Consider the following 41,598-nt stretch of genomic DNA (forward strand, 5'->3'; position numbering starts at 1 on the left):
CCAGTTCGCCACCTTCGTGGATCGAGCCTGGGATCTGGGCGTTGGCGTGACTTGCCGCGCCGCCTGGGAAGGAGAAGCGCTTGAACATGATCTGCATGCCTTTTTCATCTTGCGAGATCTGCGGATATTTTTCTGAATAGGTGCCATCCAAATAAGCATTGGACAACATCACTTGGCCACCGTGACCGGGGCCTTCGAGATATAGCATATTCAGATCATATTTGTTAATGACACGATTAAGATGAGTATAGATGAAGTTTTGCCCCGCAATCGTGCCCCAGTGGCCGATTGGATAAAACTTCACGTCGGAAGATTCAAGGGGGTGCTTTAATAACGGATTATCCGCCAAGTACAACTGACCGACGGAAAGATAGTTGGCGGCTCGCCAGTATGCGGTCATTTTGTCGAAATAAGCTTGTGTGTCATATTCTGTCGCCATGTCGAGAAACCTGCCTTCTTAATGATTGTCTTCAGTATATCACGTTTGCCTTAATTTTACTTAGATTTGCTTAATAAAACTTATGAAATTGCTAATTTGACTTAAAAATCACAGAATTTTAGGAACAACAATTCAAAGACTTTTTGTTCGAGGATGCTGAATCGGGAAACGTTAGGCCTTATCTTCCTCTTGCGCAGCTATAATTGCTGCGCGAGTCGGAATAGAGGGAAACGCCCCCAGAGTTTGAACGGTCAGAGATGATGCGCGAGAAGCATATTGAACTGCTGGAATCAAATTACTGAAATCAGGGGCTAGTTCAGCAGCCAAAGCACCAATAAACGTATCGCCTGCTGCGGTAGTGTCAACAGCTTTTACTGTGAATGCGGAAACAAGTTGCTCACCGGTAGAAGTCGATACAAATGAGCCCATGGATCCTAACGTGATAATTACTGCTTCAATACCGAGTTGATGGAAATATTCAGCATTAGCATGCATCGAAGCCTTATCAATCACAGGAATCCCAGAAATAGCTTCGGCCTCCGTTTCATTTGGTACGATCAAATCAGTTGCAGCAATCAGATCCTTTGGCAAACTAGTTTGCACTGGTGCAGGATTAAAAATCGTTTTGACGCCAACCTGGTGTGCGTAAGTAAATGCTTCAATTGCGGCATCTGTGGGGGTTTCCACCTGCGCGACGATGAAGTCTGACTCGTCAATGACTCGGTGACTTGCTTTGATATCATCCGGACTGACTAGGCCATTGGCACCAGCTTGAACGATAATTGAATTTTGCCCAGTGGCTTGCAACAGGATGTATGCTTGTCCAGTTTGCGTATGAGATTCACGCACAGCGTCCACATTAATTTGATTGTCAGCGAGTTGCTTCAACATAAACTGACCATTATCGTCATCCCCAATGCGACCGATAAAAGTCGTTTTTGCGCCTGAACGTACTGCCGCAATTGCTTGATTAGCACCTTTGCCACCAGCCGCTTTGGAAAAACCATTCATAGCAATAGTTTCACCTGGTTGGGGTAATGTTTGGATGTGTAAGATGCTGTCGACATTGATACTGCCGACGACCGTGATTGTATTAACCATAGCTGCCTCCGAATTAAAATGTAACGCCACTTTCCAAAATAATATTTGAATATGGTGTCGCCTCGCCAGTGCGTATAAATGCTTTATCATGAGCCAAGTGTTGCTTCATTTCTGCATGTGGCATGAATTCGATGGGGACGTCGACTAACGCTCGAATCGCTTTCAGCTGCTCGGGATTTTCAGTTTTGATCTCTTCTGCAAGATAAACTTTTTGTACTTGTAACTCAGAGAGCACATTTTCAAGTACGTCAATAAATTTAGGCAAACCCAGTTTGACTGCTAAATCAATTTTCTTAGTTCCTGCTGGCACTGGCATTCCTGCATCACCGATCGCCAAGGTGTCAAAATGCCCCATATCTGCGATCACACTAGAAATTTGGGTATTAAGCACTTGCGTCTTCTTCATGATCATTCCTCCTCAAATCTCAGGTACAATCTGTATCTGAGTATCTCCACCCGTTGTTTCATTAGCGACAAGAATAAAAACAGGCATCCCGCTATGTCGAGATGCCTGCAGGTCATAAATTAGTTGTTGGCAATGACTTTATCAACATTGTCTTTCGTCGTTAAAGTGATTGGTGGTTGAACATTCTTTTGTACTTTCTTTCCTTGGAAGTGGTTATAGATGGCGTCCAGACTCATCGTCCCCATCTTGTCCCATGACTGCGCAATAGTTGCTTGACCAGTACCAGCCTTGATCATCTTCAAGTAGGCTTCAGCGCCATCGAAACCGATAACTTTGATGTCCTTATGAGCAGATGCAGCAACGGCTTTAGAAGCACCAACAGCCATTTCATCATTTTGAGCAAAGATTGCTTTGATGTCTGGGTGTGCTTGGATAATGTTTTCTGCAACAGTTAAAGCTTTGGCGCGGTCAAAGCCAGCAGTTTGCTTGGTGACGATGTCGAGCTTGCCCTTAGCGTATCCATCAAAACCTTCCCCACGTTCGCGTGTTGCAGAAGCTCCTGGGATCCCAGTGATTTCAGCAACTTTAGCATTCTTACCAACAGTATCAACTAAGTACTTAGCGGCCATCTTACCACCGGCAACAGAGTCCGTTGCAACAGTGCTTAAGACTTTACCGCTATCAGAGGAACGGTCGATACAGACAACTGGAATATTGGCATCATTAGCAGCTTTAACTTCAGTGGCAATCGCTGCGGAATCACATGGGTTAACAATGATCGCATCCACTTTCTTTTGAATGAAATCTTCCATGTCGTTGTTTTGCTTAGCTGTATCGTTTTGCGCATCAGTGATTTGGACCGTGGTGCCATGGTCTTTTGCATACGCTTCCACTTTGTCCTTTAAGACAATGAAGGCTGGATTAGACAAAGTCGAGATTGACACACCGACTTTCAATTGTTTAGGTGACTTCTTAGTAACTTTCGCTGAATCAGAATCTGATCCTTTACTTAAACCAGAGTTCCCACAGGCAGATAACGTCCCAACACTAACTAAGAGCATGGCCCCGATCAAAAGCAGGCGTTTGATTGACTTTTTCATAAGTTTCTCTCCATTTCTGCGATTAAGCTTTACTGTTCTTGCGGTCGAGCAAGACAGCGATCAAAATGACGACCCCTTTGACAATTTGCTGATAGAAGCTTGAAATACCTAACAAGTTCATGCCGTTGCTTAAAGTCCCAATGATCAACGCACCGATCAAAGTACCCGACATCCGACCTTTACCACCGGCCAGACTAGTCCCACCTAAAACAACAGCAGCGATTGCATCCATTTCATAAGATGTCCCAGCATCTGGTTGAGCAGAACTCAAACGAGAGGTTAAAATCATCCCTGCCAACGCTGCCATCAACCCAGAAATGGTGTAAATCAAGATTGTGGTTTTGTTGGTATTAACCCCTGCGACGAAGGCTGCACGTTCATTGCCGCCTAAAGCAAAAGTCTTACGGCCAAAGGCAGTTTTGTGCAAGACAATGTACCAAATGATGAATGCAAGAATCATGATGATGATCGGGATCGGAACACCGAATAAGTAGCCACGACCGATCATCTGGAAGAAAAAGTTATCATTGATCTTAGCGCCAGTGACTGGATTCCCATCCGTGTATACATAAGTAGCCCCACGGAAAATCGTCATAGTTGCTAAGGTCGTGATAAACGCTGCGGCTTTCCCATACGCGATGATCAAACCGTTGAGGCATCCGAACAATGCCCCCAACACCAAACCAGCTAACACTGCGACCCAGCCAGGCATCCCACCAGCAATAAATGAGGCGGTGATAGCACCCGTCAAAGCCAAAGTGGATCCGACTGACAAATCAATACCACCGGTCATAATGACGAAGGTCATCCCAAAGGCGATAATGGCATTGACTGAGGTCTGACGCAGAAGGTTCAATAAGTTATCAACTTGTAAGAACCCTGGGTTTAGGATTGTCACGGCGATCACCAATACAATCAAAGCGATCAAGGTGCCGGCCTTGTTGATCATTTGTTTTACATCGACTTTTTGCTTCGACGTCTTATCTTCAGCTTGCTGCATTGATTTTTCCTCCTGTTGCCAATGTCATAATTTGATCTTGGGTGGCGCCTTTGGCATTCACGATGCCAGTAATATGCCCTTCATAAACAACGGCAATACGGTCGCTCATACTCAATACTTCCGGTAAGTCACTTGAAATCATGATGATTGCGACACCGCGGTCTGTGAGTTCGTTCATGAGCTCATAAATTTCCCGCTTAGCACCAACGTCAACGCCACGGGTCGGCTCATCTAAGATCAAGACCTTACTTCCAGCCCCGACCCATTTTGCCAACACGACCTTTTGTTGGTTACCACCACTTAAACTGCCAGCGGTAACATCTGGCCCCATCGCTTTAACAGTCAGACGTTTCATCAACATCGTGACAAAGTCGTCGATGCCTTTATCATCAATCAGACCATGCTTTTTAAAGCCTGTGATCGATGGTAAAACGATATTGTCTTTGAGCGAATCATCTAAGATCAAACCTTCGTCTTTACGATCTTCCGTCACAAAACCTAAATTGTGTTGAATCGCATGTTCCGGTGTGGTGATTTTAGTTTCTTTACCTTCAATGTAAAGCGTGCCTCCTTGATGCTTATCAATTCCAAAGATTGCTCGCATTATTTCAGTACGCCCTGCACCCATCAAGCCTGAAAATCCTAAGATTTCACCTTCATGAACAGCAAAGTTGATATGTTCAAAAACACCATTTTCAGTGAAGTCCTTGACTTCCAAAGCCACTTCTCCTGGTTTTTGGTGACGATCTGGATAAAAGGCGCCAATATCACGACCGACCATGTCATGAACTAATTGCTGAACATCCACGTCTTTGACTTCATAGATGGCAACTGACACGCCATCACGCATGACTGTGCAACGATCTGCAATTTCGAAGATTTCTTCCATCCGGTGGGAGATATAAATGAAGGAAACGCCCTTAGCCTTTAATTTCCGCACAACATCGAAAAGTTGTTCAATTTCTTTCCCAGTTAATGCGGCAGTTGGTTCGTCCATAATGATCACCTTGGCATCAGTCATGATTGACTTGGCGATTTCGATCATCTGTTGCTTACCAACACTAAAATTGCCAATAGGCTGGCGAACATCGATATCAGCCCCCAATTGTCCTAGATACTTTTTTGCTAATCGCACCATCTCCTTATCTTTCATCAGACCAAATTTGGTCTTGAGCTCTTTATTCAAAAACATATTGTCAACGACCGGCATGTCAGAAAAATTATTCATTTCTTGGTGAATGAATGCGATCCCATGCTGTTCAGCTTCTAGCGGACCGCTATAATGCACTTCCTGGCCATCAACGACGACTTTACCGCCATCTGATGAATATAGTCCGGTAAAGATGTTCATCAGTGTCGATTTACCCGCACCATTTTCGCCAACCAGTGCATGAACTTCACCTGGTTCAACTGTTAAGTCGACCCCTTCAAGCACCCGGTTCTTGCCGAAAGCTTTGGTAATCTTTTGGAGTTCTACTTTCACGGTCGATTCACCTCCATCTCAGTATGAGTAAGCGCTTATACAAGCGCTTACAACTATCGTCTCAAGCATGGTGGACGACCGTGTCCACCGCGTGTTGCCAATCTTCAAGTACTCGCTTACGCGCAACCTCGTCAAGTTCTGGTGAGTAGCGCTGATAATTTAGGTAACTACGATTTGGCTCTAAGAACTGTAAGCTCAACCCAGCCATGAGTACCGTGCCAAATGCGCTGATGTCTGCTTGATCCGCGACTTTCAAGGTCAACTGGCTTAAATCACTTTGACGTTGCATCAAGTAGGGGTTGTGTGTCGGCCCACCATCGACCATCAACGTGTCAAAAGCACTTGTGACATCATCTTGCCCCGCTGCAATCACTGCATTGATCTGTAATGCAATGGCATCAAGCGCCGCTTTTACAATCTCTGGGCGTTTAGTGGCAGCGGTCATATTCAAAATCGCCGCATGTGCGTCTCCGGCCCAATAAGGCGCACCCAAACCGGTGAAAGCAGGAACGATCATCGTATGATCATCAGAGCTGGCGGCTTTGGCCAACACTTCAGTTTCATCAGCTGATTCAATCAAATGCAACGAATCTTTCAGCCAAGTAATCAATGCCCCGGCATAATTCACATTACCTTCCAAGACGTAGGTACTCTGCCCATGTGTTTGCCAGCCAATGGAGGTGACCAACCCAGAAGCTGAGTTGACTCGTGTCGTTCCCGCATTGATCATAATCGAACTGCCTGTGCCATATGTTGCTTTGAGCGATCCTGTTTCAAAACCACTTTGACCAAACAAAGCCGCTTGAGAATCACCCAGCATCGCATGAATTGGTACCGCTTGAGGCAGAATTCCTTCAAAATCCGTCATTCCAAACACTGAATCAGAATCAACAATTTCAGGCAAAGCACGTTTTGGAATGCTAAATAAATCAAGTAGTTCTTGATCCCACTGACAAGAATCCAAATCCATCAACGTGGTACGGCTAGCATTGGAAGGCTCTGTCTTAAATGCAGCGCCATGCGTTAGTTTGAACAATAGCCACGCATCGATCGTTCCTAAACATAAATTATTGGCTGTTGCTGCTGCGCTAACGGCAGGAACGTTCTCCAACATCCAGGTAAACTTTGCGGCAGTAAAACTTGGAGAAAGCGGTAAACCTGTCCGCTCTTTAATCAATGCATCTGCACCAGGACTTTCTGTGGCAATACGCTCACACTGTGGTTTTGCGCGAGTACATTGCCACACGACTGCTTGGCTTAATGGCTCACCTGAACCGCGTGACCAAGCCGCAGCAGTTTCACGTTGATTCGTAATGCCAACGCCGACAACTTTGCGTGGGTCACGCGTACCATCCGCGAATAACGCCTTAACCACAGCTTGCACATTATTGTAGATTTCAGTTAGTTCATGACTGATCCAGCCTTGCTCTGAGATCAATTGATGATGTGGCAAAGCCGCGTGAGCCACGATTGTCGCGTCTTCATCATATAAGAAAGCCTTAGTGCTTTGGGTGCTTTGATCTAATCCGATCAAATACGCCAATCGTACCCCCTCCTTTTATGTATTACCGATGGGGCAAGCCTGCCTACGGAACAAACCTGCTGCCATCAGCCTTGTCTATGCTTTAGCGATGGAATCCGCAATATCTTTAGCGTCGATGCCATAATAACCAAAGACTTCAAGTTGTGGGCCAGAGATTGCAGGTTCATCTGGGAACCCAACGAAGTCAATCTTTGTGTCGCCCCGCGAGGCCAACACTTCAGCGACTGCTGAGCCGATCCCACCGATCACAGAATGTTCTTCAATGGTAACAATATGGTGAGTTTGATCGGCAATTTGATTAAGCAGATCTTTATCGATCGGCTTAACGCTGACCAAATCGACCACTTTTGCAAAAATCCCGCGTGCTTTCAACAATTCAGCTGTCTCAACAGCAATTGCAACTGTTTCGCCTGCAGCAACTAGCGCAATATCATCTCCATTATCGACAACGACATTGCCCTTACCAGGTGCCGAGAAGGCTGTTGCTGTGCTGGTATATACATCAGGCAAAGCACGTTTGCCAATCCGGACATAAGCGGGATGATCTGACTTAGCCAAATATTCGATCAAAGCTTTAGCTTGATATTGATCGGCTGGCAGATAGACTTCCAAATTCGGTAAGGCCCGAGTGATGGCAAGATCTTGCAAGGAATGATGAGTGTTACCTAACACGCTATAGGAATTCCCCCCACTGATTCCAATCAACTTCACGTTGGTGTTCGAGTAAGTCACATCCACTTTGACTTGTTCAATACTGCGCATTGACAAGAAAGCGGCAGGTGAAAATGTGAATGGTCGCTTGCCACTATGAGCTAAACCAGCGCTAACTGTAACTGAATTTTGCTCTGCAATCCCCATTTCGACTAACTGATCTGGTAACGCTTCAGCAAACGGATTTAACGCCGCGCTCCCACGAGAATCACTCGTGACTGCTAAAATGTTTCGGTCCGCTTTTGCAGCGGTAATTAAAGCATCGCAGATCACATTCCCAATCTTTGCAGAATTACTCATGGCTCAACCTCTCAATCTCGGCATCGAAAGCATCTAATGCTTCTTGATATTGTTCCGGCGTTGGCACCTTGTGATGCCAAGCCGCAACGTTTTCGGCAAACTTCACACCTTTTCCTTTGACTGTGTCAGCTAAGATCAGTTTAGGTTTACCAGGCTGATTAGGTGCAGATAACGCTGTAACGAGTTGCGCCATATCATTGCCATCAATCTCAACCACTTCAAACCCAAAGGCCTCATATTTTTTATCCAATGGTTCACTGTTCATCACGTCCTTAGTGGGACCCGAGATTTGTAAACCATTATGATCAATGATTGCTGTTAAGTTATCAAGTTTAAAGCTACCTGCAGCCATGGCGGCTTCCCAAACTGAGCCTTCAGCTTGTTCGCCATCACCCATCAGAACATAGGTATGATAGTTGCGACCGTCAAGCTTTGCTGCCTTGGCGACGCCCACACCCAAGCCAAGTCCATGGCCGAGGGAACCGGTATTCATTTCAATGCCATGGATGTGGTTAGTAGGGTGTCCGATATACGGTGATTGGAATTGAGAATAGTTCAACAGATCAGACTCTGGAAAATACCCGCGCGCAGCCAAGACGCTATACAAAATTTCGACAGCATGTCCTTTTGATTGAATGTAGCGATCACGATTTGGATCATCAAAATTATGAGGATCTTGGTTCAGGACTTTGAAATATAAGGCTGTCAAAATATCGGCACACGACAAATCACTGCCAGTATGCCCAGTTTTGGCCCGATAAATCATTTCCCAGGTGGCCTTACGCAGTTTCACAGCTTCTAATTCTAACGCTTGTGTGTTCATGTGTGCCCTCCTTAGTGAATGATCGAATCGATGTCACCGCGAAGATATGCATTGACGTCTTCTTCGATTGGATCGTAGAAGTCTGGCTTAACGTTGATATATTTGCAAGCTTCATATAAGATCGGTACCACATCATCAGTAACTGCAGCGATATGATGAATATATGGGCCATAAACTAATTTAGTTTCGAAGCGATTCAAATTAGCAAATTGTAACCACAGGTATGTCCCTTGTTCGTAAGGCCCTTCAACGGCTTCAGCGTTCCCCATTAACATGGAATATTCACCGTTGTCGCCATCAAAGCGGCAAAGCGTATAGTGACCATCTTTAGCTTGCAATGCAACGGAGCCAGGATAATCGAAAACGAAGTGACTCGGCGGCAACACTGGTTTGTTTTTGGCTGTCGAAAATGGGAAAACACCTAAATGCTGAAGCAATTCGCCATTTGGATTTTCTGGATGGCGGCAGTTCACATCCGCAAAGACTGCCCGGTGTTCACCTAAAGTTGCTGCTTCGACTAACAGTTCAGAAATCACACCATGAATATCGGTTTCGCAAGTTACTGGCATCCCTTCATCTTGTAACAAAGATTCGGAAGCATACGGTAAGATTCCAATCAGATCTTGTAAAGCCGTCCAGCACTGAATCACGCCAGAATTACAACCATATTGGATCATCTTGTTCTTCAAGGCGACTTTTAAAGCGGCGACCATATTTAAGTCTTTGTCTTTGATCTGGATCTCTGCAATTTCACGAAGATGCGCAATAGTTTCAGCGATTTGTGGATCATTGGCATCTTGGAGACGGTGGATCTCGTCAACTAATTCATTCAAGGGAATTGGAGAAAGTGAGATATTGAATTTCTCAAGTAGTTCACCTTCATTCACCATGGTGGACCAGAAATCAAATGGTCGTGGTCCCACTTGCAGAATTCGTGTGCTTTTAAAAGTCTTTACCACGTTGCAAACCTTAATAAAGTCGGTGACCCCACGTTCAAATTCAGGATCATCGATGTCGACATTAACCAAGTAAGTAAACGGAACCTGGAAACGGCGCAAAACCTTCCCAATGGCGAACAACCCACACTGTGTATCCCGCAAGCGTGAACCATCTGCGGCAGGCGCTTCATCTTTAGGCCCCCACAAAAGTACTGGAACATTAAATTGTTTAGCTAAACGTGCAACTTCATATTCAGTCCCGAAGTTTTCATTTGCTAAGAACAAACCATCGATTTTCGCGGCTTGAAATTTTGCCGTGATCTTAGCCAATCCGGCGTCATCGTATAGTAAACCATCCTCGTTAGCATCTTTGATATCAACGTAATTAACGCCCATATCATCGAGTTTGGTGCGAGTTTTATTAGCAAAATCAATTGCTGCATCTGCGGAAAAAAGATTTCTTCTGGTCGGTGCAAATCCAATTTTAATTTGCTTGAGCAAAACGTTCATGTTTGTCCCTCCCATAAATTGGTAAAAGCGTTTTCACAGATACAGTGTATTTCATCAACTAAATTAAGTCAAGAGTTAAGTCATAAATTATTTTTGTTTATCTAGTGTTTAGTTTAGCTACAGTTGTGGTAATATAGAAGTATTCCTGAACAACCCGAGGTGTACGCCATGAATATGGATGATATTGCTCAGCTTGCCAAAGTGTCAAAGGCTTCAGTATCACTCGCTTTAAACGATCAACCAGGCGTTAGTGACGAGACGCGACAACGCGTTCTCCAAATCGCTAAAGCACATAACTATCGGCCACGTCGTCGAACTACCAAGCCCGTTGCGAAACCGATTCTGCATTTCATCACGGTTAACATCAAAGGCCAAAAGCAGCGTCCGTCTGAACTTCCTTTTTTTGCCAACTTGATTGCCGAGATCTCTGTGATCACTCAGCGTCAACACATTAGCTTGCAAATCGAAGCTCTTGATGAATCGCAACTGACAAACTGGGCCAAATCTGTTTCTGAAGATGATCCACTATTTTTTGGTACCATTGTGTTGGCGACCAGTCTAACTCGTGAACAAATCTTGATGTTCACCCGAAGTTTATCCAAAGTTCTGATCTTAGACAGTGATTATAAAGATCTGGCTGTAAATGCCGTTGCCATCGACAACTACTTGGGTGGTTTTCGTGCGGCCAGCGCGTTATTACAACGTGGCTATCGGGATATCGGCTATGTTGAAGCCGTAGAACAGTATCCCAACTATACTGAACGGCGCAAGGGATTTTTGGACAAACTCACCGACGCAGGGATTGCCCCCACACAAACCTATTCGGTCAACTCCATGTCCATGCAGCAATGCACTGAAGATGAAGAAATCTTCACTCACCCGCTACCACGCGCAATTTTCTGTGATAACGATTATATTGCGATCCGTCTCATGCGACTGGCTTTGCAAAAGGGGATCCGAATTCCTCAAGAATTAGGAGTGATCGGTTTTGATGATATTACCGAAGGCCATATTGTATCCCCCGAGTTAACCACCATCCATGTTCCAGTTCACACCATCGCCAAGGTCGCAGTCAGCCGTCTGACTGAACTCGCTTCTGGAAAATTAAATGAATATACATTCAAACAACTGATTGAACCACAACTCATTCAGAGACACTCACTGTAGCTTTACTAAGCCTTGATCTTAAAGGCTTTTTATTGTTGCGAAAACTCTTCTTTCAAAGTCTGTCGCATCACCTCTTGATTGGGTTTTTGACCACTCCACAACTGGAAATTCATTGCACCTTGAGCAGCTAGCATATTCAATCCTCCAACAATTTGATGTGCACCATGCACTTTGGCTAACTGCAAAAATCGGCTGATAGCTGGATTAAATACGACATCCGCGACATCCATTCTGTTGGTGATGCGCTGATAATTGATATCTGGCGCTAAATCATCGTTAGGCTTCAAGCCTAGAGGGGTGCAATTAATCAAAATATCAGTATCCGACGGTATTTCAATCGTCTTGCTTTGCAGATGAAATTCAGCCGAGGCATCAGTCTGGTTGTTGATCAACTCTGCAAGATCAAGACCTAGCCCCTCAGTGATGTTATAAATGGTGAAGTGACTTGCCCCCGCCAAAGCACTTTCAACAGCGATTGCTCGGGCTACCCCACCTGCACCAAGCATGACAATTCGCTTGCCAGCCAGAGAAATGCCGGCGTCTGTAAGTGACGTGGTAAAACCTTTGCCATCAGAATTTTCACCGAGCAACTTGCCATGATCGTTAATTACACAGTTCACAGCACCAATCATCTTTGCTGCAGGACTGAGTTCATCAAGCATGGGCAATACGGCGATTTTATGCGGCATGGTTAAGTTAAATCCGCGCCACCCCATAGCCTTAGCTCCAGCAACAGCTTCCAAAAGCTCAGAAGGTCTCACTTTACAAGTGATATAACGCCAATTCATCTTGAGATCTGCAAAAGCAGCTTCTTCCATTACACCCGTTGGATTATCATCAACTGGATCTCCCAATAATCCAACTAATTCCGGTCGATAATTGGCCATTTCGATTGCTCCTTTGTTAGAAAAATTACTTTGTTTTCGTCGTTGACTCCCGGAAAACCATCCGAACTGGCAATTGTATTTCTTGATAAGGGCGCTCAGGTTCACGCATGCGTTGCAGCATGAGGTTCACGATTTCCTCCCCAATCGCCTCCACTGGCTGGGCAATAGTAGTTAGCGACGGGGTCAGAAACTGAGCCATACTAATGTCATCAAATCCAACTACCGAATAGTCTTCGGGAATTCGTTTGTTATTTGCTAATAAACCGCGGTACACACCCATCGCCACATCATCATTAACTGCAATCACGGCGGTGGCATCTGTATCAACAATTTTCTCGGCTGCCATTAAGCCACCAGCAGGACTAAATTCGCAATGGAAGACTAATTCGGGGTCAAGTAGTACGCTATGGTTGGAAAATGCTTCCTGATATCCGGTAAAGCGTTTTACCAAATTACCAGTTAAGTGGGGTGGCAACACTATTGCGATTCTTCGATGCCCTTGTTCCAGCAAATGAGTTGCGATCATATTTCCTGCCGCGACTTCATCGATTCCTACTGTATCTCCACGTCCTAACGCTTCTGCTTGATCGGTGAATACCATTGGTAGCTTTTCATGTACTGCTAATGCTTCAACAATTTGATGCGACGCCCCTGGTGCAGCTAAAATCAATCCTTTTTGAGAACCCGCACCAAACTGATCAATAAAGTGATCGATGTTTTCGCTGAATCCATTGACTGAAAACACTTCCGGATAGTAACCCTGTGGGATTGCAGCGGACTGAACAGCCACAACTAGGCTTGCAAAAAAAGGATTCATGATGTCAGGAATCACAATTCCTAATGAATTACCGCGTTGTCCGACTAAACCGCGAGCGTAATAATCGGCTTGATAACCTAACTGATCCCGTGCTTGAACAACCTTAGTACGCGTCTCTTGGCTAAATCGTTCCCCTTTACCATTTAGAATTTGTGAAACCGCTGTAACTGACACAGAAGCAAGCTTTGCTACATCTCGAATTGTTGGCCGTTTGTCCATAACCCACCTCGTAAAACGTTTTATCTCAGTGCACTTGCATTCTAACCGGCTAAAGTAAGCGCTGTCAAATATTAAATTGATGAGAAATTGGCCAAAAATTTTTGGTTATCACATTCTGTTTAACAAGCTGATATATATCAACTGCCACTTCTGTACCACGATCTGAAGAATTTCGTGATAAATACGTTTAATTATGGCGAACTGTAGTAATTTTTGTTCAGTAATCATCAAGTAAACAAATTAGGAATCACTTTGACAATTACTTTATTTTTTTGCAATTCTTCTTCAGCCACTATGTGTAAAAGACTATTCGTTGATGCAAAAAGTGCTGCTTGAAGCCAAAAAAATACCTGGCAGCAATTAAGCTGACAGGTACATTGAAATCGCCAAATGTTGGACATTTTTGTTATAAGATCCGCGGCAACACTGGGCGGCTAAAGAAGTTCCCTTGTCCATAAACGGCGCCGAATTGATCCACTAAGCGCATGTCAGCATCAGATTCGATCGCATCTAGCGACAGATCCAAATGATGGACTTGGCAGACATGTTGCCAGTAGCGCAAATTTTCCAACAGCTTGGCTTCAGCGGCGGCATCGCGTTTCGGTGGCAAGGCGACTTTCACACTGTCAAAATATTGCACCACTGGCGCAAACTCTGCAAACCGCCTTGGCGTTTGGGCATGATCGATCACAAAGCGCACGCCTGCTTGCCGATAAATTGGCGCATATTTGGCAAAAGCCTCAACGTCAGTCATGTGATCGAGCTCCACGATCAACTGCACTTGCCCATTGGCCTGCAAATACGTCAACAAGCCTTGTTTGATCTGCGGATCGGCCAATTCTGCCACTTCAAAGTTCATCGCCAAAGACGGTACTTCCAATTGATGCAAAACCGTGCGGATCAGCGCCATCATCGTGTCAACAGTGACGGTATAATGATCGGCGCGGCCCCAGTGCCCATTGGTGTAACACTCTAAGCGCATTTCATTGGTGGTGATATGGTTATCTGCCAAGCGCGTCACCGGCTGGGTGTAGTAAGTGTAGTTGATCATGGCCGAATGCGAATTATTTAACAGATCCGCTTGACCATCCACGGTAATGCGATCGCGGCCATGTTGTTTGGACAAGTACATCGAGTTATCAGCACGTTTTAACAACGTTTTTAGCGATTGGTCTTTTTCTTCCAAAAAAGCCACGCCCACTGAAACCGAACAGCGAAAATGGTTATCTTGATACGCCACTGGGATCGTGCGCACAGCGTTCCAACAGTTGCGCACCAATGCCACAGCACTTTCCATGTCAAACCCTGGCATCAAAATCGTCAGCTCTTCGCCGCCAGTGCGATATAAGCCTGACGACATCGGCGCGGCTGTTAACTCAGCTTGCAAAATTTTGGTCAAGCCGATCAATACCGCATCCCCTGCGGCATGACCATAATCGTCATTAAAGGACTTGAAGTGGTCGATATCCATTACCGCGACAGCCAGTTGTTGATTGGTTTGCTTGCTGTCTTCAAAGATCTCTGCGCCGACTGAATTCAACCGCATCAAGCTGTACGCTTGCGTCAACGCATCATGGTTCAACTCTGCGGCTAAGCTGTCGCGCTCGGCTACCACTGAACGCATTCGGCGAATATAAGTAAACGCATAAACGCTCATCAAGGCAAAAATCGTCGGATACCCTAGCAACCCGCGCAACGGCATCCCCACATACGTGATCCAAAACAGCGTCCCAGTGGCGATAGCAAAAAACATGTACCACGCAAAATGATAATGCACCATCACTTGATACTGCCGCAACACCACTGACCCGATCGCAAAAATCGCGGCGACCAACACGAACAAATGTGGCTCAAAGGGATGATTGACAAACCAAAAGAAGCACATCACGCTCCAATTGAACAAATACTCTGTCATACTGGTGCTTTCATCTAATAGCGGATAGCTGACGACAAACAGCAACAAATTGACATACATATCGCCGCCTTGTTGCACACTTAACGCCGCCCACTGCAAGCCGACCGCCGTCGCCAGCAAAATGCCGACGCGGATCAAGAGGTTCAAACTGCGCTGTTGCCAAGTACCAGGCGCAGTGCGCAACTTTTGGTAAAAGTCGGAATCATAGTAAGTCAAATAGCCCGCCACAAAAAATACCGATAAAATCGTGCGTCCAAGCCACATTCCAAACGCCATAGGTGTTCCCCCGAATCATTCGATGAAATGCATATACTCCTCCTAGTTAATCGCGCAAACCTGCGCTTGTCAATGAAAAATCAGTTCATTCAAAAAATTATTCTAAAAAATCATCGCCCATACCCAAAACTTTCCCATAACCATCACATCTGGCATCATTTTTAAGTGCCATTTTCAGCTATTTGCGTTTTTAGCGCGATCAACTTCTGATTTCAAGGCTTTGCATTCGCTACAATTTCCACTAAACTAAGAGAAACTGGTTTTGGAAAGGACCTTATGCTCACTGATTTGATCACCGCGATCGCCCAAGCTGATCCCATTATCATTCATCGTCATATCAATCCAGACCCTGACGCGTTTGGCTCGCAAATGGGCCTTAAAGCCTTGATCCACCATCAATTCCCGCAAAAGCAAGTGTTTGCCGTGGGCGAATCTGAACCTAACTTGAATTGGATCGGCCGCCCTGACGTGATCGCCGATTCAACCTATCGCCAAGCGTTAGTGATCGTCATCGATACCGCCAACACTGCGCGGATCGCCGATGACCGCTACACCAGCGGCACTGCGTTAATGAAAATCGATCACCATCCTGATCGCGAACCTTTTGGTGATATCAGTTATGTCGACACCAATGCCTCCAGCAGTTCTGAGATCGTCGCTGACTTGGCACAAGCCGCACATTGGGCCCTCACGCCTGCAGTGGCGCGTTGCTTATACGCTGGCATTCTCGGCGACACTGGGCGCTTCATGTTTGATCTCACCACCCCTAAAACCTTGCGCGTGGCTGCGGACTTAATGGCCCAAGGCATCGATGCGCCAGCCATCGCCCGCGCCGAAGACCAACTGACGCCAAATTTGGCCCAATTGATCGGCTACGCGCTACAACACACCCAAGTCACCGATGCAGGCGCTGGGAGTTTCATCTTATCCACAGACCAACGCGAACGCTTCGGCGTGCCGCTGGGGATGGAACAGATCGCGGTGAATTATGTCGGCAAGCTCACCACCATTGACGCGTGGATCATGTTCACGCAGCGACTTGATGGCCAATATCGCTGTGAGTTGCGCAGCAAGCATCACCCGATCAATCAACTTGCGGTGGCGTTTGGCGGCGGTGGCCATCCGCTGGCGTCAGGGGCTGTGGCCAAAGATCTGGCCACTTGCCAAGCGATGATCAAAGCCTTAAACGACTTATTAAAGGAGCAACCGAAATGAAAACTGCATATTTAGCTGAAAGCTGGTTCAACCCAGCGCAAGTCAGCTTGCTCAAAGCCGCTACGCCAAAGCTTGAAGCCAATGCCACATTAGATTGGCAAAATACATTTCGCCCGCAAGAACATGTTTACCGCAACTGGACGCCAGCCGATCACCCTAACATGTTTGCTGACCCAGAATGGCAAATGGCAACTTTTCGCGAAGATGTGTCTGGTATCAATGCTTCAGATATTGTCGTGGCGTTATACGACCCAACGCCGGCAAATTCCGATCCTGGGGTGTTGTGGGAAATCGGTTACGCGTATGGGCTGCACAAACCCGTGATCTTGGTGTTACCAGATGACTGCCAAACCGACTTGAACTTAATGCCAGCCCTTGGCGCCACGGCAGTGATCCAAGTGAAAGATCTGCTGAGTTTCAACTTCGACCAACCGCATTTGCACCATTTTCAAGGCAGCGTGTATTAAAAAAAAGACTTTTCCCTTCACACCATTTCAGTGAGCGGGAAAAGCCTTTTTTGTTTAGGCAGGTTGGGTGCTTAATGCTTGGGCGCGTTTGCCGCCAAAGTTGATCAAGCGCATCGCGTTGAAGATCACCACTAAGATCGACGCTTCGTGGACGAACATGCCACTGGCCATATAGATGAACCCAGCGATCAAGCCGATCAACAAGAAGGCGACGACGGCAATGGCAATGGCCACATTTTCCCGCGTGTTCAAAACGGTTTTTTTGGCTAAACGATAAGCGTGATTCAACGCGGCAAAACTCGATTGCATCAACACCACATCAGAAGTTTCGATCGCCACATCCGTCCCAGACCCCATGGCGATGCCAATGTCGGCAGTGGCCAAAGATGGCGAATCATTAATCCCATCGCCAACAAAGGCGACGGTGCGGCCGTCAGCTTTGAATTGTTGGACAAAGGTCACCTTGTCTTCTGGCATTAATTCGGCATGGACTTCATCGATCCCTAACACCTTGGCCACATGTTCTGCTGTGGCTTGGTTGTCGCCAGTTAACATCACCAAATGCTTGGCGCCAGCAGCTTTCAAGTTAGCCAATTCCTCAGCCATGCCTTCGCGAATTTGATCGGCGATGGCAAAGATCCCAGCGATCTGCCCATCGATGGCCACGATCACTGTCGATGCGCCAGCACTGGCCAATTCATGTAGCGTTGCCGCTTGAGCATCGGTCAACTGCAGATCATGAGCCGCGAGCAATTTCACATTCCCAGCGCAAACGTGATGTCCGTCGATCGTCGCGGTGATGCCTTGGCCTTTGATGGTATTGGTATCACTCACTGCTAAGGCCTTGAACGCTTCGCCTTGTTGATCCGCATATTGCGTCAACGCGCGGCCTAAAGGATGGTCAGACAAATTCTCTAACGCTGCTGTTAAGCGGATCAATTGCGCTTGATCATCGGTATAGGCCACCACTTGGTCAACGGCGGTTTTGCCAGTGGTCAAGGTGCCGGTTTTATCAAAGACAAAGGTATCGACTTTGGCGAAGGTATCCATCGCCTCGCCGCCTTTGACTAAGATCCCGCGCTTGGCACCATTGCCGATCCCAGCAACATTAGAAACTGGCGCGCCGATCACCAACGCCCCAGGGCACCCGAGTACCAAAACCGTAATGGCGGTACGCAAGTCTTTGGTGAACACGAATACCAATGCGGCTAAGATCAACACTGCTGGGGTGTAATATTGGGCAAAGCGATCGATAAACTTTTCGGCATGGGACTTGGTGTCTTGGGCATCTTCAACTAATTCCACGATTTTGGCAAAGGTGGTGTCATCCCCAACTTTCGTCGCGGCAACATCCAAGAAGCCATCACTTAACATGGTACCGGAAAAAACTTGATCACCGGTTTGCTTGGACACGGCGCGAGATTCACCCGTGACTGCGGCTTCGTCTGCGTAGCCTGAGCCAGAAACGACTTGGCCATCCACTGGGATCGCCGCGCCGGTTTTGACGCGAACCACATCACCGACATCCACATCATCGACATCGATTTCTGCTAAGCTGCCATCAGCTTGCACGACTGAAGCAGTCGTCGGCGCCATTTCCGTCAGGCTTTTGATCGATTCGCGGGTCTTGGATAAGGTTTTTTGTTCCAAGAAGTTCCCGAATAAGAACAAGAACGTCACGATCGCCGATTCATTATATTCTCCGATGGCAAACGCCCCGATCACTGCCAACGTGACCAGAAATTCAATGGAGATCACTTTGACGCGGATCGCTTGATACGCATGCATGGCGATAGGCAGGACTGCCACGATCGATGCGACTGCCAGCACCACTGCATAGATCGTGGGTTGGCCTAAGAATTTAGCAGCATACCCGATCACGATCAAAGCGGCAGACAACCAGGTGATCGTGGTTTGGTTTTTTTGTAAATATTGTTGGAATTTCATATTTGGATTCCCCTTTCACTCATTGACAAGTTCATTGTATGGCGGCTTTGCCAATTAAAACTTGACGCACATCAAGTTTGGTCAAATTCCGCAAAAAATTTGTCCTTGACATAATTGACCTCGAACATACTGTCGCGTTATGATGGGTTAGCTGATGCATTCAGTCAGTCATTCAAAGGGGTACAACAGATGATCACCTTTTACGGTCAACCCAAATTTGCGAACATCGACAATGCGTCGACAGCCAGCGGATATGAGCTTTTGGTTCGCCAATATATCGACGGCCGCTGGATGTTGCCAGAAGATTTCACGGCACTGCCACCAAATCAATTTGAACATTTACTGCGCAAAGCGTTAGCCGCCATGCCTAAAACCATCACCCGCATCTCGTTTAACTTAGAGCGGGTGCATTTTGTTGACCCAGAATTTCTGGAAATGGTTCAACGCGTCCAGCGCGATACTGACGTGATCTTAACGGTCGAATTGACTGAACGCTACGATCCCAATATTGATAACTTGACCATCGTGCAAGCGGCTAAGGCATTTTTTGACGCCGGCATCGATGTGGTGATCGATGATGTCGGCAGTGGTAACAACTTACCTGGATTAGTTGAGGCGCTGACGCCTTACGTGGTCGGTTATAAATTCGGCATTCAGAATTTACGTCCTTATGCCACTGATGCTGATTTGGATGATCGCTTGAACTTTTGGGCCCAACAAGCCCAAAGCAAACACAAACGCTTTGAAGTCGCCGGCGTCGAATCCCTAGACGATATCGAAAAAATGCAAGACATCCCCGCTTGTTCAGATATTCAAGGTTATTACTTTGGCCAACCCGTGCCATTAAGTACTGACGACTTATAACCAACATGGGTGTTACCCCATCAAAAAAACGCCTTGGTGCCACGATTCGTTTTGAATCGCAGTACCAAGGCGCTTTTTTGGCTAAGTGTTGCGGATAAAACGCGCTAACTTGTGCGTTAATGGATCCCTAGCATGATCTTGGCTTGTCGAGATAAGTTATCCACTGACCAAGCCGGCTCCCATACCAAATTGATCTTCACTTCGTTGACTTCCGGCAAGCGCGAAAGCATCGCGTCGATGTCTTCAGATAACATATCAGATAGCGGACATCCCATGATCGTCAACGTCATGGTCACCGTGCACACACCATCATCCAACGTGACATCATAGATCAAGCCAAGGTCGACGACATCCACGCCAAGTTCTGGGTCGATCACTTGTTCCAGCGCCTCTAACGCGCGGTTTTTGAATGTTTCATCCATCATGTCGCCCTCCATTTCGTTAGGCTTATTATAGCCTGCTAAACGCAATTGTGCCACTGTCGACTTTTGTGTGTCGGATCAAAGGACTATAATAGACCCATCTTATACAAAGGGATGACCTTAATTGACTGAATATCATCACGGCTCATGTACCACCGTATTAGTCGGCAAGAAAGCTTCCATTGACGGCTCGACAATGATCGCCAGAAATGAAGACGGCTTTGCCCCGTTGAACTTTGAAAAATTTGTCTTGGTGAAACCTGTTGACCAACCGCGGCACTACCAAGCCAAGCTCTCCAAATTCCACATCGAATTACCAGATGATCCGATGCGCTATACGTCAACACCTGATGTTGAAAAAGCGCACGGGATCTGGGCGGCAGCTGGCATCAACAGTGCCAATGTGGCCATGACTGCCACTGAAACCACCACCACTAACTCCCTCATTTTAGGCTTGGATCCATTGGTCAAAGATGGCTTAGGTGAAGAAGATATCACCGCGATCACTTTGCCTTATGTGCATTCGGCTCGCGAAGGCGTCGCACGTTTAGGCGCGTTGCATGAAAAATATGGCACTTATGAAACCAACGGCATCGCCTTTTCTGACGAAGATGAAGTGTGGTATTTTGACACCATCGGCGGGCACCACTGGGCTGCGGTACGCATTCCAGATGACGCTTATGTGATCGCACCAAACCGCTTCAATATCGATTGGTTTGACTTTGATTCTGATGACACCATGTGTTCAGCAGATCTCAAGGCGTTGATCGATGACAATCACTTGAACCCAGATCGCAAAGGCTACAACCTGCGCCATATTTTTGGCTCAGCCACGCCAAAAGACACCCGCTACAACAACCCGCGGGCTTGGTTTGGACAAAAATACCTCACCCCAGATGTTGAACAATCTCCGATCGATCAAGACTTGCCATTCATTTGCCATGCCAACCGCTTGATCTCCATTGAAGACGTGAAATTCATCGAATCGTCTCACTACCAAAACACGCCTTATGATGTTTATGGCGAAGGGACGCAAGCGCAAAAGAAGCAATTTCGGCCGATCGGTATCAACCGCAACCAAGAATTGCACATTTTACAAATTCGGCCAGATCAACCTGACGCCTTAAAAGGGGTGCACTGGTTAGCCTTTGGACCAAACACCTTCAACGCTGTGGTGCCATTTTACGCCAATGTTGAAGATACCCCAGCGGCATATCGCGATACCACCACGGAATTTGACCCAACCAATATGTACTGGTTGACCTACTTACTGGCAACTTTTGGCGATTACGACTTCAACTTGTTTGAAGACCAAGAAGACCTGTTTGAACAAAACAGCGTCGCCGCTTGCCGCAAGTTGCAACATGACGCAGACGCCGCTGCCAAAGACCAAGCTGATCTGCCAGCTTACTTGACCCAAGTCAACCAGCAAATGGCTGACGTGGCGTTAAAGCAAGCCACTCACTTATTAGGCGAAATGGTCAAGTTATCCGCCCCACGCATGGCGTTACAATTCACCTTGCATGATTGATCCATCTAAAAAGCCCACCGAAAAATTTTTCGGTGGGCTTTTTAGATGGATCAGCGAACACTTTTGTCACTTAACTGGACGGCTATTTTTCTTGAGACGACACTAAAGGCATGAAACTCATTGGAGGCGTCTTGATGGAACAAAATGCCCAAGCACTTTATGACTTGATCGACCAGGCTTATCCCGAGCATTCTGATTTTGAATGGAACGCCGCATACAACCAAATCTTGTTGAAGTATGCCAAGCAACTCAGCGACGGTGACGCCATTGAAACCATTCGCGTGCCAATGTACATCGAATTATACCAACTGCCGCATTTTCGCCCGATGACCTTATCGCCGGTTGGGCGGGCATTATATGGGAAGTTGCACCAAGATTGCCATGATTATGACGCCAAGCAGCTGCGTCATCAAGCGCTGGCTTATGGGATCATCGTGGCTGGGGCCACTTGGGGCGCCAGTTTTGGCAGCCACTAAAAAACTGGTGCGATCGCCCATACGGCGACGGCACCAGTTTTTTTAATTACCAATTTAACATTTCTCGAATTTTCATGGCTAAGCGAACCGGTGGCCATACCATATCGATCGCCACGCGTTCAACGCCATCAAGACGCTTGAGCACCCGCGCAATTTCTTCGCCTGTCGATTCTGCTAAGGGATTGCCCCATACCGATTCCGGCATGGTGACGATACAATTGCCATCCTCATCAACTTCAACGTGGTTGATCAGCCCTAAACGGACCACATCCACCCCTTGAACTGGTTCGATGACACTACGTAACACGGTACGCGCTTGTTTGGTGATATCGATCATGTGCTCAGCTCCCTTCTTGGTACAATGATTATTATACCGCTTGGGGAACGTTTTCTCATGTACGAAAACGATAAGTGTTCTCATAAAGTTCATATTTGGATGTGCTATAACCTAACAATCAGCCAATTTTTATTATTATCTTAGTAAAAGTTTATTTTTCTAATAGTTTTATTAGATTTCGATATTGGCTGACCTGCCACTGCACATAGGTTTTCCCGCGGGGCATGGTTTCGGTCACCTGCAAGATCGGCACTTGATTGGCTTTGGCGACTTGAGTCAAGTTGGTGATCAGTTTGCTTTGCACTTGTTGGTTGATCACCACAAAAGCGACTTGGTGCTGGGTCAACAAATGCGTATTTTTCTGGATATCAGCTGGCGTCGGGTCGCTACCTTCTTCGATGGCTTGGGCAAAATGCGCATCGGCCACTTTCATGCCGATGGCTTGCAAGGCGTTATTGAACACCGGCTCTGAGACTATCGCCGCTTGGCCTTGGGCAGAGGTAGTTAGCCGGCTAACTACCTCGTCTAGTGGCTTCAAACTGGTCATATAGCGTTTAGCGTTGCGGGCGTATGTGTGGCGATGTTTGGGATCAAGTTTACCAAAGCGCTTCGCTAAGGCTGTCGCCATCAACTTCATGGCTTGGGGCTTATACCAAATATGTTCATTTTCGCCGTTTTTCACGCCAACGACTTTGGCGGCGGTGATCATCGGCGTATCAGGTTGCGCCTTGGCCAGTTTGGTCATCCAGCTATCATACCCGGCGCCATTAGCGATCAACACATCCGCTTGGGCCACGGTTTTGCCGACTTGGCTGGTGGGTTGATAATCATGCGGGTCCACATTAGGATCTTTGATCACTGAAGTCACCGTGCCATATTTGCCGAGCACTTGTTGGGCCACTTCCCCATAAAAATCCACACTGGCTACCACGTGTAATTTGCCGTTTTGGCTTTGGCGTTGCTCACAGCCGGCAAGCAACATGATCAAGCCGATCAAAGCGGCGGTAAAATAAGTCCGTTTATGCATTCGGGTTCCTCCATTTGTTAATCGTAACAGTTACGATTAACAATCATAGCAAACCACCCGCTTCATTGCAACTCTCTGCTAAGGCGTGACGTTCATCGTCGATTTTCCAACGTTTATCGTCAGCTTCCCTCAACATTCCGTGATGTGGTTACAATGATCAGAGGAAAACAACTCAATCCCAATGGAGGTACCCACGCATGTCAACAACCCGCTATGAGGACATCGCAAACCTGGTGCGACAGGCCTTGGATGACCCTGAAATCGCCCAAGAGCCTGAATTGGTGACGCAATTAACGCATATCGGTGATGCCGCGTTGCATCAGCGCCGCTATTATGATGACCGCAACGCATTTGCGCCGCTGGTATCCAGTTTTGCCCGCCACCACCATGATCAAATCCTGCCAGTCTTATTAACCTTGCTACGATTTGTCCAAACACCGCATGCCTACAGCGGCCTATAAAAAACAGCGCTGAGAATCTGAAATGCAGATCCGCAGCGCTGTTAGCGTGCAAGTGATTTACTCAAGTTGCTCTTTTTGTAAGGTGGCGTTTTTGATCAAGCGATACAACGTCGCCGTCAAAGGTACCCCGATCAAAATGCCTAAGATCCCCGCTAATCCGGAACCGATGGTGATCGCCACCAGCACCAAAATGCCTGGCAAGCCGATGGAGCCGCCAACCACCCGCGGGTAGATCAAGTTGCCTTCCAGTTGTTGTTGGACCACCAAATACACCACAAATGCCACCCCTTGCATCGGGTTGGCTACGGCGATCAACACAAAGCCGATAGCGCCGCCGATAAAGGCACCAAACATTGGGATCAAAGTGGTCATCCCCACTAACACCCCGATCGAGATCGCATTGGGAAAGCGAAAAATCGACATCCCGATCACTGACAACGTGCCCACGATCGTCGCTTCGGTGACTTGTCCCACGATGAAATGTGAAAACATGTCATCAGCGACCCGCAACACATAGCGCGTATAGGCCAGCGGTTTGGCGGGCACAAAGGCGTTCAACACGCGGTTTAAATGTGAACTGATTCGTTCTTTTCCACCAACTAGATACAGCGCAAACGCAAATGCCAAAATAAATGAGAAGATCCCGCCAGCTAAATTGGTGAAGATCGACACTGAACTGGAGAAAATATCTGTGACCCCTGAGGTGATGAACTTTAAGGCTTTTTGTTGCAGATCAGACCAGTCGATTTGCGCAGAGATCAAACGTTTCGTCAAAGCATTGGCTTGTTGGGACTTGGCCAGCCAGTCGTTGATCAAGTTGATGGTATGCGGCAAGCTGGCAAAGAAATTCGTCAACGCTGTGATAAATTGCGGGATCACCAACCACATCACAAATCCGATCAATACCGCCACCACGATCACTGAACTCAGCAGTGCCAACGGCCGGCGCAACCCTAAAGCCACGCGGCTGGTGGCATGTGGCCAAAGCAACTTTTCAATGCGGACACACACCAAATTCAACACATACGCAAAAGCGGCGCCTAAGATCAAAGGCTTGGCGATGGTCAATAAGTTGGTCAGCGCGGCAAATAATTGGGCCGGATAGATCAAGCCGATCAAAAAAATCGCCACGATCACGGCCACGCGGATCGCTTGTTTGAGATTGATGTTCATCTTGACCTCCATTTACAAAATTGGGGAGAGTAACCGCGAAAAAGCTTGTTTGAACCGAAGCCACAACGACATCTTCCGAAAATCTTCTGCTGTGATCTCGGTGCTATCAGCAACATCGGCCATAAAGATCTTATGTAGTTGCAACGCGACTTGCGAATTATAAATAAACGCATTGGCTTCAAAGTTCAACTTGAAACTGCGAAAATCCATATTTGCAGAACCGATCGATGAGATCGTGTCATCAATGGTGACGACTTTGGCATGTAAGAAACCTTTTTGGTAAAAATAGATCTTGGCGCCATCGTCTGCCAGCATATGCGCATAATATTGCGTCGCTCGGTACACAAAGGCGTGATCTGGCATATGCGGCACCATGATGCGCACATCCACCCCGGAATGGATCGCGCTGCGCAGCGCATTGATCACGGAATCATCGGGGATCAAGTAAGGCGTTTGGATGTAAAGATGTTCTCTGGCGGAATTGATCAAGCGCAAATACCCGAGTTTGATCTGTTCCAGATCCCCGCTAGGCCCGCTGGTGACGATTTGCAGCATCGTATCACCTAAGCCTTCGTCGACTTTAGGAAAATGCGTCTGATTGACATCCAGCTTGTGGTCGCCTGCAGTGGCATCCCAATCTTGAATGAAATGTTGTTGTAGCGCCAACACGCCATCGCCAACCAGCTTCAAATGCGTATCGCGCCAGTAGCCGAATTTTTTATCGCGGCCAACATATTGATCGCCGATATTAAACCCGCCGATATACCCGACCCAACCATCAATAGCGACGATTTTGCGGTGATTGCGGAAGTTCAAGCGAAAATCAAATAAGTTCGAATGGATCCCTAAGAATGGCTCCGCATACCCGCCAGCATCACGCAACGGGGCAAAAAACGCCGGCTTGGCGCCCATTGAGCCCCAAGAATCATACAACACCCGCACATCGACGCCTTCTGCCGCCTTGGCAGTCAAAGTGTTTAAGATCTCAGCGCCAAGTTGATCCGCATAAAAGGTGTAAAACTCGATATACACATGATGTTTTGCCTCGCGGATCTCTTGTTGCAAGTCATCAAACAACGCGCGGCCATCGGTGAAAATCGCCGTTTCATTATTCGTGGTGACAAAACTATGATCGATGCCTTGAAACAACTGGACCATATTTTTCACTGACGCTTGCGCATGGGTATCTGTGGCGCGATAAGGCGGCACCGACGCTTGTTGGGCTTTTAACGCATCAGTCAATTCCGCGTTAGGTTGGGCGCGGATATTATCCAATTGGCGATGGGTGAGCTTGCGGCCTAAAAAGGCATACAGCAAAAACCCGATCACTGGCAAGAAGTTCAGCACTAACAGCCAAGCCCAAGTCGCGGCGATATCGCGCTTTTCTCGAAACACTGTAAAAATCGCGCCGATGGTGTTAAGCACGATCACCACTTCAATGATCACTTTGATGGTTTCCCAGTTCATAAATCAGCCTCCGATCCTCTTGGTTACTAAACTACCGCATACGGCGAAGATTACAAGCCTAAACGCCACCAAGACATGAAAAATCAGCCGAAGCCTAAGCCCGACTGATTTAAGCGTTAACGATCTAAGCGTTTGAAAGCTGGTGCCAAGGCCAAATATAAGATCGGCACGACGATCGCTGTGGACACCGCATTGATGCCTGCAGACGTCAAGCTCATGAAGCTGGCCACGATCGCCACATGAAAACTGGTCCCAACCATCATTGCTTCAACGATCGACACCAAATAACTGGTGATGATCTTGGTGATCCCGGCAGTGACGCTGATGGTGATCAACGCTTTAGGTGCCAAGCGATGCGTTTTGCCGCCAAAGGCTTTAAACAAGCTGGACACCACGATCGCCATCACCAAACATTCCAACACTGTCAACCAGCTGGTGGCGGCATAGCCGTTCAACACATCAAAGCCGCCTAAGCCGATCGCTGAGGCGACAAACCCATAAGTCCCGCCTAAAAATAAAATCGCCAATACCATCAAGGTATTACCAAAATGGATAAATGGCCGGCCGACAATGGCAGGCAGCGGGATGCGCAACATCCAGATCCCGATATAAATAATGGCAGCAAACAAGCCGGTAAAAACCAACTTGCGTAAATTCGTGGTACGTTTCATGAACGACTCCTCCTAAATTCTTGTCGAAATGGTGTGCAACAGCCATGGCAATTCAGCGCTGTACGCGACGCCAAAACGCGGATCGGATTTATCTGCCAACGTTGTGATCAGCGCCCGCGCGACGAAATTCATCGCCAAATGGCTGGCTTCGATCAAATCGATTCCTTCAACCAGCGCCCCACACAACACTGCGGCAAAAATATCGCCAGTACCAAAGAATTCGCCAGACAAACGCTGGGTTTGCCACAGTCGTGCTTGACCTTGTTCAACCACTGCCACACCAACGCGGCCATTGACCATATTGACCCCCGTCAACACCACATCAACATGAAACCGATCCGCCAAACGCTGCGCTAAGGCTGTGGCGGCTTTAGGTAACAAAGGATCGGCACTGAGCGGCTCATTTAAGAGTAACTGGGCTTCAGTCGGATTTGGCGTGATGACTGTGGCAAGTCGGACTAACTGTTGCATCGCTTGGACATACGTGTCGTCAAAGCCGCGATATAATTGCCCATGGTCGCCCATCACCGGATCGATCACTTTAATGCCAACGTTTGCATATTGCGGTAGCCATTTTTGCCACACGTTAAGCGCGGATTGGCCCAAATACCCTAGTAAGATCGCTTGTGGCTTGATGTTTAAGTCTTGCCAGTGGCTTAAGATCTTGGGCATTTGTGCGGAAAGATCAAAATAAGTGTTGTTGGCAAAGCCGGTATGGGCGGATAATAAAGCCGTGGGCAATAACAGCGGCTGATGGCCGAATGCGGCGATCAACGGCACCGCCACGGCCATTGACACTTGGCCAACACCAGATAGATCTTGACTGATGATCACTTGTGATTGCATCTTGTCCTCCTGATTCACTAACGGCCTTTAATTTTAACCGAATTCTCATCAAATTACTAGCATTTTCAGAAAAAGACCGCCACGTTGTTACTGCCGTTTGCCTACAACTTGTCTTTCCAGGTTGACGCACCCTTTGCTGGCGTGTTTAAGATAGATCAAACCGTTCACAGGAGGGCTTCATGTTAGGCACACTTTTTAATACCGCAATGATCATATTAGGTTCCAGTTTAGGCGCGCTAGGCAAACGTGGCATCAAATCCAGCACCCATCAAATGTTGATGGAAGCGCTGGGTTTATGCGTGATCGCCATTGGCCTCAACACCACCATCAGCCACATGCCAGATTCCAAATATCCAGTATTGTTTATCGCCAGCCTCGCCATTGGGGCGTTGATCGGCAGTCGTTTGGATCTTGACGGCCGCTTCAATCGCTTGCTGGCCAAGCACCAAGGCCAACAAGGCTTGGCCCAAGGCTTAGCGACTGGCATTTTGCTTTATTGTATCGGCACCTTATCGATCGTCGGGCCGATCACTGCCGCGCTTAAAGGCGATATCACCATGTTATTGACCAACGGAATGCTAGATGCGGTGACGTCAACGATTTTGGCGACGACGTTTGGCTTTGGCATGATTTTAGCGGCACCGGTATTGTTTTGCTGGCAAGGCGGTATTTATTTATTGGCCAAATTATTAGCCGGCGCGATTTCTAATGCCATGATCACGGAGTTGTCCATCGTTGGCGGCGTGTTGATCTTAGCTTCTGGCATCAGCATTTTAGGGTTAAAGCCGATCAAAACCTTGAACCTGCTGCCGGCATTAGTCGTCCCGATCGTCGTCGTCGCCGCGATCCAAATGTTGCGCTAACGCATGGATGCGGTCAAACACTTGCGCTTCTTGGCGGCGGTTGGCCGTATGGATGGTGCTATTAGGCCGCATGACTTTGACATAACGCACATTGGGCTCAAACGCGTAACGCTTGGGATTTTGCGCGACAAAACTTGCCGTAAACCAATAATCTTCGGCAATATGCAACTGTTCATCAAAACGTAGATTCCCAATCGCATCGCGCCTGAAGGCTTTATTCCAGACATAACCGCCAATGGCACTGCCATGTTGCGTGACTTGATCAAACATATCGCGCTGATCTAACGTCAACCATCCTGGAGCAAAATGTTGACTGACACCCCACCAGCGATAGCCGACTGCTGTGGCCACAATGTCTGGACTTGAAAAACCCGCTTCAAGTGTTTGCACAAAATCCGGTGCTAAGCGGTCGTCGCCATCGACAAACGCGATAATATCGCCTGTGGCATGCGCCAACCCGACATTGCGAGCAGCGCCAATGCCGCCATGTGGCACTTCTAAGGCATGCCAGTTGGCGATGCCGCGAACGAATTGTTGGGCCCGCGGAAAAGTTTGATCCGTTGACCCATCTGAAACTAACCACAATTCGAAATTCTCAGTTTGATTGGCCAACGTTGCTAACATTGGGGATAAATATTCCCCTAAATTATACATCGGTACGATAACAGAAAAGCGCACCATGATCGCCTCCTTTTAGGCATATCATGGGCGCTTCTTTAATTTGCGTCAAACTTTAGCATTAGAAAATCGCTAACAAGGCGATCACGGCGATCACCACCAAGGCAATAAAGCCGCCAGCTGCCTTCACACCGGCGTTGGTCCAATAGGCATCGGCAACCCGATCCAACCCGCGATCTTCGTCAAAGCGGCGCATGTCTCGTGAATTCATCATCATAATCTCCAACTCCCTTAATCTTTCTCTAATCTTGTTATACCCCATTTTGCCCAAAGAAAAAAGCCCTAACTCACGCTAGGACTTTCCAAGTTCACTTTAATTGCAAAATACGGGCTTTGATCTGATCGCGCACCGCACGGAACACTTCAAGCTGTTGGGCAGGCGTGCCGGTTGCGGCAGCCGGGTCTGGCAGTGGCCAGTGCAATTTGGTCACGCTTTTCGGCGTCACTGGGCAACGATCGCGGGCATCCCCGCACAATGTCACCACCAAGTCGCACTGATTTAAATAAGTTGGGTCGATCAACTTGGACGTGTGCTGCGAAATATCGATGCCAACTTCTTGCATCACTTGCACCGCTTTAGGATTTAAGCCATGGGTTTCGATGCCAGCACTTTGGATCTGCCAGTCGCTAGGAAGCAATTGCTTGGCAAAGCCTTCTGCCATTTGACTGCGACAGGAATTGCCAGTACATAGAAAATAGATTTTTTTCATCAAAGGCACCCTTTCTATCCCGTTAGTATGCCGGCATCAGGGTGACTTGTCAATGTTTTACCACGGTGCCATGTTCCCGCCGCTTTGTTGATAAATGATCGCATATGGCGTCCCCGCTGCTAACTTGTCAAATTGTGTTTGCGTCAATGCTTTAAAATCAAGGCTTTGGCGGTGGGCCGCCAGTTGCATAGGATCTTGGACGACAACTTGGTAGGTTTTGGCCCAATCAAACAACGCTGGCACCACAGTAGGCGTCGGGATCAACACGTGCATGTGATCGATGGTCACTAAGGTGCGGTAGCGAGTTTGCGGGAGTGGCACCAGTCCGATCGACGGAAAAATCACCGACTGCAATAACGCGATCGTCACCCGCTTGGGCATTTTGGCATAAAACACCTGGCCGTGCTCATCTTTCAACGTCACGATGTCGCCAAATTCGGCTTGTCCGACCGCCATTTGATAACCGGCAGTGAGACGGTGTAACCACTTTGGGGTTGAGTTGTGGGGATACTGCTTACCTGCGACTACAGCATGCATATACGCCGGATGCGTGGCAATGGCGCGACTAATATTGGCGAAGGCCGGCACGCCAAGCAGTTCAATCATCGTATCGCTGTGCCTATCGTTTACCTCAAGCAAATCGCGAGCGTCTAATTTCAATAACCGACACAAACGGGCCACATTCTCAAGATCTGGCTTGCGTTGATCATGTTCCCATTGTGACACCGTTTGCCGGGTGACAAATAGCTTATCGGCCACTTCTTGTTGGGTAAAGCCTTGCTTTTGACGCCCGGCCACCAACTTCTCTCCAATTTTCATGAGCCCTTGCCTCCACTGAGATTATCGCACATTGGCAAGCACTTTTGGCTAGTTTTGGGCCAGTCACAAACTGTGACGTTGAACAATTTAACTGCTTATCGCCAAAATCGGCGCATCAGCAACTTCGCAACCACCGCAACGGCTGTCATCCCGACTAAAACGCCGACCAAACGCATTGACCAGCCAAACAGTAAAAATACCAACCCCAAAGCCAGCAACAGCATCAAGCCGGTGAGCCACTGACTGCGTCTTTTGGCTTGCGACGTTAACGGACCGGCTACCCGCCGATAATTGCGCGTGGCGTATAACAACACCACCAAGTTGATCAACATGATCAACACAAAAACCGCGCGCGTTGTGTACCCCATCGTCACCCCGACAATGTGGTATTGATGCATGATCACCAAAGCCAACAATACCAAGTTCACGGCATAAGCGCCCCAATACATCACCTTGGCACCGCGCCGTTCTTCTTCTTTAAATTTTGCATCTGCCATCATTTTTGCATCCCCTTTAAGTAATTGGTCTAAGGAAAGCGCAAAAAATTCCGATAATGCGACCACACTCGCCAGATCCGGATAGCTGCGCCCGACTTCCCAGCTGGAAATCGTTTGCCGCGTGACGTGCAATTGCTCTGCCACTTGTTGTTGGGTCAACTTGCGAGCCTTGCGCGCCGTTGTGAGTTGTTCGCCGATCGTCATTGTTGCACCTCCACCAATCACCTTAAGGACTTTAGCTCTATTCTACCAGCAACCAGCCTTTGCAAGCACGCAACCAGCTGACGCATTTGCGCGATCGACTGATCAAACACAAAAAAACGCCAACGCTGGGGTTGACGTTGGATCATCTGATTAAATTCGGAACATGTGCCATATCACAACTTTCATCACGCACATAACCAATCACGGTGTCATGATTTCTGCTTTTCAACCGCCAAGGGTAATCAACAATCCAGCAAATGTCGTCATCGTTCAAGCAATTGTTGGCAATCAAAAAGATCGTCAGTAAACTTCTTGGCCGGAGTTTGACGATCCTAAGATTGGACTAACTTTTATATGCCAGCCGTCTTTAACGGCCTGCTGAGCCGACATGTTGCGTTCAAAAACATGCCGGCTTTTTTCTATATCGTGATTATAGCATGCCTGTTTTCTAAACGAAACATGTCATCAACATCATCAATAACCGACATCAAGACAAACTCCCTCTTAACGCCGTTGATCGCCTGCCTCGACGAAACACCAGCCTGTTCTCCAGACAAGCCGAGCGCATACTTAAAACCTCAATGCCATCTGCACCCCGCGTTGGGCAATATGACCACGTCAGTAATTGATACAATTTGGCAGTCATGGGTGGCAATGAAAGTAAATGGTTTGACTTTCGATTTTGTCAGGTCTGAACATTTCCCGGGAAATAATATTCTTAAATGCTTAAATCTAAGAATCGCAGTATAACACGCTTTTTAGAGCGTATTGTTGTCCCAACATTATATAAAACGCTGTTGGAATGTGCCACCAATGTGCCATCTCAAGTTTGGAGTCTACTGATTTTCAGTAGGCTCTTTTTGTCGAGATTAAGTGCTAAAAACACTTCTTCCTTGCATTATAGGTCCACACTAAGGTCTGTCCTAAGAATACGCTCAAATGAAAGCGCGGAATTTATGATTGCCGCGTTGCTGGACGAGCCACGCTGAGCCAACATATTGTGGTGACCGCCGTGTCATTGAACATAGAAATCAGCAAATTCCTCACCAATCCCAACTGGCGATCTCATAATGGATTGGAGCGGATCAATGTGACGTTGCCTCTGTTCGTTGCGATGGCTTAGTTCTGGCGCAATCACGATTAGCATACGCGTCAAATCGGTTTCAGGTTACAAACCGCCACGGTATTAGACGAAGATACGCTGTGGCTACAATACCGCGTGACTGATCCGCAAGGGTAGGCAAACAAATACCGCTAATCCGTGATTTAAGGATTGACCGTATCTTTGTATCTAGGCGTTAATGCGACGCGCAGCATGTTTGAGCAGAAACGGTGCCAGCAACGTTGTTAAGATGACTGCGGTGATGATTGCTGAATAGTAATCCCCGCTGATCAGCTTGGCTTGATAGCCGATCTGCGCAATGATCAAGGCCATTTCTCCGCGTGAAACCATACCTGCACCGACCAAGTATGATTCATCTAAAGTAAACCCAGATAATTTGGCACCGCCACCTGCACCCAAAAGCTTAGTCAGCGTTGCGACAACGGTCAAGACGACGATCAACAACAAGTCGTGTTCGATTCCGGCTAACGACATGTTCAGCCCAATCGAAACGAAGAACACGGGAATGAAAATCGCGTAGCCGATCGGTTCAATACTTTGATCGACTTCATGAGCGACGTGCGTCTGGGCAATCGCGATCCCGGCAAAGAAAGCGCCAATCACCGCGCTCAGCCCGATCAGATCCGCGATATACGCCATGCCAAAACATAAGATCATAGCCATTAACGTGGGCCCGACTGGAATCAGTAATTTGGTTCCGAGCTTGGCGAGAATCGGGGCGATGAAGCGCACGACGAAATAAATCGCGACAAAGTAGATTAACTGCTCCAAAAACGTCAGGGCCAGCGGGATTTGCGTGGTCGAACCCGTCGTCGTGCCCATCACACTGACCATGATGCTGAGTAAAACAACCGCTAACACATCATCGACTACCGCCGCGCCAAGAACTGTTGAACCACTTTTACTATCAAGTATGCTCAACTCCTTCATCACGGCCACCGAAATCGAAACAGATGTGGCAGCAAAGATGACACTCAAAAATAGGCTTTCAAACTGGGTCAGTCCGAACCAAAGCCCGACTGGATAAATCAGCACCATCGGGACCAAGACGCCCAACAATGCAACAATCACACTAGGACGTAAGTATTTTTTCAACAACGTGAGGTCGCTCTCTAATCCGGCAATGAACATTAGGATAATAACCCCAATCTCTGAGAAAATATGAACAAACTCATTGGGATGCACCCAGTTCAACAATGCTGGGCCAAGCACGATACCAACGAGCAACTGACCGATCACTGCCGGAATGCCAATCCGCACTGCTAAGTGGCCGATTAAACTGGTAGCAATCAAAATGATGACAAGTGCGCCTAAAAATTCCAAACCAAAACCTCCTCATACAAAAAACGTAAGCCAAGTACCTCTTTCACACCCCTGAAAGAGAAAACCTTGAGCTTACGTCAACCGATTGATCTATTTAAGTTTTAATAACATCTTTTCAATTTTAGCAAATCGTGCCGCCATCTTCAAGTGAAGCACACATCGAGCCTGGGTTACGGTTCTTGAAAAAAAGCTGATTCTCTATGTTTCTGTCCTTTAGATTGTACTTGACAAAGATTACAGAATAAGTTTTAATGTTTAATCGGATAAACGTTAGAACCATTATACAGGAGGTATCGATGACTAAACATAATTCAGAGGAAACGCTGGCGATTTTTCAAAAAAGCGCTCCGGTATTATCTATCTTACTCGATGAGAACCGACAGCGGATTTTGCTGATGCTTTGCCAAACCGATCAACTTACCGTCAGTGAAATCACAGATCGATTATCGCTGTCACGCCCAGCAGTCTCGCATCATCTCAAGTTGATGCGTGATGCTGGAATATTAGCGGTCAACCAAGTCGGAACAGAGCGCTACTACCGCACCAACATGGCAGACGCACTCGGACTACTCAAACAACTGGTCACCGCGCTTGAGGCAGATGTCGCAGGCAAAGAATAGTCGTTTTGGACGATCATTTTTAAGGCCTATAAGTTTAAATGTCTAAACGTTAAAAAATAGGAGAAAACCATATGAATCAATCTATCATGTTTCAGCCGCTGATGTTGGCTAACGGCACTAAAATTAAGAATCGGTTCATGAAACCGGCAATGAGCGAAGTTATGGGTGATGCGCGTTTTCGGCCCACAGCGCGCTTGATCGCACTGTATCGAGCCTGGGCCAATGGCGGCACAGGCTTGTTGATCACTGGTAACGTCATGATCGATGCTCAAGCGATTAGTGAAAAAGGTAATGTGGTGATTGAAGACGATCGCGACTTGCCGCTCTTGCAAGAGTGGGCCAAGGCCGGTAGCGTGAACGGTGCGCAAACTTGGGTCCAGCTGAATCATCCCGGTCGTCAAGCTGCCAAACACGTCGCCTTACATCCCGTCGCACCAAGCGCTGTGCCACTGGAAGGGCCAAATGCTTTTGCGTTCAATCCACCACGGGCGTTGACTATTGAAGAAATTCATGCAATCGTGGCCAAATTTGCCCGCTCGGCGGCGATTGTTAAAATGGCTGGGTTTGGCGGTGTGCAGATTCACGCCGCGCATGGCTATTTGCTCAATCAGTTCTTGTCACCATTATCGAACCGCCGCACTGATGACTACGGTGGTTCACTTGAGAATCGGATGCGGATCATTGAGGAAGTGTATTTGGCCATTCGTGAACAAGTCGGTGCTGCTTTTCCAGTCGGCTTGAAGATTAACTCCTCTGATTTTCGTGCTGGTGGTTTTAGCGAAGCGGAATCAATTCAGGTGATCCACCGGATGGCGCATTTAGGGGTAGACCTGATTGAAATCTCTGGCGGTAATTATGAAAACACAGTGATTCAAGGGGACAATCGTAAGGGCGCCTTCTTCATTGACTACGCTGCTAAGGCCAAGGCGGGAATCGATACCCCAATCGCCGTCACCGGAGGCTTCAGAACATTACACGGAATGGAAACCGCGGTCACCAATCATGAAGCCGAAATGGTTGGCTTAGCACGTGCGACCGCCTTAATTCCAGACTTACCCAACCAGGTCAAAAAAGGCGCCTTCACTGAAATCAACTTAGAGCGGCTTTCGACTGGACTGCCATGTCTAGATCGCAAAGCTGGTGCTTATATCGGTTTGAGCTACTACGAAATGCAAATGGTGCGTATCGCTGGCGGCAAACCGGTGAAACTGACGAAAAACGCTTGGCGTCCATTGTGCTTCGCGTTTCATACTCAAGGTTGGTCTGTATTGATGCCGCAGCGGGCATAGAGATGGCACGGACATTATTTGCGCCAAATAAGTATTTTTAATCTAGAGCGGGGATAAAAAGCCACTGGCTTGGCCGGTGGCTTTGTTAACAATGCTTGCAATGAATTTTCAAAATGGCTCGATGCTCTCTGAAAGCTTGCTTAGTAACTCAACTAGTCGGTTACATCGAGACGGCGCTGTTTGAAATAAAACTGTCTGTCGTGATCGCTTATTTCACGCTTTACCTTAAATGGAGCACCAAAAGCCACAACGTTTGCCGGAATATCATTAGTGACGACACTTCCGGCCCCAATAACTGTGTTATCTCCAATGGTTACGCCTGGAAGAATGGATACGTTGGCGCCAATCCATACGTTTTTCCCAATAGATACGGGAATGTTGTACACATAATGATGCTCGCGAAGAATTGGGAGCACAGGATGCCCAGATGTTGCGATAACAACGTTTGGCCCAAACATACAATAATCTCCAACTTTTATTTCAGCATCATCAACAAGAGTTAGGTTGAAGTTGCAGTAAATCCCCTTTCCAAAATGGACATTATGACAGCCCCAATTTGCATGAAGGGGTGTTTCGATGTGGCACCCTTGTCCTATCTCCGCAAACATATCTTGCAGTAACTTTTCTTTTAACTTTGATTGATTTGGTCGTGTTTGATTGAAGTCGTAAAGAGTTTCCAGATATTCTGATTGCTTTCCCATTAACTTCGGATCGTCGTAGTGATAAGGGAGTTCTCGATGCTTTCGTTCTATATTATTCATTTGCTTCTCCTTGGGAATTTAATACTTGGCTCATAATTTCAGTTACGCCATGTTGATCGTTTGTATTGGCTTTATATTTCCCGTACTGGAACATTTCGGGTATGGCATTTGCAACGACGTAACTTTTCTCAACGACAGTCAGCATGGGAATATCGTTTTCAGCGTCTCCAAAGGCCATCATTTGGTCTGGAGATATGCCTAGTGCTGAACCAAGGTACTTAATTGTGATCCCTTTATCTGTTCCTAACGGCATAAAGTCAATCCATTCACTTCCGCTAACTTGAACGGAATAGTCATGTTCAAATGGTTTCCGAAAAATCGTCGAATACGCAGTCCTACTGCTTTTATCGGGAAAGTACACGGTAAACTTATCTGCCGCGAGCGTCAGGTTTTCAAAATCTTCTACAGCTTTAATTTCTGAATAAAAATACTTGAGGTGATTAAGTGAGGCTTCAAAAATCTTTGGAATATACGCTGAGTTCAGGCCGCACAGAATTGGAATTCCAGCTGTTTGTTGAAGTGTAAAGTTGATCATCTTCTGATAATCTTCTGTTTTTAACCTTGCTTGATGAATCAATTCTCCATGAAATTCAACAACGCCACCGTTGTCTGCAATGAAAGCCAAAGGCAAATCTGGAAATTGAGCTTTCAGTGTGTACAGTGGCCGTCCACTGGCAATCGCTGTGACAACGCCGACATGATCTAACTGACTTACAAGTTTATAAAATTCTTCTGGAACGTGTTTGTCTGATGTTAATAAAGTTTCGTCCATATCTGTAGCGATAAGTTTTACGGATCTCATTGAACTTCACTCCTAGTATCAGTATAGTTCCATTATAAGGCGCGAAATTAGCGGTAGAATGTTAATATTGCGCGGATGAATATAAAAATCGTACAGAGGCGACAAAATGGAAATAAAGGTATTCTCAGATTTTTCTGAAGAAATGCAGTATAACATCAACGACTTTCCACTCTATGTGCGAATCAATAAACTTTCCCATTTTGGATATTGGGGCGCGTGTCACTGGCATAGTGGGGTCGAAATTGTTTCTATTCTTGATGGAACTATGGATTTTTTTATAAATGGTCAAATTGTTCCACTCTTACCAAAAAGTATTCTCCTTGTTAACAGTAAGAGAATGCACTACGGATTTTCCGACACCAAAGATGAGTGCACGTTCATTGACATGATTGTCGAACCAAGCCTTTTCGATAGTAGCTGTAGCTCTATTCAAAAGCAGATAGATAATTCATTTGGGCGGTCATCAGAAGATTACCTGTTGTTTGATTGTAAAAGCGAGGCAGCACAAGAGCTTGCTTCCGCTGCGCGGATAATTCATGGGTTAATGAGTACCCCCAAGCCGAATATGATAGATGTTCAGGTAGAATGTATGAAAGCCATGAGTAAGTGCATCAAATTTATGGGTCACTCAACGCGAAATACTGAACATACTGTAAATAATCAGGAAATTTGGAAAATGGTTGACTATATACATCGCCATTATTTTGAGACAGTTCAGATCGATAATATTGCCGATGCTGGCAAAGTTTCTCGAACTCGATGTTTTAATATATTTCGTAATTATTTGGCACAGACCCCAACCGAATATCTCACACGATACCGCCTCGACATCAGTCTAAAGTTACTTGCAAAGACAGATATGTCAGTAAAGGAAATTAGTTCTAATTCTGGATTCCAGTCGGTCAGCTATTATTGCGCAACTTTCAAAAGACTTTTTGGTTGTACTCCGTTGGAATATCGAGAGAGTGTCTCAAACAAAAAATAGAAATTGGCAATAGAATTCTGTTGGGTTTCTGGAAAGCATAAAGGCCTGGCATACATGCTCGTGGATTGCAGTGGGCATGTATGCCAGGCTTTTTTAGATGCCGTCGGTGATAATCCAGTTGTTACTTTGCTTGGAAAAATCGAATTGTATCTAGTCCCTTATTGTTATCAGTCAATCCCGTTTCTGCTGATCATCCCGGTATGATTGTATGGCCTTAAGCTCCTGGTAAACTTGATGAATTTCCTTAATAGGTATATCTCGATACTTGGATTGTTTCGTGATCTTTCGACCATTCTGATCCGTTTTCGGTTCACCGTCTTCATCAACAGGTGTGTACGGGCGAAAGTATTGCATGATTTGATCAAGCTGTTCCGATAATCCATCCAATTGTCGCGGTGAGAAATCCTTCATCATATGCATAACCCGACGTATTTCCGTCACCTTTGGCATATATTCGTCAATTCGATCAAGAATGGCCGTAGTTTCTCCAACTGCGGTCTCTTTTTCTGTTCTCAAAAGTTCTGAAGGCATAACATTGAAAAATTTAGCAATGCCGATCAAGTTCTCGTAGGTTGGGTGGTTATTCTCACGTTCCCAGTTAGAAATAGCTTGTCCGTTAACCGGAGTATCCAAAGCAGCTCCAAGTTCTGCTTGGGATAACCCGCTTTGAATACGGAGCCGTTTTAGATTTGGGCCAAAATAGTGCACTTTTGTCATATTGATCACCTCGTTATCAGATTACCAAACAGCAATACCTATATCAAGTTGCAAAACTATATTTAAAAGTTATGTAGCTATGAAAAAGCTAAGGAAATCTGTTGAAAGTCTTGATATCATTGCGTTAACGTATAGCTTGTCAATACGATTAGTGATGAAAGGAGGAATCCACGCCGCCGTGCGCGGCGTGCAGCGCGAAAGCCGCTAGCGCGAGCGGCGGCGGTCGGCGGCGGTCGGCGGCGGTCGGCGGCGGTCGGCGTTAGCCGGCCGCCTCAAGCCCCCAGTGTCTAATAGGGGGGCAGAGATAGGAACGTACTAACAAAACACAGGGTAGAAATGCCGTAGGCAAGGCATTCCCCGTAGAGACAGAGTGTCAACAGGCTAAAAAAGCTGTAAACACCAGAAAACAAAGGAGAAAATGCCAATGCAAAATGATTTGACTGCGGGAATCGTGGTCACTGATTGGTTAGGCAAGTTTTGGGACTTGATGACCAAGCAGAAATTGACGCAACAACAAGTGGCCGATAAGGTCGGGATTACTCGTGGTTACCTGAATCAGCTACTCGGCGGCAAAAGACCGCTAAACGACAATATGCGACGCCAACTGATGTGCGCTTACCGTGAGCTATCCGGTGACGAAGCACTGACAATGTGGATTGACTATGTCCGTATTCGCTTCCCCACTCATGATGCAATCCCCATCATGACCGAATTGTTGCAGATTAAGCCAATATTCTTCGCGCCGGACAACTGGGGCTTCTACGGCTATACCGGTAAGTTTGAACACGGCGCGATGCAAATCTTCACTTCACCAGAAGATGACGATCGCGGTACGCTACTTGAACTGAAAGGTGAAGGCTGTCGCGAATTCGAGTGTCTGCTACTCGCTCAACATCGGAGTTGGTATGACTTCTTTGAAAAGGCAAATGAACTCGGTGGTCACTACAATCGGATCGACCTTGCCATCAATGATTATGTAGATATGCTACCGGTGCAATACTTTATTGATCCTGGATTATTCACCTCGGTATTGGGGACATGAAATCGCATCTGGCCGGTCTGAAAGCAACGTTTGGATCGTTGCGAATACTGACTGAGCGGAGAAGTTGGTGATCGATGCACCACGAACAGACCGACCCAGTTTTCGGCTCGACGCACGACCTATTCAGTTATTCAGTTCAGGTCGCCAACTGATGGACTTCGTCCATGAGCCGACTAAACCAGTTCTTGTAAACATAGTTAGAAGCAAGATGAATCACCACACGACGGGCGTGCCAAGTAATCCTACCGGCGATGTGAAAGAGGCTGAACCGTAGCGAGGAGATGGTTGAACGACGGTCTTCCGAGACAAAGAGCTGTTTAAAGAGCTGAACCAGGTTATAGGCAATACCGGTGATCAAGGCTCGTGCAGTGTTCCGTGCAAAAGTTGAGCTGTCTGTTTTGTCAAAGCCAAACCCGCATTTCAGCTCCTTAATTTGGTTCTCAGCATTGCCCCGCTGTCTATAGGTCTTGAACAAAGTCTCTGGAGCCTCGGAGGCCAGGCTGGTCACTACGAATGCGTGGTTCCAGGGAACTAGCTCATCTGCCGTATGAGTAGAACATACGATAACACGGCGAGCTTTACCCCATGACGCGGCCTGATACTTGAATTCGTGGTAGACGCATTTG

At 47.0% G+C, this 41,598-nt stretch carries 43 protein-coding genes; 12 read left to right on the forward strand and 31 right to left on the reverse strand.

The window, feature by feature from the left end:
* From ACKTSG_RS07160 to ACKTSG_RS07205, 10 genes are all read right to left on the reverse strand, one after another.
* Positions 1-439: phosphoketolase family protein (locus ACKTSG_RS07160; RefSeq protein WP_491062179.1), on the reverse strand; the 439-nt coding region annotated here is incomplete at its 3' end.
* Positions 440-610: 171 nt separating this feature from the next.
* A complete protein-coding gene (gene rbsK, locus ACKTSG_RS07165; protein ID WP_407893344.1) occupies positions 611-1,540 on the reverse strand; it encodes a ribokinase in 930 nt (309 codons plus the stop codon).
* A gap of 13 nt (positions 1,541-1,553) precedes the next feature.
* A complete protein-coding gene (rbsD, locus tag ACKTSG_RS07170) occupies positions 1,554-1,946 on the reverse strand; it encodes a D-ribose pyranase (protein WP_407893346.1) in 393 nt (130 codons plus the stop codon).
* 119 nt (positions 1,947-2,065) lie between these two features.
* Complete coding sequence (locus ACKTSG_RS07175) at positions 2,066-3,046, reverse strand: substrate-binding domain-containing protein (RefSeq protein WP_407893348.1); 981 nt, start codon at positions 3,044-3,046, stop codon at positions 2,066-2,068.
* Positions 3,047-3,068: 22 nt separating this feature from the next.
* Positions 3,069-4,046 carry a ribose ABC transporter permease gene (rbsC, locus tag ACKTSG_RS07180; protein ID WP_407893350.1) on the reverse strand — a complete coding sequence of 326 codons (978 nt, stop codon included), beginning with the start codon at positions 4,044-4,046 and terminating at the stop codon, positions 3,069-3,071.
* Positions 4,033-5,529, reverse strand: coding sequence for a sugar ABC transporter ATP-binding protein (locus tag ACKTSG_RS07185; protein WP_407893352.1), 1,497 nt, complete (start codon positions 5,527-5,529; stop codon positions 4,033-4,035). Before ACKTSG_RS07185 ends, rbsC begins: the two co-directional genes overlap by 14 nt.
* A gap of 61 nt (positions 5,530-5,590) precedes the next feature.
* Entirely contained in the window at positions 5,591-7,072 is a 1,482-nt protein-coding gene (locus tag ACKTSG_RS07190; protein ID WP_407893354.1) for an FGGY-family carbohydrate kinase, read from the reverse strand.
* Between the two features lie 75 nt (positions 7,073-7,147).
* Entirely contained in the window at positions 7,148-8,083 is a 936-nt protein-coding gene (locus ACKTSG_RS07195) for a transketolase family protein (protein WP_407893356.1), read from the reverse strand.
* Positions 8,076-8,906, reverse strand: coding sequence for a transketolase (locus ACKTSG_RS07200; RefSeq protein ID WP_407893358.1), 831 nt, complete (start codon positions 8,904-8,906; stop codon positions 8,076-8,078). Before ACKTSG_RS07200 ends, ACKTSG_RS07195 begins: the two co-directional genes overlap by 8 nt.
* Before the next feature lie 11 nt (positions 8,907-8,917).
* Positions 8,918-10,354 carry an L-fucose/L-arabinose isomerase family protein gene (locus ACKTSG_RS07205; RefSeq protein WP_407893360.1) on the reverse strand — a complete coding sequence of 479 codons (1,437 nt, stop codon included), beginning with the start codon at positions 10,352-10,354 and terminating at the stop codon, positions 8,918-8,920.
* Between the two features lie 168 nt (positions 10,355-10,522).
* On the opposite strand from ACKTSG_RS07205, the gene ACKTSG_RS07210 reads away from it, so the two are divergent.
* Complete coding sequence (locus ACKTSG_RS07210; protein ID WP_407893362.1) at positions 10,523-11,521, forward strand: LacI family DNA-binding transcriptional regulator; 999 nt, start codon at positions 10,523-10,525, stop codon at positions 11,519-11,521.
* Positions 11,522-11,550: 29 nt separating this feature from the next.
* On the opposite strand, the gene aroE is transcribed toward ACKTSG_RS07210, so the two are convergent.
* The 3 genes from aroE to ACKTSG_RS07225 form a co-directional block, all read right to left on the reverse strand.
* The gene (gene aroE / locus ACKTSG_RS07215) at positions 11,551-12,408 is read right to left on the reverse strand and encodes a shikimate dehydrogenase (RefSeq protein WP_407893364.1); all 858 of its coding nucleotides are present in this window, start codon (positions 12,406-12,408) and stop codon (positions 11,551-11,553) included.
* Positions 12,409-12,433: 25 nt separating this feature from the next.
* A complete protein-coding gene (locus ACKTSG_RS07220) occupies positions 12,434-13,444 on the reverse strand; it encodes a LacI family DNA-binding transcriptional regulator (RefSeq protein WP_407893366.1) in 1,011 nt (336 codons plus the stop codon).
* A 406-nt stretch (positions 13,445-13,850) separates the two neighbouring features.
* Entirely contained in the window at positions 13,851-15,635 is a 1,785-nt protein-coding gene (locus ACKTSG_RS07225; RefSeq protein ID WP_407893368.1) for a sensor domain-containing diguanylate cyclase, read from the reverse strand.
* A 276-nt stretch (positions 15,636-15,911) separates the two neighbouring features.
* Between ACKTSG_RS07225 and ACKTSG_RS07230 the strand changes: the two genes are divergently transcribed.
* Positions 15,912-16,850 carry a DHH family phosphoesterase gene (locus ACKTSG_RS07230; protein WP_407893370.1) on the forward strand — a complete coding sequence of 313 codons (939 nt, stop codon included), beginning with the start codon at positions 15,912-15,914 and terminating at the stop codon, positions 16,848-16,850.
* Positions 16,847-17,317 (forward strand): nucleoside 2-deoxyribosyltransferase, encoded by a 471-nt coding sequence (locus ACKTSG_RS07235; RefSeq protein ID WP_407893372.1) that lies wholly within the window; start codon positions 16,847-16,849, stop codon positions 17,315-17,317. The genes ACKTSG_RS07230 and ACKTSG_RS07235 overlap by 4 nt, the downstream gene beginning before the upstream one ends.
* Positions 17,318-17,371: 54 nt before the next feature.
* On the opposite strand, the gene ACKTSG_RS07240 is transcribed toward ACKTSG_RS07235, so the two are convergent.
* Positions 17,372-19,264 carry a heavy metal translocating P-type ATPase gene (locus ACKTSG_RS07240; protein WP_407893374.1) on the reverse strand — a complete coding sequence of 631 codons (1,893 nt, stop codon included), beginning with the start codon at positions 19,262-19,264 and terminating at the stop codon, positions 17,372-17,374.
* 189 nt (positions 19,265-19,453) lie between these two features.
* On the opposite strand from ACKTSG_RS07240, the gene ACKTSG_RS07245 reads away from it, so the two are divergent.
* Complete coding sequence (locus ACKTSG_RS07245; RefSeq protein WP_407893376.1) at positions 19,454-20,128, forward strand: EAL domain-containing protein; 675 nt, start codon at positions 19,454-19,456, stop codon at positions 20,126-20,128.
* A gap of 116 nt (positions 20,129-20,244) precedes the next feature.
* On the opposite strand, the gene ACKTSG_RS07250 is transcribed toward ACKTSG_RS07245, so the two are convergent.
* Positions 20,245-20,550, reverse strand: a complete 306-nt coding sequence (locus tag ACKTSG_RS07250) for a metal-sulfur cluster assembly factor (RefSeq protein WP_407893426.1) — start codon at positions 20,548-20,550, stop codon at positions 20,245-20,247.
* A 124-nt stretch (positions 20,551-20,674) separates the two neighbouring features.
* Between ACKTSG_RS07250 and ACKTSG_RS07255 the strand changes: the two genes are divergently transcribed.
* Positions 20,675-22,081 carry a C69 family dipeptidase gene (locus tag ACKTSG_RS07255; protein WP_407893378.1) on the forward strand — a complete coding sequence of 469 codons (1,407 nt, stop codon included), beginning with the start codon at positions 20,675-20,677 and terminating at the stop codon, positions 22,079-22,081.
* Positions 22,082-22,215: 134 nt separating this feature from the next.
* Positions 22,216-22,557, forward strand: coding sequence for a hypothetical protein (locus ACKTSG_RS07260; RefSeq protein ID WP_407893380.1), 342 nt, complete (start codon positions 22,216-22,218; stop codon positions 22,555-22,557).
* 46 nt (positions 22,558-22,603) lie between these two features.
* On the opposite strand, the gene ACKTSG_RS07265 is transcribed toward ACKTSG_RS07260, so the two are convergent.
* Entirely contained in the window at positions 22,604-22,894 is a 291-nt protein-coding gene (locus ACKTSG_RS07265; RefSeq protein ID WP_407893382.1) for a metal-sulfur cluster assembly factor, read from the reverse strand.
* A gap of 151 nt (positions 22,895-23,045) precedes the next feature.
* Positions 23,046-23,921: a metal ABC transporter solute-binding protein, Zn/Mn family gene (locus tag ACKTSG_RS07270; protein ID WP_407893384.1), complete on the reverse strand. Its 876-nt coding sequence runs from the start codon at positions 23,919-23,921 to the stop codon at positions 23,046-23,048.
* Between the two features lie 197 nt (positions 23,922-24,118).
* Between ACKTSG_RS07270 and ACKTSG_RS07275 the strand changes: the two genes are divergently transcribed.
* Positions 24,119-24,382, forward strand: coding sequence for a hypothetical protein (locus ACKTSG_RS07275; protein ID WP_407893386.1), 264 nt, complete (start codon positions 24,119-24,121; stop codon positions 24,380-24,382).
* 57 nt (positions 24,383-24,439) lie between these two features.
* Here the strand turns inward: ACKTSG_RS07275 and ACKTSG_RS07280 are convergent, their stop codons facing one another.
* The 4 genes from ACKTSG_RS07280 to ACKTSG_RS07295 form a co-directional block, all read right to left on the reverse strand.
* Entirely contained in the window at positions 24,440-25,555 is a 1,116-nt protein-coding gene (locus ACKTSG_RS07280) for an AI-2E family transporter (RefSeq protein WP_407893388.1), read from the reverse strand.
* Between the two features lie 12 nt (positions 25,556-25,567).
* A complete protein-coding gene (cls, locus tag ACKTSG_RS07285) occupies positions 25,568-27,022 on the reverse strand; it encodes a cardiolipin synthase (RefSeq protein WP_407893390.1) in 1,455 nt (484 codons plus the stop codon).
* A gap of 116 nt (positions 27,023-27,138) precedes the next feature.
* Positions 27,139-27,693, reverse strand: coding sequence for an ECF transporter S component (locus ACKTSG_RS07290; protein WP_407893392.1), 555 nt, complete (start codon positions 27,691-27,693; stop codon positions 27,139-27,141).
* Positions 27,694-27,705: 12 nt separating this feature from the next.
* A complete protein-coding gene (locus ACKTSG_RS07295) occupies positions 27,706-28,539 on the reverse strand; it encodes a pyridoxamine kinase (protein ID WP_407893394.1) in 834 nt (277 codons plus the stop codon).
* A 179-nt stretch (positions 28,540-28,718) separates the two neighbouring features.
* On the opposite strand from ACKTSG_RS07295, the gene ACKTSG_RS07300 reads away from it, so the two are divergent.
* Complete coding sequence (locus ACKTSG_RS07300; RefSeq protein WP_407893396.1) at positions 28,719-29,402, forward strand: DUF554 domain-containing protein; 684 nt, start codon at positions 28,719-28,721, stop codon at positions 29,400-29,402.
* On the opposite strand, the gene ACKTSG_RS07305 is transcribed toward ACKTSG_RS07300, so the two are convergent.
* The 6 genes from ACKTSG_RS07305 to ACKTSG_RS07330 form a co-directional block, all read right to left on the reverse strand.
* The gene (locus ACKTSG_RS07305) at positions 29,355-30,083 is read right to left on the reverse strand and encodes a glycosyltransferase family 2 protein (RefSeq protein WP_407893398.1); all 729 of its coding nucleotides are present in this window, start codon (positions 30,081-30,083) and stop codon (positions 29,355-29,357) included. The two genes, ACKTSG_RS07300 and ACKTSG_RS07305, sit on opposite strands and share 48 nt — an antisense overlap.
* Positions 30,084-30,141: 58 nt before the next feature.
* The gene (locus tag ACKTSG_RS07310; RefSeq protein WP_407893400.1) at positions 30,142-30,297 is read right to left on the reverse strand and encodes a hypothetical protein; all 156 of its coding nucleotides are present in this window, start codon (positions 30,295-30,297) and stop codon (positions 30,142-30,144) included.
* Positions 30,298-30,388: 91 nt separating this feature from the next.
* A complete protein-coding gene (gene arsC, locus ACKTSG_RS07315; RefSeq protein WP_407893402.1) occupies positions 30,389-30,790 on the reverse strand; it encodes an arsenate reductase (thioredoxin) in 402 nt (133 codons plus the stop codon).
* Positions 30,791-30,847: 57 nt separating this feature from the next.
* Positions 30,848-31,609 (reverse strand): helix-turn-helix domain-containing protein, encoded by a 762-nt coding sequence (locus ACKTSG_RS07320; RefSeq protein WP_407893404.1) that lies wholly within the window; start codon positions 31,607-31,609, stop codon positions 30,848-30,850.
* Positions 31,610-31,704: 95 nt separating this feature from the next.
* Complete coding sequence (locus ACKTSG_RS07325; RefSeq protein WP_407893406.1) at positions 31,705-32,310, reverse strand: helix-turn-helix domain-containing protein; 606 nt, start codon at positions 32,308-32,310, stop codon at positions 31,705-31,707.
* A gap of 1,291 nt (positions 32,311-33,601) precedes the next feature.
* Positions 33,602-34,756, reverse strand: a complete 1,155-nt coding sequence (locus ACKTSG_RS07330) for a cation:proton antiporter (protein ID WP_407893408.1) — start codon at positions 34,754-34,756, stop codon at positions 33,602-33,604.
* A 296-nt stretch (positions 34,757-35,052) separates the two neighbouring features.
* On the opposite strand from ACKTSG_RS07330, the gene ACKTSG_RS07335 reads away from it, so the two are divergent.
* A complete protein-coding gene (locus ACKTSG_RS07335; protein ID WP_407893410.1) occupies positions 35,053-35,376 on the forward strand; it encodes an ArsR/SmtB family transcription factor in 324 nt (107 codons plus the stop codon).
* Positions 35,377-35,447: 71 nt separating this feature from the next.
* Entirely contained in the window at positions 35,448-36,665 is a 1,218-nt protein-coding gene (locus tag ACKTSG_RS07340; protein WP_407893412.1) for an NADH:flavin oxidoreductase/NADH oxidase family protein, read from the forward strand.
* A gap of 152 nt (positions 36,666-36,817) precedes the next feature.
* Here the strand turns inward: ACKTSG_RS07340 and ACKTSG_RS07345 are convergent, their stop codons facing one another.
* Positions 36,818-37,426 (reverse strand): sugar O-acetyltransferase, encoded by a 609-nt coding sequence (locus tag ACKTSG_RS07345; RefSeq protein WP_407893414.1) that lies wholly within the window; start codon positions 37,424-37,426, stop codon positions 36,818-36,820.
* Entirely contained in the window at positions 37,419-38,228 is an 810-nt protein-coding gene (locus ACKTSG_RS07350; RefSeq protein ID WP_407893416.1) for a Cof-type HAD-IIB family hydrolase, read from the reverse strand. The genes ACKTSG_RS07345 and ACKTSG_RS07350 overlap by 8 nt, the downstream gene beginning before the upstream one ends.
* 106 nt (positions 38,229-38,334) lie before the next feature.
* Here ACKTSG_RS07350 and ACKTSG_RS07355 point away from each other — a divergent pair, with 106 nt between their 5' ends.
* Positions 38,335-39,213, forward strand: a complete 879-nt coding sequence (locus tag ACKTSG_RS07355; RefSeq protein ID WP_407893418.1) for an AraC family transcriptional regulator — start codon at positions 38,335-38,337, stop codon at positions 39,211-39,213.
* 171 nt (positions 39,214-39,384) lie between these two features.
* On the opposite strand, the gene ACKTSG_RS07360 is transcribed toward ACKTSG_RS07355, so the two are convergent.
* On the reverse strand, positions 39,385-39,930 hold the full coding sequence (locus ACKTSG_RS07360) for a helix-turn-helix domain-containing protein (protein ID WP_407893420.1): 546 nt from the start codon (positions 39,928-39,930) through the stop codon (positions 39,385-39,387).
* A 424-nt stretch (positions 39,931-40,354) separates the two neighbouring features.
* Between ACKTSG_RS07360 and ACKTSG_RS07365 the strand changes: the two genes are divergently transcribed.
* Positions 40,355-40,972, forward strand: coding sequence for a helix-turn-helix domain-containing protein (locus tag ACKTSG_RS07365; RefSeq protein WP_407893422.1), 618 nt, complete (start codon positions 40,355-40,357; stop codon positions 40,970-40,972).
* A 136-nt stretch (positions 40,973-41,108) separates the two neighbouring features.
* On the opposite strand, the gene ACKTSG_RS07370 is transcribed toward ACKTSG_RS07365, so the two are convergent.
* On the reverse strand, positions 41,109-41,598 hold a 490-nt coding region (locus ACKTSG_RS07370; protein ID WP_407893424.1), incomplete at its 5' end, for a transposase.

Source organism: Lacticaseibacillus salsurae, assembly GCF_045862175.1.
GTDB lineage: Bacteria > Bacillota > Bacilli > Lactobacillales > Lactobacillaceae > Lacticaseibacillus > Lacticaseibacillus salsurae.

Excerpts from the sequence above, each read along its gene's own strand:
- ACKTSG_RS07355 (WP_407893418.1), top strand. The coding sequence starts at position 38,335 with ATGGAAATAAAGGTATTCTCAGATTTTTCTGAAGAAATGCAGTATAAC.
- rbsD (WP_407893346.1), bottom strand. The coding sequence starts at position 1,946 with ATGAAGAAGACGCAAGTGCTTAATACCCAAATTTCTAGTGTGATCGCA.
- ACKTSG_RS07365 (WP_407893422.1), top strand. The coding sequence starts at position 40,355 with ATGCAAAATGATTTGACTGCGGGAATCGTGGTCACTGATTGGTTAGGC.
- ACKTSG_RS07235 (WP_407893372.1), top strand. The coding sequence starts at position 16,847 with ATGAAAACTGCATATTTAGCTGAAAGCTGGTTCAACCCAGCGCAAGTC.
- ACKTSG_RS07230 (WP_407893370.1), top strand. The coding sequence starts at position 15,912 with ATGCTCACTGATTTGATCACCGCGATCGCCCAAGCTGATCCCATTATC.
- ACKTSG_RS07220 (WP_407893366.1), bottom strand. The coding sequence starts at position 13,444 with ATGGACAAACGGCCAACAATTCGAGATGTAGCAAAGCTTGCTTCTGTG.
- ACKTSG_RS07260 (WP_407893380.1), top strand. The coding sequence starts at position 22,216 with ATGGAACAAAATGCCCAAGCACTTTATGACTTGATCGACCAGGCTTAT.
- ACKTSG_RS07360 (WP_407893420.1), bottom strand. The coding sequence starts at position 39,930 with ATGACAAAAGTGCACTATTTTGGCCCAAATCTAAAACGGCTCCGTATT.
- ACKTSG_RS07335 (WP_407893410.1), top strand. The coding sequence starts at position 35,053 with ATGACTAAACATAATTCAGAGGAAACGCTGGCGATTTTTCAAAAAAGC.
- ACKTSG_RS07205 (WP_407893360.1), bottom strand. The coding sequence starts at position 10,354 with ATGAACGTTTTGCTCAAGCAAATTAAAATTGGATTTGCACCGACCAGA.
- rbsC (WP_407893350.1), bottom strand. The coding sequence starts at position 4,046 with ATGCAGCAAGCTGAAGATAAGACGTCGAAGCAAAAAGTCGATGTAAAA.
- ACKTSG_RS07275 (WP_407893386.1), top strand. The coding sequence starts at position 24,119 with ATGTCAACAACCCGCTATGAGGACATCGCAAACCTGGTGCGACAGGCC.
- ACKTSG_RS07210 (WP_407893362.1), top strand. The coding sequence starts at position 10,523 with ATGAATATGGATGATATTGCTCAGCTTGCCAAAGTGTCAAAGGCTTCA.
- ACKTSG_RS07325 (WP_407893406.1), bottom strand. The coding sequence starts at position 32,310 with ATGACGATCGGCGAACAACTCACAACGGCGCGCAAGGCTCGCAAGTTG.
- ACKTSG_RS07340 (WP_407893412.1), top strand. The coding sequence starts at position 35,448 with ATGAATCAATCTATCATGTTTCAGCCGCTGATGTTGGCTAACGGCACT.
- arsC (WP_407893402.1), bottom strand. The coding sequence starts at position 30,790 with ATGAAAAAAATCTATTTTCTATGTACTGGCAATTCCTGTCGCAGTCAA.
- ACKTSG_RS07195 (WP_407893356.1), bottom strand. The coding sequence starts at position 8,083 with ATGAGTAATTCTGCAAAGATTGGGAATGTGATCTGCGATGCTTTAATT.
- ACKTSG_RS07245 (WP_407893376.1), top strand. The coding sequence starts at position 19,454 with ATGATCACCTTTTACGGTCAACCCAAATTTGCGAACATCGACAATGCG.
- ACKTSG_RS07290 (WP_407893392.1), bottom strand. The coding sequence starts at position 27,693 with ATGAAACGTACCACGAATTTACGCAAGTTGGTTTTTACCGGCTTGTTT.
- ACKTSG_RS07200 (WP_407893358.1), bottom strand. The coding sequence starts at position 8,906 with ATGAACACACAAGCGTTAGAATTAGAAGCTGTGAAACTGCGTAAGGCC.
- ACKTSG_RS07265 (WP_407893382.1), bottom strand. The coding sequence starts at position 22,894 with ATGATCGATATCACCAAACAAGCGCGTACCGTGTTACGTAGTGTCATC.
- ACKTSG_RS07280 (WP_407893388.1), bottom strand. The coding sequence starts at position 25,555 with ATGAACATCAATCTCAAACAAGCGATCCGCGTGGCCGTGATCGTGGCG.
- ACKTSG_RS07320 (WP_407893404.1), bottom strand. The coding sequence starts at position 31,609 with ATGAAAATTGGAGAGAAGTTGGTGGCCGGGCGTCAAAAGCAAGGCTTT.
- ACKTSG_RS07305 (WP_407893398.1), bottom strand. The coding sequence starts at position 30,083 with ATGGTGCGCTTTTCTGTTATCGTACCGATGTATAATTTAGGGGAATAT.
- ACKTSG_RS07350 (WP_407893416.1), bottom strand. The coding sequence starts at position 38,228 with ATGAGATCCGTAAAACTTATCGCTACAGATATGGACGAAACTTTATTA.
- ACKTSG_RS07250 (WP_407893426.1), bottom strand. The coding sequence starts at position 20,550 with ATGGATGAAACATTCAAAAACCGCGCGTTAGAGGCGCTGGAACAAGTG.
- ACKTSG_RS07300 (WP_407893396.1), top strand. The coding sequence starts at position 28,719 with ATGTTAGGCACACTTTTTAATACCGCAATGATCATATTAGGTTCCAGT.
- aroE (WP_407893364.1), bottom strand. The coding sequence starts at position 12,408 with ATGGCCAATTATCGACCGGAATTAGTTGGATTATTGGGAGATCCAGTT.
- ACKTSG_RS07310 (WP_407893400.1), bottom strand. The coding sequence starts at position 30,297 with ATGATGATGAATTCACGAGACATGCGCCGCTTTGACGAAGATCGCGGG.
- ACKTSG_RS07175 (WP_407893348.1), bottom strand. The coding sequence starts at position 3,046 with ATGAAAAAGTCAATCAAACGCCTGCTTTTGATCGGGGCCATGCTCTTA.
- cls (WP_407893390.1), bottom strand. The coding sequence starts at position 27,022 with ATGAACTGGGAAACCATCAAAGTGATCATTGAAGTGGTGATCGTGCTT.
- ACKTSG_RS07225 (WP_407893368.1), bottom strand. The coding sequence starts at position 15,635 with ATGGCGTTTGGAATGTGGCTTGGACGCACGATTTTATCGGTATTTTTT.
- rbsK (WP_407893344.1), bottom strand. The coding sequence starts at position 1,540 with ATGGTTAATACAATCACGGTCGTCGGCAGTATCAATGTCGACAGCATC.
- ACKTSG_RS07240 (WP_407893374.1), bottom strand. The coding sequence starts at position 19,264 with ATGAAATTCCAACAATATTTACAAAAAAACCAAACCACGATCACCTGG.
- ACKTSG_RS07270 (WP_407893384.1), bottom strand. The coding sequence starts at position 23,921 with ATGCATAAACGGACTTATTTTACCGCCGCTTTGATCGGCTTGATCATG.
- ACKTSG_RS07345 (WP_407893414.1), bottom strand. The coding sequence starts at position 37,426 with ATGAATAATATAGAACGAAAGCATCGAGAACTCCCTTATCACTACGAC.
- ACKTSG_RS07295 (WP_407893394.1), bottom strand. The coding sequence starts at position 28,539 with ATGCAATCACAAGTGATCATCAGTCAAGATCTATCTGGTGTTGGCCAA.